The 55,506-nt window shown below is 63.0% G+C and carries 51 protein-coding genes and 1 pseudogene (1 of these 52 only partly in view); 22 read left to right on the forward strand and 30 right to left on the reverse strand.

Features of this window, described 5'->3' with window-relative positions; genetic code table 11:
- Positions 1–84, reverse strand: partial view of a sulfur carrier protein ThiS gene (gene thiS, locus ACZ889_RS02495; protein ID WP_003249090.1) — the beginning only. It extends 117 nt beyond the left edge of the window; only the first 84 of its 201 coding nucleotides appear in the window; the start codon lies at positions 82–84; its stop codon lies off the left edge, out of view.
- Positions 85–186: 102 nt separating this feature from the next.
- On the reverse strand, positions 187–558 hold the full coding sequence (locus tag ACZ889_RS02500; protein WP_476257153.1) for a DUF423 domain-containing protein: 372 nt from the start codon (positions 556–558) through the stop codon (positions 187–189).
- Between the two features lie 29 nt (positions 559–587).
- On the opposite strand from ACZ889_RS02500, the pseudogene mtgA reads away from it, so the two are divergent.
- Positions 588–1,333, forward strand: a pseudogene (mtgA, locus tag ACZ889_RS02505) (monofunctional biosynthetic peptidoglycan transglycosylase).
- A 248-nt stretch (positions 1,334–1,581) separates the two neighbouring features.
- On the opposite strand, the gene rpoH reads toward mtgA, so the two are convergent.
- From rpoH to ftsY, 4 genes are all read right to left on the reverse strand, one after another.
- Positions 1,582–2,436 (reverse strand): RNA polymerase sigma factor RpoH, encoded by an 855-nt coding sequence (gene rpoH, locus ACZ889_RS02510; protein ID WP_003249083.1) that lies wholly within the window; start codon positions 2,434–2,436, stop codon positions 1,582–1,584.
- 111 nt (positions 2,437–2,547) lie between these two features.
- A complete protein-coding gene (gene ftsX, locus ACZ889_RS02515) occupies positions 2,548–3,573 on the reverse strand; it encodes a permease-like cell division protein FtsX (RefSeq protein WP_003249081.1) in 1,026 nt (341 codons plus the stop codon).
- Positions 3,570–4,241, reverse strand: a complete 672-nt coding sequence (ftsE, locus tag ACZ889_RS02520; RefSeq protein WP_003249079.1) for a cell division ATP-binding protein FtsE — start codon at positions 4,239–4,241, stop codon at positions 3,570–3,572. The genes ftsX and ftsE overlap by 4 nt, the downstream gene beginning before the upstream one ends.
- 2 nt (positions 4,242–4,243) lie before the next feature.
- A complete protein-coding gene (ftsY, locus tag ACZ889_RS02525; RefSeq protein WP_476257154.1) occupies positions 4,244–5,728 on the reverse strand; it encodes a signal recognition particle-docking protein FtsY in 1,485 nt (494 codons plus the stop codon).
- Between the two features lie 231 nt (positions 5,729–5,959).
- Between ftsY and ACZ889_RS02530 the strand changes: the two genes are divergently transcribed.
- From ACZ889_RS02530 to ACZ889_RS02545, 4 genes are all read left to right on the forward strand, one after another.
- A complete protein-coding gene (locus ACZ889_RS02530; RefSeq protein WP_064613753.1) occupies positions 5,960–7,315 on the forward strand; it encodes a M16 family metallopeptidase in 1,356 nt (451 codons plus the stop codon).
- Positions 7,308–8,798 carry a M16 family metallopeptidase gene (locus tag ACZ889_RS02535; protein ID WP_047603643.1) on the forward strand — a complete coding sequence of 497 codons (1,491 nt, stop codon included), beginning with the start codon at positions 7,308–7,310 and terminating at the stop codon, positions 8,796–8,798. The genes ACZ889_RS02530 and ACZ889_RS02535 overlap by 8 nt, the downstream gene beginning before the upstream one ends.
- On the forward strand, positions 8,798–9,400 hold the full coding sequence (rsmD, locus tag ACZ889_RS02540; protein ID WP_003249075.1) for a 16S rRNA (guanine(966)-N(2))-methyltransferase RsmD: 603 nt from the start codon (positions 8,798–8,800) through the stop codon (positions 9,398–9,400). The genes ACZ889_RS02535 and rsmD overlap by 1 nt, the downstream gene beginning before the upstream one ends.
- 141 nt (positions 9,401–9,541) lie before the next feature.
- Positions 9,542–10,534 carry a hydrolase gene (locus tag ACZ889_RS02545; RefSeq protein WP_003249073.1) on the forward strand — a complete coding sequence of 331 codons (993 nt, stop codon included), beginning with the start codon at positions 9,542–9,544 and terminating at the stop codon, positions 10,532–10,534.
- A 52-nt stretch (positions 10,535–10,586) separates the two neighbouring features.
- On the opposite strand, the gene ACZ889_RS02550 is transcribed toward ACZ889_RS02545, so the two are convergent.
- Together ACZ889_RS02550 and ACZ889_RS02555 are read right to left on the reverse strand one after the other, a co-directional pair.
- Complete coding sequence (locus ACZ889_RS02550) at positions 10,587–11,441, reverse strand: sulfurtransferase (protein WP_003249071.1); 855 nt, start codon at positions 11,439–11,441, stop codon at positions 10,587–10,589.
- Positions 11,442–11,476: 35 nt separating this feature from the next.
- Entirely contained in the window at positions 11,477–12,142 is a 666-nt protein-coding gene (locus ACZ889_RS02555; protein ID WP_003249070.1) for a TetR/AcrR family transcriptional regulator, read from the reverse strand.
- 151 nt (positions 12,143–12,293) lie between these two features.
- Between ACZ889_RS02555 and ACZ889_RS02560 the strand changes: the two genes are divergently transcribed.
- From ACZ889_RS02560 to ACZ889_RS02580, 5 genes are all read left to right on the forward strand, one after another.
- Positions 12,294–13,724: a coniferyl aldehyde dehydrogenase gene (locus ACZ889_RS02560; protein WP_476257155.1), complete on the forward strand. Its 1,431-nt coding sequence runs from the start codon at positions 12,294–12,296 to the stop codon at positions 13,722–13,724.
- A 10-nt stretch (positions 13,725–13,734) separates the two neighbouring features.
- Entirely contained in the window at positions 13,735–14,220 is a 486-nt protein-coding gene (locus ACZ889_RS02565; RefSeq protein WP_121784177.1) for a twin-arginine translocation pathway signal protein, read from the forward strand.
- 20 nt (positions 14,221–14,240) lie between these two features.
- A complete protein-coding gene (locus ACZ889_RS02570) occupies positions 14,241–15,839 on the forward strand; it encodes a GMC family oxidoreductase (RefSeq protein ID WP_476257156.1) in 1,599 nt (532 codons plus the stop codon).
- A gap of 112 nt (positions 15,840–15,951) precedes the next feature.
- Positions 15,952–16,431, forward strand: a complete 480-nt coding sequence (gene coaD / locus ACZ889_RS02575) for a pantetheine-phosphate adenylyltransferase (protein WP_014861498.1) — start codon at positions 15,952–15,954, stop codon at positions 16,429–16,431.
- Positions 16,432–16,538: 107 nt separating this feature from the next.
- The gene (locus tag ACZ889_RS02580) at positions 16,539–16,790 is read left to right on the forward strand and encodes a YfhL family 4Fe-4S dicluster ferredoxin (protein WP_003249063.1); all 252 of its coding nucleotides are present in this window, start codon (positions 16,539–16,541) and stop codon (positions 16,788–16,790) included.
- 90 nt (positions 16,791–16,880) lie between these two features.
- On the opposite strand, the gene mutM is transcribed toward ACZ889_RS02580, so the two are convergent.
- Positions 16,881–17,693: a bifunctional DNA-formamidopyrimidine glycosylase/DNA-(apurinic or apyrimidinic site) lyase gene (mutM, locus tag ACZ889_RS02585; RefSeq protein ID WP_004575471.1), complete on the reverse strand. Its 813-nt coding sequence runs from the start codon at positions 17,691–17,693 to the stop codon at positions 16,881–16,883.
- 3 nt (positions 17,694–17,696) lie between these two features.
- Positions 17,697–18,515, reverse strand: a complete 819-nt coding sequence (locus ACZ889_RS02590; protein WP_173881454.1) for an HDOD domain-containing protein — start codon at positions 18,513–18,515, stop codon at positions 17,697–17,699.
- A 175-nt stretch (positions 18,516–18,690) separates the two neighbouring features.
- Here ACZ889_RS02590 and ACZ889_RS02595 point away from each other — a divergent pair, with 175 nt between their 5' ends.
- Complete coding sequence (locus ACZ889_RS02595; protein WP_004575470.1) at positions 18,691–19,887, forward strand: class I SAM-dependent rRNA methyltransferase; 1,197 nt, start codon at positions 18,691–18,693, stop codon at positions 19,885–19,887.
- A gap of 270 nt (positions 19,888–20,157) precedes the next feature.
- The gene (ilvD, locus tag ACZ889_RS02600) at positions 20,158–21,999 is read left to right on the forward strand and encodes a dihydroxy-acid dehydratase (RefSeq protein WP_476257157.1); all 1,842 of its coding nucleotides are present in this window, start codon (positions 20,158–20,160) and stop codon (positions 21,997–21,999) included.
- A gap of 70 nt (positions 22,000–22,069) precedes the next feature.
- On the opposite strand, the gene ACZ889_RS02605 is transcribed toward ilvD, so the two are convergent.
- Positions 22,070–22,924 (reverse strand): LysR family transcriptional regulator, encoded by an 855-nt coding sequence (locus ACZ889_RS02605; RefSeq protein ID WP_033725406.1) that lies wholly within the window; start codon positions 22,922–22,924, stop codon positions 22,070–22,072.
- Positions 22,925–23,062: 138 nt separating this feature from the next.
- On the opposite strand from ACZ889_RS02605, the gene ACZ889_RS02610 reads away from it, so the two are divergent.
- Positions 23,063–23,689 carry an FMN-dependent NADH-azoreductase gene (locus ACZ889_RS02610; RefSeq protein ID WP_476257158.1) on the forward strand — a complete coding sequence of 209 codons (627 nt, stop codon included), beginning with the start codon at positions 23,063–23,065 and terminating at the stop codon, positions 23,687–23,689.
- Between the two features lie 51 nt (positions 23,690–23,740).
- Here ACZ889_RS02610 and ACZ889_RS02615 read toward each other — a convergent pair whose 3' ends face one another.
- On the reverse strand, positions 23,741–24,796 hold the full coding sequence (locus ACZ889_RS02615; RefSeq protein WP_003249051.1) for an HAD family hydrolase: 1,056 nt from the start codon (positions 24,794–24,796) through the stop codon (positions 23,741–23,743).
- Positions 24,797–25,040: 244 nt separating this feature from the next.
- On the opposite strand from ACZ889_RS02615, the gene ACZ889_RS02620 reads away from it, so the two are divergent.
- The gene (locus tag ACZ889_RS02620; RefSeq protein WP_014861503.1) at positions 25,041–26,432 is read left to right on the forward strand and encodes an L-cystine transporter; all 1,392 of its coding nucleotides are present in this window, start codon (positions 25,041–25,043) and stop codon (positions 26,430–26,432) included.
- A gap of 277 nt (positions 26,433–26,709) precedes the next feature.
- Here ACZ889_RS02620 and ACZ889_RS02625 read toward each other — a convergent pair whose 3' ends face one another.
- Entirely contained in the window at positions 26,710–27,225 is a 516-nt protein-coding gene (locus tag ACZ889_RS02625; RefSeq protein WP_003249048.1) for a dihydrofolate reductase, read from the reverse strand.
- A gap of 54 nt (positions 27,226–27,279) precedes the next feature.
- On the opposite strand from ACZ889_RS02625, the gene ACZ889_RS02630 reads away from it, so the two are divergent.
- Together ACZ889_RS02630 and ACZ889_RS02635 are read left to right on the forward strand one after the other, a co-directional pair.
- Complete coding sequence (locus tag ACZ889_RS02630; protein ID WP_180689118.1) at positions 27,280–28,671, forward strand: DUF2868 domain-containing protein; 1,392 nt, start codon at positions 27,280–27,282, stop codon at positions 28,669–28,671.
- Positions 28,664–30,028 carry a GTPase/DUF3482 domain-containing protein gene (locus tag ACZ889_RS02635; RefSeq protein ID WP_004577212.1) on the forward strand — a complete coding sequence of 455 codons (1,365 nt, stop codon included), beginning with the start codon at positions 28,664–28,666 and terminating at the stop codon, positions 30,026–30,028. The genes ACZ889_RS02630 and ACZ889_RS02635 overlap by 8 nt, the downstream gene beginning before the upstream one ends.
- Positions 30,029–30,300: 272 nt before the next feature.
- Here the strand turns inward: ACZ889_RS02635 and ACZ889_RS02640 are convergent, their stop codons facing one another.
- The 5 genes from ACZ889_RS02640 to ACZ889_RS02660 form a co-directional block, all read right to left on the reverse strand.
- The gene (locus ACZ889_RS02640; RefSeq protein ID WP_012053979.1) at positions 30,301–31,326 is read right to left on the reverse strand and encodes a putative 2-aminoethylphosphonate ABC transporter substrate-binding protein; all 1,026 of its coding nucleotides are present in this window, start codon (positions 31,324–31,326) and stop codon (positions 30,301–30,303) included.
- Positions 31,327–31,344: 18 nt separating this feature from the next.
- A complete protein-coding gene (locus tag ACZ889_RS02645; protein WP_476257159.1) occupies positions 31,345–33,069 on the reverse strand; it encodes a putative 2-aminoethylphosphonate ABC transporter permease subunit in 1,725 nt (574 codons plus the stop codon).
- Position 33,070: 1 nt separating this feature from the next.
- The gene (locus ACZ889_RS02650; RefSeq protein ID WP_476257160.1) at positions 33,071–34,129 is read right to left on the reverse strand and encodes a putative 2-aminoethylphosphonate ABC transporter ATP-binding protein; all 1,059 of its coding nucleotides are present in this window, start codon (positions 34,127–34,129) and stop codon (positions 33,071–33,073) included.
- Between the two features lie 231 nt (positions 34,130–34,360).
- Positions 34,361–35,230 (reverse strand): LysR family transcriptional regulator, encoded by an 870-nt coding sequence (locus ACZ889_RS02655; RefSeq protein WP_003249038.1) that lies wholly within the window; start codon positions 35,228–35,230, stop codon positions 34,361–34,363.
- 9 nt (positions 35,231–35,239) lie between these two features.
- The gene (locus tag ACZ889_RS02660) at positions 35,240–37,492 is read right to left on the reverse strand and encodes a heavy metal translocating P-type ATPase (RefSeq protein ID WP_476257161.1); all 2,253 of its coding nucleotides are present in this window, start codon (positions 37,490–37,492) and stop codon (positions 35,240–35,242) included.
- A gap of 83 nt (positions 37,493–37,575) precedes the next feature.
- Here ACZ889_RS02660 and cadR point away from each other — a divergent pair, with 83 nt between their 5' ends.
- On the forward strand, positions 37,576–38,019 hold the full coding sequence (gene cadR / locus ACZ889_RS02665) for a cadmium resistance transcriptional regulator CadR (RefSeq protein ID WP_010955676.1): 444 nt from the start codon (positions 37,576–37,578) through the stop codon (positions 38,017–38,019).
- Positions 38,020–38,138: 119 nt separating this feature from the next.
- On the opposite strand, the gene ACZ889_RS02670 is transcribed toward cadR, so the two are convergent.
- From ACZ889_RS02670 to ACZ889_RS02680, 3 genes are read right to left on the reverse strand one after another with little or no spacing between them, the layout of a single operon-like run.
- On the reverse strand, positions 38,139–39,110 hold the full coding sequence (locus ACZ889_RS02670; protein WP_010955677.1) for a thymidylate synthase: 972 nt from the start codon (positions 39,108–39,110) through the stop codon (positions 38,139–38,141).
- A gap of 51 nt (positions 39,111–39,161) precedes the next feature.
- The gene (lgt, locus tag ACZ889_RS02675; protein WP_003249027.1) at positions 39,162–39,968 is read right to left on the reverse strand and encodes a prolipoprotein diacylglyceryl transferase; all 807 of its coding nucleotides are present in this window, start codon (positions 39,966–39,968) and stop codon (positions 39,162–39,164) included.
- Positions 39,969–39,984: 16 nt separating this feature from the next.
- On the reverse strand, positions 39,985–40,767 hold the full coding sequence (locus ACZ889_RS02680) for a sulfite exporter TauE/SafE family protein (RefSeq protein WP_180689116.1): 783 nt from the start codon (positions 40,765–40,767) through the stop codon (positions 39,985–39,987).
- A 130-nt stretch (positions 40,768–40,897) separates the two neighbouring features.
- On the opposite strand from ACZ889_RS02680, the gene ACZ889_RS02685 reads away from it, so the two are divergent.
- Positions 40,898–41,644, forward strand: a complete 747-nt coding sequence (locus tag ACZ889_RS02685; protein ID WP_180689115.1) for an NRDE family protein — start codon at positions 40,898–40,900, stop codon at positions 41,642–41,644.
- A 286-nt stretch (positions 41,645–41,930) separates the two neighbouring features.
- Here the strand turns inward: ACZ889_RS02685 and ptsP are convergent, their stop codons facing one another.
- Together ptsP and ACZ889_RS02695 are read right to left on the reverse strand one after the other, a co-directional pair.
- Entirely contained in the window at positions 41,931–44,210 is a 2,280-nt protein-coding gene (gene ptsP / locus ACZ889_RS02690) for a phosphoenolpyruvate--protein phosphotransferase (RefSeq protein WP_003249020.1), read from the reverse strand.
- A gap of 22 nt (positions 44,211–44,232) precedes the next feature.
- On the reverse strand, positions 44,233–44,712 hold the full coding sequence (locus ACZ889_RS02695; RefSeq protein ID WP_003249017.1) for an RNA pyrophosphohydrolase: 480 nt from the start codon (positions 44,710–44,712) through the stop codon (positions 44,233–44,235).
- A gap of 141 nt (positions 44,713–44,853) precedes the next feature.
- Between ACZ889_RS02695 and ACZ889_RS02700 the strand changes: the two genes are divergently transcribed.
- On the forward strand, positions 44,854–45,510 hold the full coding sequence (locus ACZ889_RS02700) for a histidinol-phosphatase (protein ID WP_012054017.1): 657 nt from the start codon (positions 44,854–44,856) through the stop codon (positions 45,508–45,510).
- Between the two features lie 129 nt (positions 45,511–45,639).
- Here ACZ889_RS02700 and ACZ889_RS02705 read toward each other — a convergent pair whose 3' ends face one another.
- Both ACZ889_RS02705 and ilvA read right to left on the reverse strand, forming a co-directional pair.
- Positions 45,640–46,065 carry a DUF2269 domain-containing protein gene (locus tag ACZ889_RS02705; RefSeq protein ID WP_047603659.1) on the reverse strand — a complete coding sequence of 142 codons (426 nt, stop codon included), beginning with the start codon at positions 46,063–46,065 and terminating at the stop codon, positions 45,640–45,642.
- 44 nt (positions 46,066–46,109) lie between these two features.
- A complete protein-coding gene (gene ilvA / locus ACZ889_RS02710) occupies positions 46,110–47,624 on the reverse strand; it encodes a threonine ammonia-lyase, biosynthetic (RefSeq protein WP_003249006.1) in 1,515 nt (504 codons plus the stop codon).
- Between the two features lie 133 nt (positions 47,625–47,757).
- On the opposite strand from ilvA, the gene rpiA reads away from it, so the two are divergent.
- The gene (gene rpiA / locus ACZ889_RS02715) at positions 47,758–48,432 is read left to right on the forward strand and encodes a ribose-5-phosphate isomerase RpiA (RefSeq protein WP_003249004.1); all 675 of its coding nucleotides are present in this window, start codon (positions 47,758–47,760) and stop codon (positions 48,430–48,432) included.
- A 104-nt stretch (positions 48,433–48,536) separates the two neighbouring features.
- Here the strand turns inward: rpiA and ACZ889_RS02720 are convergent, their stop codons facing one another.
- The 4 genes from ACZ889_RS02720 to ACZ889_RS02735 form a co-directional block, all read right to left on the reverse strand.
- Positions 48,537–49,439: an SdiA-regulated domain-containing protein gene (locus ACZ889_RS02720; RefSeq protein WP_180689114.1), complete on the reverse strand. Its 903-nt coding sequence runs from the start codon at positions 49,437–49,439 to the stop codon at positions 48,537–48,539.
- Positions 49,440–49,529: 90 nt separating this feature from the next.
- Positions 49,530–50,450 carry an SdiA-regulated domain-containing protein gene (locus tag ACZ889_RS02725; protein ID WP_088512589.1) on the reverse strand — a complete coding sequence of 307 codons (921 nt, stop codon included), beginning with the start codon at positions 50,448–50,450 and terminating at the stop codon, positions 49,530–49,532.
- Positions 50,451–50,652: 202 nt separating this feature from the next.
- Positions 50,653–51,318, reverse strand: a complete 666-nt coding sequence (locus tag ACZ889_RS02730; RefSeq protein WP_476257162.1) for a fumarylacetoacetate hydrolase family protein — start codon at positions 51,316–51,318, stop codon at positions 50,653–50,655.
- A 26-nt stretch (positions 51,319–51,344) separates the two neighbouring features.
- Positions 51,345–52,742 carry an FAD-binding oxidoreductase gene (locus tag ACZ889_RS02735; protein ID WP_003248997.1) on the reverse strand — a complete coding sequence of 466 codons (1,398 nt, stop codon included), beginning with the start codon at positions 52,740–52,742 and terminating at the stop codon, positions 51,345–51,347.
- Between the two features lie 171 nt (positions 52,743–52,913).
- On the opposite strand from ACZ889_RS02735, the gene serA reads away from it, so the two are divergent.
- The gene (gene serA, locus ACZ889_RS02740; protein WP_003248995.1) at positions 52,914–54,143 is read left to right on the forward strand and encodes a phosphoglycerate dehydrogenase; all 1,230 of its coding nucleotides are present in this window, start codon (positions 52,914–52,916) and stop codon (positions 54,141–54,143) included.
- Between the two features lie 47 nt (positions 54,144–54,190).
- On the opposite strand, the gene ACZ889_RS02745 is transcribed toward serA, so the two are convergent.
- Positions 54,191–54,667 (reverse strand): DUF4399 domain-containing protein, encoded by a 477-nt coding sequence (locus ACZ889_RS02745; RefSeq protein ID WP_047603662.1) that lies wholly within the window; start codon positions 54,665–54,667, stop codon positions 54,191–54,193.
- Positions 54,668–54,890: 223 nt separating this feature from the next.
- Between ACZ889_RS02745 and ACZ889_RS02750 the strand changes: the two genes are divergently transcribed.
- Positions 54,891–55,379: a transporter substrate-binding domain-containing protein gene (locus ACZ889_RS02750; protein WP_180689112.1), complete on the forward strand. Its 489-nt coding sequence runs from the start codon at positions 54,891–54,893 to the stop codon at positions 55,377–55,379.
- Positions 55,380–55,506: the final 127 nt, after the last annotated feature.

The following is a 55,506-nucleotide window of genomic DNA, read 5'->3' on the forward strand; positions in this document are numbered from 1 at the left end:
GGTCAGTTCCAGGCGCGCCAGCAGGGCTGCAACGCTTTCGCCGGCAGGCAGTTCGTAAGGTTCACCGTTCAATTTAATGCGCATGCGCACGGCCACCATTGTTCTTTGGGGCCAGCATTCTAGCGCCGAACCGCCCTGCAACCCAAGGGCGGTGCGCGCCATTAGTCGTGATTGTGGACCACTCGGTCAGCCCAGCCGCCAGGCTGCCAGGCCCAGGCACAGCCAGCCGACAAGGAAGCACAAGCCACCAATCGGGGTGATGATGCCAAGCTTGCCAAGGCCACTGAGGGTCAGCAGGTACAGGCTGCCGGAGAACAGCACGATGCCCAACGCAAACAGGCCGCCAGCCCACCCGACCAGGCGCCCGGGCAGGTGCGCCGAGAGCGCCGCAACGCCGAAGATCGCCAAGGCATGGACCAGTTGGTAAGTCACGCCGGTATGGAAGATCGCCAGGTAGTCAGCCGTCAGCCGGTTTTTCAGGCCATGAGCGGCGAAGGCGCCCAGGGCGACACCGGTAAAGCCAAAAAAGGCGGCAAGCATCAGGAAGCTGCGAAGCATGGGACGACTCCTTGTATCGGGTCTGTATAATGGCCCCTTCCACCCTTAGGGCCAAGCCATCGACATGCTGTCAACGCTTATCCGTCGCCTCTCCCGCGCCCTGCTCTGGTTCGTTGCCGGCAGCATCGTGCTGGTGCTGGTGTTCCGCTGGGTACCACCGCCCGGCACGGCGCTGATGGTCGAGCGCAAGGTACAGTCTTGGGTGAATGGTGAACCGATCGACCTGCAGCGCGACTGGGAGCCATGGGAGAACATCTCCGATGAGCTCAAGGTTGCAGTCATTGCTGGCGAGGACCAGAAGTTCGCCAACCACTGGGGCTTCGACCTCCCGGCCATTCAGGCGGCGTTGGCCCACAACGAGCGCGGTGGCAACATTCGCGGCGCCAGCACCCTGACCCAACAAGTGGCCAAGAACCTGTTTCTGTGGTCAGGCCGCAGCTGGTTTCGCAAGGGGCTGGAGGCCTGGTTCACCGCACTGATTGAGCTGTTCTGGTCGAAGGAGCGGATTCTCGAGGTCTATTTGAACAGCGCCGAGTGGGGCAAGGGCGTGTTTGGTGCCCAGGCGGCGGCGCGTTATCACTTTGGTGTCGACGCCAGCCGGCTCAGCCGCCAGCAGGCGGCGCAGCTGGCTGCGGTGCTGCCTAGCCCCATCAAATGGAGTGCCAGCCGGCCGAGTGCCTACGTGGCCAGCCGGGCCGGCTGGATTCGCCGGCAGATGAGCCAGCTGGGCGGGCCCAGCTACCTGATGCAGCTGGACTCATCCAGAAAGCTTTGAATGCAGGCCCGGCCCTTTCGCGGGTAAACCCGCTCCTACGGGCAACCGCATCCCCAGCCTCCTCGCGGGTAAACCCGCTCCTACGGGCAACCGCATCCCCAGCCTCCTCGCGGGCAAACCCGCGCCTACAGGCAACCGCATCCCCTGTAGGAGCGGGTTTACCCGCGAAGAGGCCGGCAAAGCCAGCACAAACAAAAAAGCCGCTCACCCCATAGGGCCAGCGGCTTTTCTTTACAACCCAGACTCGATCAGGCAGCGATCAGTGCCTTGACCTTGTTCATCGCATTCTTCTCCAGCTGGCGAATACGCTCAGCCGATACGCTGTACTTGTCTGCCAGTTCATGCAGCGTGGCCTTCTCTTCCGCCAGCCAACGCTGATAGAGAATGTCGCGGCTACGCTCGTCCAGACCCTGCAGCGCTTCGTGCAGGTTGCTGGTGGAATTGTCACTCCAGTCGGCATCCTCCAACTGCACCGCCGGATCGTAACGGTGGTCTTCCAGGTAATGCGCAGGCGACTGGAAGGCGCTGTCGTCGTCAGCTTCCGCTGCCGGATCGAAGGCCATGTCCTGGCCGCTGAGGCGGCTTTCCATCTCGCGCACTTCGCGCGGCTCGACGCCAAGGCTTTCCGCCACGCGATGCACTTCGTCGTTGTTCAGCCACGCCAGGCGCTTCTTCTGGCTACGCAGGTTGAAGAACAGCTTGCGCTGAGCCTTGGTGGTAGCCACTTTGACGATGCGCCAGTTGCGCAGAATGAACTCGTGGATCTCTGCCTTGATCCAGTGCACAGCGAACGACACCAGGCGCACGCCCATTTCAGGGTTGAAGCGCTTGACGGCTTTCATCAGGCCGACATTGCCTTCCTGGATCAGGTCAGCCTGGGCCAACCCGTAGCCGGCATAACTACGGGCGATATGTACGACGAAACGCAGGTGGGCCATCACCATCTGACGAGCGGCCTCGACATCCTGCTCATAATAGAGACGCTCGCCCAGATCACGCTCCTGCTCGACCGTCAGCAGCGGGATGCTGTTGACCGTGTGCACATAGGCTTCCAGGTTTGCACCGGGTACCAGGGCATAGGCAGGTTGCAACGATGTGGTCATTCAAGAACCTCCGACTTACAAAACTCGCACCTTGTGGGCGCTGCCAACATTGACCTGGAACGACGGTACAAGTTCCGCAGTGAAGAAAATGTCAATGCTGGCACGTAAAAACTATCGCGGCGCCAGCTCGTTCAAGTGGCGGGCGACTGCAATCCATGCACCGATATACCCCAACAACACTGCTCCGATCAAGAGCGACAGACCATCGGAAGCCGGAACGCCGCCCAGGGCGAAGTCACTGCCATACAGCCCGGAAAGCCCTACCACCGCCTCGTTCAGCCAGTTCAGGCCAAACGCCAGGATACCCCACGCCAGCAGGCCTGCGCCCAGGCCATACAGGGCGCCCATGTACAGGAACGGCCGGCGCACGTAGGCGTCGGTGCCGCCGACCAGCTTGATCACTTCGATCTCGATACGACGGTTTTCAATGTGTAGACGAATTGTGTTACCGATTACTAACAGCAGGGCAGAAATCAGCATCACGGCCAGGCCGAAGACGAAGCGGTCACCCAGCTTGAGGATGGCTGCCAGGCGCTCGACCCAGACCAGGTCCAGTTGCGCCACGTCCACCCGCGGCAGCTCCGCCAGGCGCTGACGCAAGGCGTCCAGGGCCGGCTTGTCGACCTCGGTCGGGGTTACCACCACCACACCCGGCAGTGGGTTGTCTGGCAGTTCGCGCAAGGCCTCGCCCAGTCCGGACTGCTGCTGGAACTCCTCCAGGGCCTGCTCGCGGCTGACATACTGGGCGTCCGCCACGCCAGGCATGCCCTTGATCTCGTCGCGCAGCGCTTCGCCATCGCGGCTGCCGGCATCAAGCTTGAGGTACAGCGAAATCTGCGCAGCGCGCTGCCACGAACCGCCCAGCTGCTCGACGTTCTTCAGCAACAAGGACAGGCCCATCGGCATGCTCAGCGCCACTGCCATGACCAGGCAAGTGAAGAAGCTGCCGATCGGCTGCTTGCCCAGGCGGCGCAGGCTGTCGGCCAAGCTGGCACGGTGGCTTTCCAGCCAGGCATGCAGCAGGGTGCGGAAGTCCGGGCCATCATCGTCTTCACCGCGCTTTTTCTTCGCAGGTTGCGGATCGGCCGGTTTCGGTGCGACCCGCTCGGAAACCTTCGGCGTGCGTGTAGTGTTCATTGCCCGGCCTCCCCATCGCCGATCAAGCGGCCGCGTTGCAAGGTCAGCATGCGGTGGCGCATGCGCGCGATCAGTGCCAGGTCGTGGCTGGCGATCAATACCGTCGTGCCCAGGCGGTTGATGTCCTCGAACACGCCCATGATCTCTGCAGCCAGGCGCGGGTCGAGGTTACCGGTGGGTTCGTCGGCCAGCAGCAGAGCCGGCTGGTGAACAATGGCGCGGGCGATACCCACCCGCTGTTGCTGCCCGGTGGAAAGGTCGGCCGGGAACAGCTCGCCCTTGTCGGACAGCGACACGCGCTCCAGCGCCGAGTCCACGCGCTTGGCGATCTCGACCTTGGACAGGCCGAGAATCTGCAGCGGCAAGGCAATGTTGTTGAAAACGGTGCGGTCGAACAACAACTGGTGGTTCTGGAACACCACGCCGATTTGCCGGCGCAGGAATGGGATTTGCGCATTGCTGATCTGGCCCAGGTCCTGCCCTGCCAGCATCAGCTTGCCGCTGGTCGGGCGCTCCATGGCCAGCAACAGGCGCAGCAGGGTGCTCTTGCCTGCGCCCGAGTGGCCGGTGACGAACAGGAATTCGCCCCGGCGCGCCCGGAAACTCAGCTCATGCAACCCCACATGACCGTTGGGATAGCGCTTGGCAACCTGCTCGAATCGGATCATGGTCAATCTCGCTCGGCGAACAGAGCCTTGACGAACGGCTCGGCTTCGAAGGTACGCAGGTCGTCGATGCCTTCACCGACGCCGATGAAACGGATCGGGATGTTGAACTGCTTGGCCAGGGCGAAGATCACCCCGCCCTTGGCAGTGCCGTCCAGCTTGGTCAGGGCCAGGCCGGTCAGCTCGACGCTCTGGTTGAAGTACTTGGCCTGACTGATGGCGTTCTGGCCGGTGCCGGCGTCAAGCACCAGCAGCACCTCGTGCGGCGCCTCAACGTCGAGCTTGCCGATGACCCGGCGGACCTTCTTCAGCTCTTCCATCAGGTTGTCTTTGGTGTGCAGGCGGCCGGCAGTGTCGGCGATCAGCACGTCGACGCCACGGGCCTTGGCGGCCTGCACGGCATCGAAGATGACCGAAGCAGAGTCGGCACCCGTGTGCTGGGCGATCACCGGAATCTGGTTACGCTCGCCCCACACCTGCAACTGCTCGACCGCGGCGGCGCGGAAGGTATCACCGGCAGCCAGCATGACCTTCTTGCCTTCCAGTTGCAGCTTTTTCGCCAGCTTGCCAATGGTGGTGGTCTTGCCGGCGCCGTTCACGCCAACCACAAGGATCACATAGGGTTTGTTCTGGGCCTGTACGTTCAGTGGCTGCTCGACCGGGCGCAGCAGCGCAGCCAGTTCTTCCTGCAACGATTTGTACAGGGCATCGGCATCGGCCAACTGCTTGCGCGCGACCTTCTGAGTCAGGTTCTGGACAATGGCCGAGGTAGCCTCCACACCCACGTCGGCAGTCAGCAGGCGCGTCTCGATTTCGTCGAGCAGGTCGTCGTCGATGACCTTCTTGCCGAGGAACAGGCTGGCCATGCCCTCGCCGATGCTGGCACTGGTCTTGGACAGGCCTTGCTTGAGGCGCGCGAAGAAGCCGGGCTTGGCCTGTTCGACGGGTGCAGCAACAGGGGCGGGTGCCGCGCGTTCCGGGATTGCGGGCGGTGCCTTCGGCTCCAGGTCCGGCACCAGGGCCACGGGCTCTTCGGCAACCGGTAGCACCAGGTTGCTGACCGGCGCTGCGGCCTCGACAGGGGCAGACTCCACAGGGGCCGCCTGCAAGGGCATGGACGCAACCGGCTGCGGTGCAGGTGCCACCAGCGGCTGGGATGCGACCGGCTCTGGCTCAGGCGCCTGCAACGGCTGCGACGCAACCGGTTCAGGGACGGGGGCCTCGACTACCGGGGGCCGGGGGGGTGCGGCGACCGGCTGCGACTCAGCCAGCTGTGGGGCAGCAGGGGCCTGAACGGGTTCGGGGGCCTGTGGCGCTTCGGCGGCAGATCCCTCGACCGGAGCGGCTGCAGACTGCTCGACAACGGGGGGCTCATGCGCGGGCACGCCCGCTCCCGCAGGTGGCTGCGGCTTCTTGCGAAACCAGCTGAACAGGCCTTTCTTCTCACCAGCCTCGGCCGGCGCTTTTTTGTCGTCGTTGGAACCAAACATGGAAGACGGCTATCTCAGGGTAGCGATAGGCCAGCTATGGCCAATCGGGAATTCTCTCTACGCAGAACAGACTATCTTGAAGCCGGCTGGTTCATGCGCAACGTTTTGACTTAGTGTCCTGTGGGCCAGAACGGCGACAGGCATGGTCGCCAGGCAACCGGATCAGTATCCTAGCACCTCCTGGCCCGCCGACGCTAAACCCAGCGGGCCGCCGAACAGGTTAAACACCGTATGAACGCTCTAGCCCGCCGCGCCGCTGGCCTGTTGCTCGGCACGCTCTGCCTGCCGCTCGCGGCCTTTGCCGCCGATGTGCAACCCACCCACGAATTCATCCTCGACAATGGCCTGAAGGTCGTGGTCCGCGAAGACCATCGCGCCCCGGTGGTGGTCTCGCAGATTTGGTACAAGGTCGGCTCCAGCTACGAGACCCCGGGCCAGACCGGCTTGTCCCATGCGCTGGAACACATGATGTTCAAGGGCAGCGCCAAGGTCGGCCCCGGCGAGGCCTCGCGCATTCTGCGTGACCTCGGCGCCGATGAAAACGCCTTCACCAGCGACGACTACACCGCCTATTACCAAGTGCTGGCCCGCGACCGCCTGCCAGTAGCCCTGGAACTGGAGGCGGACCGCCTTGCCAGCCTGCGCCTGCCTGCCGACGAGTTCAGCCGCGAAATCGAGGTCATCAAGGAAGAACGCCGCCTGCGCACCGACGACCAGCCCAATGCCAAGGCATTCGAGCTGTTCCGCGCCATGGCCTACCCGGCCAGCGGCTACCACACGCCGACCATTGGCTGGATGGCCGACCTGGAGCGCATGAAAGTTGAGGAACTGCGCCACTGGTACGAGTCCTGGTACGCCCCCAATAACGCCACCCTGGTGGTGGTCGGTGATGTCACCGCCGCCGAGGTCAAAGGCCTGGCGCAGAAGTATTTCGGCAATATTCCCAAACGCGCCGTACCGCCAGCCAAGCTGCCTCTGGAGCTGGCCGAACCTGGTTGGCGCCAGTTGACCCTGCACGTGCGAACCCAGCTGCCAAGCCTGATCTACGGCTTCAACGTGCCCGGTCTGCCCACCGCCAAGGACCCTCGGACGGTACATGCCCTGCGCCTGATCTCGGCACTGCTCGACGGCGGCTACAGCGCCCGCATGCCGGCCCGCCTGGAGCGTGGCCAGGAACTGGTGGCCGGCGCGTCGTCCAGCTACAACGCCTTCACCCGCGGCGACAGCCTGTTCCTGATCTCGGCGACGCCGAATGTGCAGAAGCAGAAAACCCTCGCCGACGTCGAGAAAGGCATCTGGCAGCTGCTTGAAGAACTCAAGAGCACGCCGCCCAGCGCCGAAGAGCTGGAACGCGTACGCGCCCAGGTCATCGCCGGCCTGGTCTACGACCGCGACTCCATCAGCAGCCAGGCCACCACCATCGGCCAGCTGGAAACCGTCGGCCTGTCCTGGAAGCTGATCGACAGCGAACTGGACGAGCTCAAGCGCGTCACCCCGCAGGACATCCAGAACGCCGCGCGCACCTACTTCACCCGCGAACGCCTGAGCGTTGCCCATGTACTGCCCGAGGAGTCCGCCCATGAGTGATCGCCGCGCACCACGCCCAACCCTGCTGGTCACGGGCATTCGTGCCCTGGCGCTGGCGGCAGTGCTGGCCGCTCCGGCCATGGCCGATAACGCTGCCAAGGCCGACAGCAGCGCAGCCCGCCCGGCCAACACCTTGCAGTCGCTGGCCGAACTGAATGGCAAGGCACCCAGCCGGCGTCAGCTGAACATCCAGCACTGGAACACCGCCGAAGGTGCCCGGGTGCTGTTCGTCGAGGCCCGCGAACTGCCCATGTTCGACCTGCGCGTCACCTTCGCTGCCGGCAGCAGCCAGGACGGCGGCACGCCAGGCCTGGCCGCTCTGACCAACGCCATGCTCAACGAGGGCGTGGCCGGCAAGGACGTCACCGCCATCGCCGAGGGCTTCGAAGGCCTGGGCGCAGACTTTGGCAACGGTTCCTACCGCGACATGGCCGTCGCATCGCTGCGCAGCCTCAGTACCAAGGACAAGCGCGAACCGGCCCTCAAACTGTTTACAGAGGTGGCGGGCAAGCCAACATTCCCCGAGGATGCCCTCAAGCGCATCAAGAACCAGATGCTGGCTGGCTTCGAATATGAGAAGCAAAACCCCGGCAAGATCGCCGGCAAGGCCCTTTTCGGCAAGCTCTATGGCGACCACCCCTACGCCCACCCAAGCGACGGCACCGCAGAGAGCATCACGGGCATAAGCCTTGCCCAGCTGCGCGCGTTCCACGCCAAGGCCTATACCGGCGGCAATGCGGTAATCGCCCTGGTCGGCGACCTCAGCCGTGCAGAGGCCGAAGCCATCGCCGCCCAGGTGTCGGCTGGCCTGCCCAAGGGCCCTGCGCTGGCCGCACCGGCCCAACCCACAGACGCCAAGGCCGGCCTGACCCACATCGACTTCCCGTCCAAGCAGACCCACCTGATGCTGGCCGAACTGGGGATCGACCGCCAGGACCCGGACTGGCCAGCCCTGTCGCTGGGCAACCAGATCCTTGGCGGTGGCGCCTTCGGTACCCGGCTGATGAGCGAGGTGCGAGAGAAGCGCGGCCTGACCTACGGCGTTTACTCGGTATTCAGCCCGATGCAGGTACGCGGCCCGTTCATGATCAACCTGCAAACCCGAGCCGAGCTCAGCGAAGGTACGCTCAAGCTGGTGCAAGGCATTCTCGCCGACTACCTGAAGACGGGCCCTACCCAACAGGAACTGGACGATGCCAAGCGCGAGCTGGCCGGCAGCTTCCCGCTGTCCAATGCCAGCAATGCCAGCATCGTCGGCCAATTGGGCGCGATCGGCTTCTACAACTTGCCACTGACCTGGCTAGAGGACTTCATGCAACAGTCCCAGGCCCTTACCGTCGAACAGGTCAAGGCAGCCATGAACAAACACCTGTCAGCCGATAAACTGGTGATCGTCACCGTTGGCCCGAAAGTGCCACAAAAACCGCTGCCAGCACCCACTGACAAGCCCTCCGAGCAACCGCTCGGGGTACCGGAGCACTAATGCCAAGATCCACCCCTCCCGCCCGCCCGCAAGCGGGCCAAAGCAAGGGCCAGGGCCACCTGCGCATCATCGCCGGCGAGTGGCGCAGCCGCCGCCTGGCGGTGCCGGAAGGCGAAGGCCTGCGGCCAACGCCTGACCGCGTACGGGAAACCGTATTCAACTGGCTGGCACCCTACATCGAGGGCGCCCGCGTGTTGGACGCCTTCACCGGCAGCGGTGCCTTGGTGCTCGAAGCCCTGTCCCGTGGGGCCGAGGATGCCGTGGCGCTGGACAGCAACCCTGCGGCCATCGCCAACCTGAAGAACAACCTCGAAATCCTGCGCTGTCCCCGCGGGCAAATTCTGCAAACCGACGCCCTGCGCTACCTGCAAGGCCCGGCCAAGCAGCAGTTCGATGTCGTGTTCCTCGACCCGCCGTTCCACCAGGACCTGCTGGCCAACACCTGCAACATGCTGGAGCAGCATCAGTGGCTGAGCGAGCAGGCTTGGGTCTACACCGAAAGCGAAGCGGCACCCTCGACCTTGCAACTGCCAGGCAACTGGCGCCTACACCGCGAGAAGAAGACCGGCCAGGTGCACTACGCACTCTGGCAGCGGGGCTGATTACCCGCCGGGTGGGGTGTAATGGGTTGCCACACCCCACCTGTGCCATGCTTGGAGCTGCACCTTCACTCCCACCAATGGCGCAGGTACTGCGGCGCTGTTTCGTGGCAAGCTAGCAAGGCACATCATGAGCCACCCAGCATGCCCAGCCCCAACGCCACATTCCGTCCGGCCATCGGCCTGTCCAATCCCCACCTGCAGACCTTGTGGGGGCCACTCTGGCGCAAGCTGCCTGAGCTGCAGCGTGACCGCGAACGACTGTGGCTGGCTGACGGCGACTTCATCGACCTGGACTGGCATGGCCCGCACCAACCCCATGCGCCACTGGTACTGGTGCTGCATGGGCTGACCGGCTCGTCTCACTCGCCCTACGTGAAAGGCTTGCAGCAAGCGCTGCAAGGTCGCGGCTGGGCCAGCGTGGCAGTGAACTGGCGGGGTTGTTCAGGCGAGCCCAACCTGTTGCCGCGCAGCTACCATTCCGGCGCCAGCGAAGACCTGGCGGAAATTGTCAGCCATCTTCGCGCCCAGCGCCCGCTGGCGCCGCTGTATGCAGTGGGTTATTCGCTGGGTGGCAATGTATTGTTGAAGTACTTGGGTGAGAGCGGCGTCGCCAGCCAACTGGAGGCAGCGGCTGCAGTTTCGGTACCCTTTCGCCTGGACCACTGTGCCGACCGTATCGGCCAAGGGTTCTCCAAGGTGTATCAGGCGCATTTCATGCGCGAGATGCTGGCGTATGTTCAGCTCAAGCAGCGGCACTTCCACGACCAGGGCCAGCATGAACAGCTGGCGACACTGGAGCGCCTGGGCCAACTCACCAACTTGCGCACATTCTGGGACTTCGACGGTAAAGTCACTGCACCGCTCAATGGCTTTCGCGATGCGCACGACTACTATCGTCGCTCATCCAGCCACTTCTTCCTTGGCCAGAACCGCACGCCAACGCTGATCATCCATTCCAGCGATGACCCCTTCGTGTCCAGCCACAGCCTGCCGACGGCCCGTGAACTGTCACCACAAACCCGCTTCGAACTGCATGACCGCGGTGGGCATGTGGGCTTTGTCGATGGCAGCCTGCGAAATCCGGGGTACTACCTGGAACGACGGATTCCGCAGTGGCTGGTGGACGGTAGCTAGCGCTCGAATGCGTAAAGGCTGCGCGCTCCCACAGAGATTTAACCCGATCTGCTTACTCGCCGGTGGCCACAGCATGCTGCGGGTTGTTGATCCACTCGCTCCACGACCCCGCATACAGCTTGCCCAGCGGGTACCCCGCCAGGGCCATTGCAAACAGGTTATGGCAAGCGGTTACCCCAGACCCGCAATAAGACACCAACTGCTCCGGCGCCCGTCCACCCAGCTTTTCGGCAAAACGCTGCTTTAGCTGATCCGCCGGCAAAAAACGCCCGTCAGCCCCCAGGTTGTCGGTAAACGCCGCGCACTGGGCCCCGGGAATATGCCCTGCCACCGGGTCAATCGGCTCCACTTCACCGCGAAAACGCGGCAAGGCACGCGCATCGATCAAGGTCAGGTCTGCACTACCAAGGCGCTTGCCCAGATGGTCGGCATCGATCAGCAGCTTCGCGTCAGGTTCACCACTGAAAGTGCCCTCACGTTTGGGCGGCGGGTCCAGGCTCAACGGCAGGTGCGCCGCGTGCCAGGCCTTCAGGCCACCGTCCAGAATCGCCACACCGCTGCGCTTGCCCAGCCAGACCAGCAGCCACCAGGCGCGGGCGGCAAAGGCGCCGGGGCCGTCGTCGTACAGCACCACCTCGCTGTCGTTGTTCAGGCCCCACTCTCGCAGGCGCTCGACCAGCCGCTGGGCATCGGGCAGCGGGTGGCGCCCGGTGCGCCCCTTGCTCACCGGTCCGCTGAGATCCCGGTCCAGGTCGGCAAAATGCGCCCCCTCAATATGCCCCTGGGCATAGCTGCGCTGGCCATAGTCCACATCCTCGAGGGCAAAGCGGCAGTCGAGGATCACCAACTTGGGCGAGCCCAGACGCTCGGCCAACTGCTGCGGGGTGATCAATTGCGCAAGGGGCATGACAATCTCCTGATCGATAGCACTAGGGCCCTGGGCTAGTGCTCCAGGGCCTGGTTGAACGGTACATGGAATTCCTGACACAGCGCGTCCACGGCAGGACGGGCATTGTCGGTGACGAAACCGAGCTCCAGCACCAACACCTGATAGACGCCGCGCTTGAAGGCTTCTTCACCCAAGTGCGCGGAATGTTCACGCGTGGTGCTGAGAAAACGTACCCATGATGTCAGCACGATCCAGGCATTGATGGTCAGCGATTCGATCTGCGCCGGCACCATAGCCAGGATCCCAGCCTCGACAAAGCCGCGGTAGATCGCCTGGCCCTGGCGCAGGCAGCGTTCGGAAAAACGCCGGTAACGGGCGGCCAGTTCGGCGTCGCTGTCCAGCAGATGCTCCAGGTCACGGTGCAGGAAGCGGTAGTTCCACATCGCCGCCAGCAAGGCCTTGAGGTAGAAGCGCTTGTCTTCCACGGTTGCCGCGCGGCCCTGCGGCGGGCGCAGAAAACTGTCCACCAGCGCTTCGTACTGGCTGAACAACAGGGCAATGATCGCCTGCTTGTTGGGGAAGTGGTAATACAGGTTGCCGGGCGAGATTTCCATGTGCGCGGCAATGTGGTTGGTGCTGACGCTGCGTTCGCCCTGCTGGTTGAACAGCTCCAGGCTGTTCTGCACGATGCGCTCTCGGGTCTTCATGCGCGGGGCCATGCTCAGCTCCCAGTCTGCGGGCCTTCATCAAAGGTTTATCTTACGGCGTATTACAGATGGAATGCACCGTTGAGCGGCATGGAAAAATTCGTACCATGGTGCAAATTAGAGTATAGGCTCTAGGCAACCCCGGCCCGGACTCGACACCACCATGAACTCGCCCAGTGCCTTGCCCCCTGTGCAATTCGACCTCGACCTCGCAACGACGTTCGCGGCCCAGCGCCTGGCCTTTGCCGGTAACCCGCTGCCACCAGCGGCGCAGCGGCGCCAGTGGCTGAAGAGCCTGCGTGAAGCCTTGCTGAGCAGCCAGGCAGAACTGATCGAAGCCATCAGCCAGGATTTTGCCGGGCGCAGCGCCGACGAGACCTTGCTGGCCGAACTGCTACCGTCAGTGCAAGGCCTGCGCCACGCCGAAAAGCACTTGCAACGCTGGATGCGCACCCGCCGACGCCGCGTCGGCCTGGCGTTCCAGCCGGCCAGCGCACAGGTGCGCTATCAACCCTTGGGCGTGGTCGGCATCATCGTGCCGTGGAACTACCCGCTGTTCCTCGCCATCGGCCCGTTGACCTGCGCCCTGGCCGCCGGCAACCGGGTCATGCTCAAGCTTAGCGAGGCCACGCCCGCGACTGGCCTGGCCCTACAGCAACTGCTCGAGCGTGTGTTCCCCACAGACCTGGTCAGCGTTGTGCTCGGTGAGGTCGAGGTGGGCCAGGCCTTCGCCCGCCTGCCCTTCGACCACCTGCTGTTCACCGGTGCCACCAGCGTGGGCCGCCAGGTGATGCAGGCTGCCGCACACAACCTGACCCCGGTCACCCTGGAGCTGGGTGGCAAATCCCCCGCTATTGTTTCTGAGGATGTGCCGCTGGACAGCGCCGCCGAGCGCATCGCCTTCGGCAAGACCCTCAACGCCGGCCAAACCTGTGTCGCCCCCGACTACGTACTGGTGCCGCGCGAACGGCTGCCCGCCTTCAGCGACGCCTACCAGCGCGCCGTGCACCGCCTGTACCCGCGTATTGCCGACAACCCCGACTACACCGCCATCATCAACCCGCGCCAGTTGCAGCGCTTGCAGCACCTGCTGGACGATGCCCGCGCCAAAGGCGCGCAAGTACTCGACTTGTACCCAGGCGAAGCCCCTCAGGGCCGGCGCCTGCCACCACACTTGCTGCTGGACGTGAACGACAGCATGCAGGTGATGCAAGACGAAATCTTCGGCCCGCTATTGCCGTTAGTGCCTTATGACGGCCTCGACCAGGCCTTGGCCTACATCAACCAGCGCCCACGCCCACTGGCGCTGTACTTCTTTGGCTATGACCGCCGCACCCAGGAGCATGTGCTGCGTCACACCCACTCCGGCGGTGTGTGCCTGAACGACACCTTGCTGCATGTTGCCCAGGACGATCTGCCCTTCGGCGGCATCGGCCCTTCAGGCATGGGCCACTACCATGGTCATGACGGCTTCCTCACCTTCAGCAAGGCCAAGGCGGTACTTGCCAAACAACGCTTCAACGCCGCACGGCTGATCTACCCGCCTTATGGCAAAGCCTTGCAGCGCTTGGTCTACAAACTGTTCATCCGCTGAGGATCGCACCATGCACCGCCGCGACCTGCTGCGTTTCAGCCTCGGCGCCAGTGCTTTTCTGGCGGGTGCCAGCCTGTTGGGGTGCAGCGTGCAAACAGCCGCGACCGGCTATCAGGTACTCCGTGACGACGACCTGCCACTGCTGCGTGCGCTGATCCCGGTGGTCCTGGCCGGTACACAGGCCACCGAGGCGCCGGTGTTGCGCAGCCTCGACAACAAGCTGGCGGCGTTGTCGCCGGAAATGCTCAAGCTCACCCGGCAATTGTTCGACGTGCTCAGCCTGCCGCTGACTCGCGGCCCGCTGACCGGCGTCTGGGGCAGCTGGGGCCAAGCTGGCGCCACACAAGTCACGGCGTTCCTGCAACGCTGGCAGGACAGCTCGCTGAACCTGCTACGCATGGGGCACGCCTCGTTGCTGCAACTGCTGCAAATGGCCTGGTACGAACGCCCCGAATCCTGGGCAGACTGCGGTTACCCGGGCCCACCGAAAATCTGAAAACAACAAGAGCATCGCCAATGCCTGTCCCCGACCCGTTTCGCCAAGGCCTCGAACGCGGCTGGATCACCCACGACGCCTCGCGCCTGGAGCACGACCTGTTTCTGGAGGCCGACATTGCCGTGATCGGCAGTGGTGCCGGCGGCGCCACCAGCGCGCAGATGCTCAGCGCTGCCGGTTTCAAGGTATTGCTGATCGAAGAAGGCCCCCTGAAAACCAGTGGCGATTTCCACCTGCTGGAGAGCGAAGCCTACGCAAGCCTGTACCAGGAAGGCCTGGGACGCATGAGCAAGGATGGCGCCATTACCATCCTGCAGGGCCGCGCCGTGGGTGGCACCACGCTGGTGAACTGGACCTCGAGCTTTCGTACCCCGCCGCAAACCCTGGCGCACTGGGCGTCGGTCCATGGCGTGAACGGTTTGGGCGAGGATGAACTGCGCCCCTGGTTCGAGCGCATGGAGCAGGAACTGGGCATCAGCCCTTGGGCCTTGCCGCCGAATGCCAACAACGAGGTGCTGCGCCGGGGCTGCGAACAGCTGGGCTACCGCTGGGGGGTGATCCCGCGCAATGTGCGCGGCTGCTGGAACCTGGGCTACTGCGGCATGGGCTGCCCGGTGAATGCCAAACAATCGATGCTGGTGACCCGTATACCTGCCACCCTCGAGCAAGGCGGCGAACTGCTGTACCTGGCGCGGGCCGAGCGATTCACCCACAACGGCGAACGCATTCAGAGCCTGACATGCCAGGCTCTGGACGCCCAGGGCATACACCCTACTGGCCGGCAGGTCGGCGTGCGGGCACGTCATTACCTCCTGGCCGGTGGCGGTATCAACAGCCCGGCCCTGCTGCTGCGCTCTGCCGCGCCCGACCCGCATGGTCGCCTGGGCAAGCGAACCTTCCTGCACCTGGTCAACTTCAGTGCGGCACGCTTCAGCGAGCGTATCGACCCCTACCATGGCGCCCCGCAATCGATCTACAGCGATCACTTTCAGTGGCAAGGCGGCGTAGACGGCCCGGCTGGCTACAAGCTGGAAGTACCGCCGCTGCATCCGGCCCTGGCCAGCACCCTGCTGGGCGGGCACGGCCACGAGAGTGCCCAGCGCATGGCCGAGCTGCCACATACCCATGTGATGCTGGCGCTGCTACGCGATGGTTTTCACCCCGAAAGCCAGGGCGGGGCCGTGGAACTGCGCGGCGATGGTTCACCCGTGCTCGATTACCCGGTCACCGACTACCTGCGGGATGGCCTGCGGCGCGCCTACCGCAGCATGGCGCACATACAGTTCGCCGCTGGCGCCACCCAGGTAACCCCAGTGCACAGCGACGCCAGCGCCGCCTCTCGCCTGGAACAGGCCCTGACCATGATCGACAAACTGCGCCTGGAGCCCTTCCGCACGCGCTTGGGCAGTGCCCATGTGATGGGCGGCTGCGCCCTCGGCGAAGATCCGCGTCAGGCGGTGTGCGACAGCCTGGGGCGCCATCACCAGCTGGAAAACCTGTCGATTCACGACGGCTCGCTGTTCCCCACCAGCATCGGCGCCAACCCGCAATTGTCGGTGTATGCCATCAGCGCCAGGCTCAGCGAAGCACTGGTCAGCCGCCTGGCACACAGCGCATGACAACGAACATGGCCCCTGTCTATAGTGCCATCAGTCGGCCGCATGACTTGGCCGGGGCGCCGTCGCTGCGCTACCATCCGACTCCCCAACGCACTCCAGCCAGGATGACGCGATGAACCGAGTGTTGTACCCGGGTACTTTCGACCCCATTACCAAAGGCCATGGCGATCTGGTCGAGCGCGCTTCGCGGCTATTCGACCACGTGATCATCGCGGTGGCGGCCAGCCCCAAGAAAAACCCCTTGTTCCCACTGGAACAACGGGTTGAGCTCGCCCGTGAGGTCACCAAGCACCTGCCCAATGTCGAAGTCATCGGCTTCTCTTCCCTGTTGGCGCATTTCGCCAAGGAACAGGGCGCCAACGTCTTCCTGCGTGGCCTGCGTGCGGTGTCCGACTTCGAGTACGAGTTCCAACTGGCGAACATGAACCGGCAACTGGCACCCGATGTCGAGAGCCTGTTCCTGACGCCGTCGGAGCGCTATTCGTTCATTTCCTCGACCCTGGTCCGGGAGATTGCTGCGCTGGGCGGTGATATCAGCAAGTTCGTCCACCCGGTGGTGGCCGAGGCACTGACTGAACGCTTCAAGAAGTAAGCCTGACGCCTGATTGTCGCGCCCGCGTGCACTGCGGGCGCGAATGCGGCACAATTGTGCCCATTGCGTTGAACATGCCCGGGCTGTGAGCCCCGGCCGGAGTCCCCATGTCCCTGATCATCACCGACGATTGCATCAATTGCGACGTCTGCGAACCCGAGTGCCCGAACGAGGCTATCTCCCAAGGCGAAGAGATCTACGTGATCGACCCTAACCTGTGCACCCAGTGCGTAGGCCATTACGACGAGCCGCAGTGCCAGCAGGTCTGCCCGGTCGACTGCATCCCGCTGGATGAAGCGCACCCGGAAACCGAAGAACAGCTGATGGCCAAGTATCGCCGGATCACTGGCAAGGGCTGATCACTGCCCTTCCCTGCACGGTCCCTGTGAGAGCGGGCATGCCCGCTCCCACAGTTCAGGTTTCGCTTCAACAGGTTCGCAGCGAACGCTTCATCGTTGGCAGCGCGGGCAGTACACGCTCGCCCTCTGCCCCAGCTTCACTTCGCGCAACTCAGTGCCGCATACCTTGCACGGCTGCCCGCCACGCCCGTACACAAACAGTTCCTGCTGGAAGTACCCCGGCTGCCCGTCGCCACCGATAAAGTCGCGCAGGGTGGTACCGCCCTGCTCGATGGCCGCCGCCAGCACCCGTTTGATCTCGGTCGCCAGCTTCAGGTAGCGCGCCCGGGAAATCCCGCCCGCCTCCCGGCGTGGGTCGATACCGGCGGCAAACAACGCCTCGGTGGCGTAGATGTTGCCCACCCCTACCACCACCGCGTTGTCCATGATGAACGGCTTGACCGCCATCGACCGCCCGCGGGACAGCTGGAACAGCCGTTCACCATCGAACAGGTCGGTCAGCGGCTCAGGCCCCAGGCGCAGCAGTAGCTCATGGTTCAGAGGGTCCAGGCTCCACAGCATGGCACCAAAGCGGCGCGGGTCGGTGTAGCGCAGCATCAGCCCGGACTCCAGCTCGATGTCGACATGCTCATGCTTGGCCGCCGGCAAGCCCAGCTCGACCAGCCGCAGGTTGCCCGACATGCCCAAGTGGCTGATCAGCGTACCCACTTCGGCATTGATCAACAGGTACTTGGCACGTCGCTCCACGCTGACGATGCGCTGCCCTGACAGGCGCACATCGAGGTCTTCCGGAATCGGCCAGCGCAGACGCCGGTCGCGTACCACCACACGGCTGACGCGCTGGCCTTCCAGGTGTGGCGCAATACCGCGCCGGGTGGTTTCTACTTCTGGCAATTCCGGCATGTGTCAGTGTCCGCCCAACTCGCGAATGTTCTGCTTGAGGTTTTCGAAATCGTATTCCGACAAACCAATGTAATCGAGCACCAACGGGCCGACCACATTCCATTCGTGGTCCACCGCCTGGTTGCCCAGCACACGGTAGGACGCGCAGATATGCTCGGCCATCTTCAGCACCGCCAGCAGGTTTTTCAGCTGGCTCTGGGTATTGCGCGAGGTATCGTCGCGGAACACGGCCAAGGCATTGTGGTGGTTGGCGATGGCCGCACTGAGGTGCTCGGGCAAGCGCCAGGACTTGGCTGTGAAGTAGCCGACCACTGAATGGTTGGTGTTGAACGTGCGGTTTTCGGTATCGACCACGCGTGTTTCTTCGTCGGCCTTGGCGTATGCCTCTTCCAGCACGTCCATGTAATTGGGGAAGCGCTTGAGCATCAACGGCACGCCACAGTCATGGAAGAGGCCAAGGGTATAGGCCTCGTCCGCCGCCTGTATGCCGGTACGCTTGGCCAGCGTCAGGCAGGTCATCGCGACGTCCTGGGCGGTATCCCAGAAGCGGTTGAGGGTAACGATGGTCTCGTCACTCATCTCGCCCTTGATCGACTGGGCGTTGATCAGGTTGATGATCGAACGGCTCCCCAGCAGGTTCACCGCACGCTGGATCGAACCGATCTTGTTGGACAAGCCGAAGTGCGGAGAGTTGACCAGCTTGAGCAAGGCGCCAGAGAGGCCCGGGTCCTGGGAAATCAGCTTGGCGATGGTTTCCAGGTCTGGGTCAGGCATGTACTGCTCGAACTGCAGATCGACCATGATCTGCGGTTGAGGCGGGATGGTGATGCCTTGCAAGGCTTGCTGGATCTGTTCGGCGCTGAGTTCTTGGGACATACGTACACACTCGTTTAGGACGGGGGATTTTAACCCTCTAAGCGCCCCCGGGCACCACACCTGTAAAAGCTAAAGCACTGCAGACACGCTATAATCCCGCTCTTTTTCCCGGAGCGACGTCATGTCCCTGCCCAGCCTTCGCCTCAAAGCCAATGCCGACCGCCGCCTGCGCGCCGGCCACCTGTGGGTCTACAGCAACGAAGTCGATGTCAGCGCGACCCCTTTGCAAGGCTTCCAGGCGGGTCAGCAGGCCATTCTCGAGGCAGCCAACGGCAAGCCGCTGGGCATCGTCGCACTGAGCCCGAACAACCTGATCTGCGCCCGCCTGCTGTCACGCGACATCAAGCTGCCGCTGGACAAGTCGCTGCTGGTACACCGCCTGAACGTCGCCCTGTCGCTGCGCGAGCGCCTGTTCGACCAGCCGTGCTACCGCCTGGTCTACGGTGACTCCGACCTGCTCCCAGGCCTGGTGGTCGACCGTTTCTTCGATATCCTCGTGGTGCAGTTGGCCTCGGCCACCATGGAAGCGCACAAGGATGATGTGATCGCCGCACTGGTGCAGGTGCTCAAGCCCAGCGGCATCCTGTTCAAGAACGATTCGGCCGCGCGCGACGCCGAAGGCCTGCAGCGCTATGTCGAGACCGTCTACGGCGAAGTACCGGACTGGGTGCCGCTGGAAGAGAACGGCGTCAAGTTCGAAGCCCCGGTGCGCGAAGGCCAGAAGACGGGCTGGTTCTACGACCACCGCATGAACCGCGCCCGCCTGGCACCGTACGTGAAGGGCAAGCGTGTACTCGACCTGTTCAGCTATATCGGTGGCTGGGGCGTACAGGCCGGTGCCTTCGGCGCCAGCGAAGTGTTCTGTGTCGATGCCTCGGGCTTTGCCCTGGACGGCGTGGAGCGTAACGCTGCACTGAACGGCATCAGCGAGAAGCTGACCTGCATCGAAGGCGACGTGTTCGAAGCCCTGCGCGAGCTCAAGGCGGCCGAAGAACGCTTCGACGTGATCATTGCCGACCCACCTGCCTTCATCAAGCGCAAGAAGGACCTGAAAAACGGCGAAGCGGCCTACCGCCGCCTGAACGAACAGGCCATGCGCATGTTGAACAAAGACGGCATCCTCGTCAGCGCCTCGTGCTCGATGCACCTGCCCGAGGACGACCTGAACAACATCCTGCTGACCAGCGCCCGCCACCTGGACCGCAACATGCAGCTGCTCGAGCGAGGCGGTCAGGGCCCGGATCACCCGGTACACCCGGCCATCGCCGAAACCCGCTACATCAAAAGCATCACCTGCCGGTTACTGCCAAACAGCTGATATCTGCCAAAAAGGGCCGCCCAGCGGCCCTTTCCTGCCGCAATCCCCCCGCCAACCATCCACATCTGCATTCCCTCACCGCGCCAGCGGTGTAGAATCGGCCTATTCATCGCCAGTCATCCCCGGCGGGTTTATGAGCTCTGGTCAAGCACGCGGCGATCCCGCGCGGTCTTGGCCCCATCCGTGCCAGTGGCAACCGGCCTGCGGCGCAAAGGACAAGAGAAGCTCACTCCCCTATTTGTGACCTGATTAAGCCGCCAGGAGTGTTTCATGCCTGATTATCGTTCCAAGACTTCCACCCAAGGCCGCAACATGGCCGGCGCCCGTGCCCTGTGGCGCGCCACCGGGATGAAGGACGAAGACTTCAAGAAACCGATCATCGCCATCGCCAACTCATTCACCCAGTTCGTTCCGGGCCACGTGCACCTGAAGGACCTGGGCCAGCTGGTGGCTCGCGAAATCGAACGCGCCGGTGGCGTGGCCAAGGAATTCAACACCATCGCGGTCGATGACGGCATCGCCATGGGCCACGACGGCATGCTGTACTCGCTGCCAAGCCGCGAAATCATTGCCGACGCGGTGGAGTACATGGTCAATGCGCACTGCGCTGACGCCATCGTCTGCATCTCCAACTGCGACAAGATCACCCCCGGCATGCTGATGGCCGCCCTGCGCCTGAACATCCCGGTGATCTTCGTTTCCGGCGGCCCGATGGAAGCCGGCAAGACCAAGCTGGCCAGCCACGGCCTGGACCTGGTCGATGCCATGGTCATCGCGGCCGACTCCACGGCCTCCGACGAAAAAGTCGCCGAATACGAGCGCAGCGCCTGCCCGACCTGCGGTTCGTGCTCCGGCATGTTCACCGCCAACTCGATGAACTGCCTGACCGAAGCCCTGGGCCTGGCCCTGCCGGGCAACGGTTCGACCCTGGCCACCCACTCCGACCGCGAGCAGCTGTTCCTCACGGCCGGCCGCACCATCGTCGAGCTGTGCAAGCGCTACTACGGCGAGAATGACGAGTCGGTCCTGCCACGCAGCATCGCCAACTTCAAAGCGTTCGAAAACGCCATGATGCTGGACATCGCCATGGGCGGTTCGACCAACACCATCCTGCACCTGCTGGCCGCAGCACAGGAAGGTGAAGTGGCGTTCGACCTGCGCGACATCGACCGCCTGTCACGCAAAGTGCCGCAGCTGTGCAAAGTGGCGCCAAACATCCAGAAGTACCACATGGAAGACGTCCACCGCGCCGGCGGCATCTTCAGCATCCTCGGTTCGCTGGCCCGTGGTGGCCTGCTGCACACCGACCTGCCGACCGTGCACAGCCGCAGCATGGAAGAAGCCATCGCCAAATGGGACATCACCCAGACCGATGACGAAGCGGTGCACACCTTCTTCAAGGCCGGCCCGGCCGGTATCCCGACCCAGACCGCATTCAGCCAGTCGACCCGTTGGGAAACCCTCGACGACGACCGTGAAAACGGCTGCATCCGCAGCTTCGAACACGCCTACTCGCAAGAGGGCGGCCTGGCCGTGCTGTACGGCAACATCGCACTGGATGGCTGCGTGGTCAAAACGGCCGGTGTGGACGAATCGATCCACGTGTTCGAGGGCACCGCGAAGATCTTCGAAAGCCAGGACAACGCCGTGCGCGGCATCCTCGCCGACGAGGTGAAAGCCGGCGACATCGTGATCATCCGCTACGAAGGCCCGAAAGGTGGCCCGGGCATGCAAGAAATGCTCTACCCGACCTCGTACCTCAAGTCCAAAGGCCTGGGCAAGGCCTGCGCCCTGCTCACCGACGGTCGCTTCTCGGGCGGTACCTCGGGCCTGTCGATCGGCCACGCCTCGCCAGAGGCCGCGGCGGGCGGCGCCATCGGCCTGGTGCGCGACGGCGACAAGGTACTGATCGACATCCCTAACCGTTCGATCAACCTGCTGGTCAGCGATGAAGAGCTGGCGGAACGCCGTGTCGAACAGGACAAGAAGGGCTGGAAGCCAGCCGAGGTCCGTCCACGCAAGGTGACCACCGCGCTCAAGGCCTATGCCCTGCTGGCCACCAGTGCCGACAAAGGCGCAGTGCGTAACAAGGCAATGCTCGAAGGGCTGTAAGGGCTTTTCTGGCATTGGCACAACCGGCGTCTCGTACGCCGGTTTTTTTTGCCTGTGGATAAAGGCCGGATCAAAGCTCTCCCTTCGCGACACATTGGCGTAATTGCGCCAGCAGCAGGGCAGCAGAGCGCTTCGGTGTCGCCGCCGACGTCAGCACGAACTGCGCTTGAGGCAAGGTTGGCAACGTCGACACTTCCACCAGGCCGGCAGCCAGAGCAGACGATCGCGTGACAGGCGTTACCCCAAGCCCGCCACTTACGGCGGTCATCAGCCCGCCGACACTTGGGCTCTGGCAAACGATGCGCCATTGCCGCCCGGCGCGTACCAAGGCCTCGATAGCTGCGGCCCGATAAGGGCATTGATCAGAAAATACCGCCAAGGGCACAGGCGTGGTGACCTCATCGCTGCCCAGCGCAATCGGCCCTCTCGCCCACACCAATGGCTCGGACCAAAGCACCTCGCCCCGTTCTTCATCGCTGCAGCGGCTGCCCAATACGATATCCAGCCCACCCGAGTGGACGAGCGAGAGCAACTCCCCAGTCAGGCCGACAGTCAGGGACACCTCTGCATCGGGATGTGCCACCGAAAAACGACGCATGCAATCGATGATCGGGGCTTTCACCATTTCCTCGCTCAACCCCACGTACACCGTGCCTGACACCCGCCGCCCTGCTCCAAGGCTTGCGCGGGCATCATCGTGCAACGCCAGGATGGTGCGGGCATAGCCTGCCAACCGAGCGCCTGCAGGTGTCAGGCTGACCGAGCGGGTCGTACGCTCCAGCAATTTTTGTCCAGCTTCGCGTTCAAGCCGCCGAATATGAGCGCTGATCGCCGACTGCGTAAGGTGCAGCCTGTGCGCAGCGCGGGTGAAACCACCGGTGTCGGCAACGGCAATCAAGCTCCGCAAAAGCACAGTATCGAACACAGATTCATCACCTATCTCACTCAATCTCGCGAGCATACGTCATTTCTATAATGAATCGCCCTGAATCAGACTGTGCGCCGAACGCCTGGGCGGTGAAGCGTCAGGCAAGGCTCATCAACACTACCTGGGAGAAGCCCCGTGGTTGAACGTATCTTGTATGTCTGCGCCTCACCCAGAGGAGAGCGGTCCGTTTCCGCTCAGATTACCGACGCATTCCTGGCGGCATTGGCCGAGCGCAAAGCGGTGGAAATCGACCACCTGAATCCTTGGGAATGCGACCTGCCTGAAGTAGATGGCGCCTTGCTCGCGGCGAAATACGCAGGGCTTGGCGATGCCCCGCTGTCAACCGCACAGGCCGCTGCATGGGATCGGATCAAGACCCTCGCTCAACGGTTCCACCGGGCCGATACCTTGGTGTTCAGCGTACCGTTGTGGAATTTCGGCATTCCGTACAAGCTCAAGCACCTGATCGACGCAATTTCGCACAAAGACGTGCTGTTCACCTTCGATGAACACGGGCTGAACGGCATGCTTGGCGGGCGTCGAGCGGTTGCCATCTACACCCGTGGTTTGGGGTACGGGCCCACCTCACAGACACCCGACCAGTTTTTTGGCCTGGAAAAAACCTTCATCGACACATGGTTTCGCTTCGTTGGGATTAACCAGGCGCACAGTGTAGTGGTCGAACAGACCCTCGGCCCTGAGGGCGCCAGGATTCGTGAAAGTGCCATTGAACAAAGTGACCCTGTTGGCACAGAACATTGACCAGAAAGCGGCCCAGACCCTCATTGTGGGCCGCGATGGTTGATATTCCCGTTACTGGATCTGCTCCGGCGTGACGATCACCCAGTTCTTGTCGGCCGTCACCGGCAACCCTTCCTTGGCCTGCGCCGCTGCATTTTTGGCAATCATCCCGTTGAGCTGGTCCATGTACTTGGCCTTGCGGTTTATCCACAGGTGGATACCGCCTTTGCCTACATCCACCCCGTGGAACTGCATGTAGCCATCGCTGGTCGGCGTGTCGCCGCCCACCAGCACCGGTTTCTTCCACTCATCGATGTAGGTAAGGATCGCCGCCTGCTTGCCCGCCATCCAGGTGGCCGGGGTCCACAGGTAAGGGGTCAGCTCCAGGCCCTCGTTAGCCTTGGCATCGTAGTGCCCGGCGCTGATCTGCTTGCGCGCAGTGGTCAGCTGTCCGCTGGCGCGGTCCTTGAGCAGCAGGCTCACGCCAATCACGTTCTGGGGCTTCACGTTGTAACCATACTTGGGGTCCGAGGCGACCATGCGCACCAGCTCTTCGGAGGCCGCCGAAATCACATAGACCTCGATGCCGTTCTCCATCAGCTTGTTGTACAGCTCGGCCTGGCCCTTGAAGACCTTGGGCGGCTGAACCTCGATGGCCTTGACCTGGTCGCCTTCGTAATAGGTGCTGGGGATCGGCTTGGTCGAAGCCATCAGCTCATCCACCTGCACCTTCAGCTCCTGCAAGGTAAAGCCGGAGAACACCTGGGCTACCCACGGGTAGCAGACCATGTCATCGATTTCACACAGCCGGTAGTAGTAACTGAACAGGCTTTCCTTGTGCTCGGCAGTGTCCTTGAACGGCATCAGCTTCAACGAAGGGTCGAGCTTGTCGCGGCTTAGCAGGCCCTTGTTTTCCATGAATGGAAGCAAGGCTTCTTCCAGGTCATAGCGGTAACTGGTGTTGTCCATGTCGAACACCGCGTAGTTACCCTTGTTGGCATTGGCGGCGATCATGCTGTCGAGCTGTTTGGCCGCGTCGGCAGGCCAGTGTTTGAGCTCCGTGGCGAAGGTTTCGATACTGAACAGCAGGGACAGGCCAATGGCGGCGGCTTTCACAGCGACTTTCATGTACGAATCTCCTGAAATGACCCAGAAACGCTAGTGCAACATTCCCCACTGCAAGCCCCCGATAACGACCTCCAGGCAGCCGCAAACGCCTTGTTCATTGCAATCTGCGACATCCCGTTATTCCATAAACGACTATGCAAATTCCATTTGGGTATAAATTCGTTTGTTTTCAGGCTGTTAGCATTTCCGTTCGCAATCGCTCACAGAGGCGATGCCACTTCTGCTTTTTTCTGCTGGAGCTTCAATGAATCTGCCGCTGTCACTCAACCTGCTGGCGTTCCTGGCCCTGTTGCTGGGCCTGGCACAAACCCGCCGCACCGACTGGAGCCTGGCCAAGAAGGTACTGCTTGGCCTGGTGCTGGGCGTGGTCTTCGGCCTTGTGCTGCACACGATCTATGGCGCTGGCCACCCCGTGCTCAAGGCGACCATCGCCTGGCTCGACCTGGTCGGCAACGGCTATGTCGGCCTGCTGCAGATGATCGTCATGCCGCTGATCTTCGCCTCGATCCTCAGTGCCGTGGCACGTTTGCACACTGCCTCTTCGCTGGGCCGCATCAGCGTGCTGAGCATCGGCACCCTGCTGCTGACCACGGCCATTGCCGCCCTGATCGGCATTGTGTTGACCAACCTGTTCGGCCTCAGCGCCGAGGGCCTGGTGGCCGGCGCCCAGGAAAGCGCACGCATGCAGGTTATCCACAGTGACTACGCGGGCAAGGTTGCCGACCTCAACATCCCGCAACTGCTGCTGTCGTTCATCCCCAGCAACCCGGTAGGCGACCTGGCGCGGGCCAAGCCGACCTCGATCATCAGCGTGGTGATCTTTGCCGTGTTCCTCGGCCTGGCCGCGCTCCAGTTGATCAAGGACGACGCCGAGAAGGGCGAGCGCGCCCTGTCGGCCATCGACACCCTGCAGGCCTGGGTAATGCGCCTGGTACGGGTGGTGATGAAGCTGACCCCCTATGGCGTGCTGGCGTTGATGACCAAAGTAGTGGCCAGCTCCAACACGGAGGACATCCTCAAGCTGGGCAGCTTCGTGGTGGTGTCGTACCTGGGCCTGGGGTTGATGTTCGTGGTGCACGGCATCATCCTCGCCGCCACCGGCGTGAGCCCGCTGCGCTTCTTCCGCAAGGTGTGGCCGGTGCTGACCTTCGCCTTCACCAGCCGCTCCAGCGCCGCCAGCATTCCGCTGAACATCGAAGCACAAACCCGCCGTCTGGGCGTGCCGCAATCGATCGCCAGCTTCAGCGCATCGTTCGGCACCACCATTGGCCAGAACGGCTGCGCCGGGCTCTATCCTGCCATGCTGGCGGTGATGGTCGCGCCAGCGGTAGGCATCGACACCTTCGACCCGCTGTGGATCGCCACCCTGGTGGCCATCGTCACGCTGAGCTCTGCAGGGGTTGCCGGCGTGGGCGGCGGTGCCACCTTTGCCGCGCTGATCGTGCTGCCAGCCATGGGCTTGCCGGTGGAACTGGTGGCGTTGCTGATTTCGGTGGAGCCGCTGATCGACATGGGGCGTACGGCGTTGAACGTGAACGGTTCGATGACGGCGGGCGTTGTCACCAGCCAGCTGTTGAAAGAGACTGACAAGGCAGTGCTGGCCGGTGATGAACATGCCGAGCTGAGCCACACCTGACAGATCGCCGGGGCGCATTGCGCCCCTCTCGCGACAAGGCCGCTCGTGTCTTGCTCAAAACCTAAACCCCCTGCGCCCCCCCCCGTAGGAGCGGGTTCACCCGCGAAAGGGCCGGCCCTGCTGGCCAATTTCCACCCGCCGTTCACCGTTGCCGCCGCTACCGTATTCGCGGGTAAACCCGCTCCTACAGGGTGGTGGATACACATCGGGGGTTGGACACAGGCCGCTGTAGGAGCGGGTTCACCCGCGAAGGGCTGCAAAGCAGCCCCCAACAATCTCAACCCTTATCCCAAACCTCGAAGTGATACACCGGCTTACCTTCCTCAGCCTGTGCCTCGCTAGAAGTCAGCCTCCACTGCCCTTCATCAAACGCCGGGAACCACGCATCCCCCTCTGGCGCCAACTCAACCCGCGTCAGGTACATGCGGCTGACCAGCCCCTTCTCCAGCGCCTGCCCATACAGCTGCGCGCCCCCAATCAGCATCAGCTCACCGACGCCCTGCTCGCGCGCCCACTGCTCGGCCCGCACCAACGCCTCTTCAAGCGAGGCGAACACTTCGGCACCCGCCAGTTCAAGCCCCGGCTGGCGGCTGACCACGATGTTCAGCCGCCCAGGCAGCGGCCGCCCCAGCGAGTCCCAGGTCTTGCGCCCCATGATGATCGGCTTGCCCAGGGTGGTGGCCTTGAAGTACTTGAAGTCCCCCGGCAAATGCCAGGGCATGGAGTTGTCGATGCCGATCACGCGGTTCTCGGCATAAGCCGCGATCAGGCTGAGGGGGAGTGATGTATTCATGCCAGCGAGGATAGCACCGGGCGTGTGGGTTATGCTTCTGCCTTGACCTGTGCAATGGAAGACCTTGTGACTGCACCCACGCCACTGGACAAGCGCTGGCTCACCGAAGCGGTACGCCTGCGCGAAGAACATGCCGGCCCGCTGGAAGACCAGGAAGCCAACCGCTACGCCCGCCAGCTAGGTGGCGACCTGGCCACGCGCATCGAAACACGTGCGCTGTTCCTGGCCGAGCGCGATGACATGACCGGCGCCCTGCGCCATTGGAAGCAGGGCGCGCGCCTGGCGCTGCTGGCCTTGTTGCTGATGGCCGTGCTCAGCGGCGCGGGCCTGGGGCTGGCCGCCCTCGGTGACGGGCAGCGCCCGGTGAATGTGTTCTGGGCGCTGGGCAGCCTGCTCGGGCTGAATCTGCTGATGCTACTTGGCTGGGGCATGGGTTTTGCCCTGAGCGGCGAGCATGGCGCAGGGCTGGGCCGCTTGTGGCTGTGGCTAAGCGAACGCTTTGCCCGCGATGCCAAGGCAGCGCACCTGGCGCCAGCGCTGCTGGTGCTGCTGCAACGTCAACGCCTCAACCGGTGGCTGCTCGGCCTGTTGGTACACGGCCTGTGGCTGCTGGCGATGCTCACCGCGCTGGGCATGCTACTGGTCTTGCTGGCGACCCGGCGCTATGGCTTTGTCTGGGAAACCACCTTGCTCGCCGCCGAGCCGTTCATCCACCTGACCCAAGCACTGGGCGCCCTGCCCTCGTTGCTAGGCTTCGCCGTGCCCGACGAAGCCATGATCCGCGCCAGCGGCGACAGCCTGCCGGCCCTGGACATGGCACGCCAGGCCTGGGCCAGCTGGCTGCTCGGCGTGGTGCTGGTATACGGCCTGCTGCCCCGCCTTCTGCTGGCCGGGCTATGCCTGTGGCGCTGGCGCCAGGGCCGTGAACGCCTGACGCTGGACCTGGGCCTGCCCGGCTACGCGCAACTGCGCGAGGCACTGATGCCGCGCAGCGAGCGCATCGGCGTGCAGGATGCTGCCCCGCAAGCCTTGCCACAGTTTGCCGCCGGGCAGCTGGAAAGCGGCAGCAGCGGTGCCCTGCTGGTGGGCCTGGAGCTGGACGACCAGCGCCCTTGGCCACCGGCCCTGCCCAAAAGCGTGACCGATGCCGGCGTGCTCGACAGCCGCGAATCACGCAACCGGCTGTTGGAGCAGCTCAGCCGCTTCCCACCGGCACGCCTGGCCATCGCCTGCGACCCACGCCGCTCGCCCGACCGCGGCAGCTTGGCGCTGCTCGCCGAACTGGCGCGCAATGCCGGCGCAACCCGTATCTGGCTGCTGCAGGCTGCACCGGGCCAGCCCCTCGATGCCGAGCGCCTGGGCGATTGGCACGAAGCCCTTGACCGCCTTGGCCTGCAACATGCCGACACCTCACCGCTGACCTGGCTGGAGCATGGCCATGACTGAGCCACTGAAACTGGCCGTGGTCGGCCATACCAATGTCGGCAAAACCTCGCTACTGCGCACCCTGACCCGCGACGTCGGTTTTGGCGAAGTGTCCCACCGCCCCAGCACTACCCGCCATGTGGAAGGTGCGCGGCTGTCTGTGGACGGTGAACCCTTGCTGGAGCTGTACGACACGCCGGGCCTGGAAGATGCCATCGCCCTGCTCGACTACCTTGAACGGCTGGAACGCCCGGGCGAGCGCCTGGACGGCCCGGCCCGGCTGGAGCGTTTTCTGCAGGGCAGCGAAGCGCGCCAACGTTTCGAGCAGGAGGCCAAGGTATTGCGCCAATTGCTGGCCAGTAATGCCGGGCTGTATGTGATTGATGCGCGCGAGCCGGTGCTGGCCAAGTACCGCGACGAACTGGAAGTACTGGCCAACTGCGGCAAGCCGTTGCTGCCGGTGCTCAACTTCGTCGCCAGCAGCCAGCACCGCGAACCGGAATGGCGTGAAGCCCTTGCCCGGCTTGGGCTTCACGCATTGGTCCGGTTCGACAGCGTGGCCCCGCCAGAGGATGGCGAGCGCCGTTTGTATGAAAGCCTGGCGCTGCTGCTGGAAAACGCCCGCCCGGCGCTGCAACGGCTGATCGACGACCAGCAGGCACAACGTTTGGCACGCCGGCACAGCGGCAAGCGCCTGATCGCCGAACTGCTGCTCGATTGCGCTGCATGCCGGCGCAGTGTCGAGGCCGAACCAGCGGCAGAAGCTCGGGCCATCGAAGCGCTGCGCCAGGACATACGCCAACGAGAACAACGCTGCGTCGAAGCCTTGCTCAAGCTGTATGCCTTCCGCCGCGAGGACGCCCATGCCAGCGACCTGCCGTTGCTGGACGGCCGCTGGGGCGATGACTTGTTCAATCCGGAGACGTTGAAACTGCTGGGCGTGCGCCTGGGCAGCGGCGTGGCGGCGGGGGCAGCAGCGGGGGCCGGGGTCGATTTGCTGGTTGGTGGCCTTACCCTCGGCGCGGCGGCGCTGGCCGGGGCGATTGCCGGTGGCGCGCTGCAGACGGCGCGCAACTATGGGGCACGGTTGATGGGCAAGCTCAAGGGCAAGCGCGAGCTGACCGTGGACGACACTGTATTGCGTTTGCTGGCCTTGCGTCAGCAGCAGTTGATGGTGGCGCTGGATAACCGCGGGCATGCGGCGCAGGACAGCATCAGGCTGGGTGAGCTGGATGAAAAGGCCTGGCGTGAGGGCAAGTTGCCGGAGGCGCTGGTCAAGGCGCGGGCGCACCCGCAATGGTCCACCCTGAATCCCGGGGCGAAGCTGAATCAGGCTGAGCGGCAGGAACAGCTGGAGGCGCTGGTTTCACAGATTTGAGCCAGCAGGGTCGGCCCTTTCGCGGGTAAACCCGCTCCTACGGCGGCCTGTGTAGTGTGCCCACCACCAATCTGCGTAGGAGCGGGTTTACCCGCGAATACGGTGGCGGCGGCAACGGTGAACGGCGGGTGGAGATTGGCCAGCAGGGCCGGCCTCTTCGCGGGTGAACCCGCACCTACACGGCGGCCTGTGTCCAACCCCCGATGTGTGCCCACCAATCTGTGTAGGAGCGGGTTTACCCGCGAAGAGGCCGACCCTGCAATAGTGAAGCGTTACTGCTGGGCCACCTTCTCCGACTTGCCGTCATAGCGCTTGCGCCATTCGGCCAGAATCTGGTCACGGTTTTTAGAAGCCCAGACAAAGTCGTTCTTGATCAACCGCTGCTCATAATCCGCCGGCAGCTCGGTTTGCGGCTTGGCGATGCCCGGCGCGGCCAGTACGGCGAAGTTTTCCTTGTACAGCTCCATGGCCGCCGGGCTGGCCGAGAAATCGGCCAGGCGCTTGGCCGCATCGGCCTTGGGCGAGCCTTTGATCACTGCGGTTGCCTCGATCTCCCAGCCCAAACCCTCCTTTGGCAGCACGATGTCCAACGGCGCGCCTTGGCGCTTGAGCTGAACGGCCGGGTATTCGAACGAAATACCGATCGGGAACTCGCCCGCCGCCGCCAGCTTGCACGGTTTGGAGCCGGAATGGACGTACTGCCCGATGTTCTGGTGCAGCGCATCCATGTAGGCCCAGCCCTGCGGCTCGCCAAAGGTTTGCAACCAGGCACTGACATCCAGGAAGCCGGTGCCGGACGAGGCCGGGTTGGGCATGACAATCTTGCCTTTGTACTCAGGCTTGGTCAGGTCCTGCCAGCTCACCGGTTTGCTCAGGCCCTGTTTCTCGGCCTCGATGGTGTTGAAGCAAATGGTGGCGGCCCACACGTCCATGCCGACCCAGGCTGGCGGGTTGGCGGCGTCACGATAATTGCCGGAAATCTTGCCCAGGTCCTTGGGCGCATAAGCTTCGAGCATGCCGTTCTGATCGAGGATGGCCAGGCTCGATGCCGCCAGCCCCCACACAGCGTCGGCTTGCGGGCGCTCTTTCTCCGCCAGCAGCTTGGCAGTGATGATGCCGGTGGAATCACGCACCCACTTGATCTCGATATCCGGGTTGGCTTTCTCGAAGGCCTGTTTGTAGGTTTTCAGCTGCTCGGCTTCCAGAGCGGTGTAGACCGTCAGCTGGGTAGCAGCGGCCGAAGCCTGCAGGCTGAACACAGCGGAAACGGCAGCGGCAAGGGCAAGGTGCTTGTGCATGGGTAGGTTCCTTTCAGGTCAGACGGTCGCGGCGCGTTGGCGCCAGGCTTGGGAGCGGCGCAGCAGGCCGCGCGAGGCTGCAGCCAGCAACAGTGAAGCGCCGGCACTGGTCAGCAGGTTCAAGGTGGACATGGCAGCGGCCCCGCCAACGTTGCCGGCGTCGTCCATGTTCAGCACGGCAACGGCAGCCAGGAGGGTGTCGGGGCTGTACAGGAAAATCGCTGCCGACACGGTGGTCATTGCCGATACGAACAGGTAGCGGATGATATCCAGCAGTGCCGGCAGGCAGATCGGCACGGTCACGCGCAGGAAGTGCCTGTACAGCGGCGCTTTCAGCGACATCGCGGCAGCCTCGAACTCGCCGTCGAGCTGGCGCAGGGCGGTGGTCGCGGTCATCTGCGCGGTGGTCAGGTAATGGGCAATGGTGCACACCACCAGCAACCCCATGCCGCCGTACAGCACATGCAGCGGGTTACCGTTCAGGTTGAAGAAGAATACGTAGCCCAGGCCCAGTACCAGGCCCGGCACGGCCATGGGGATGAAGCTGAGCAGGCGCAGCGCATGGTTGAGCAGGCGTTGGCCCTGGGTCTTCTCCATCAGGTAGGCGCCGGTAAAGATCACGATGCTGCCGATCAGTGCGGTGCCAATGGCCATGGTCACGCTATTGCGGTAGGCCAGCCAGCCGCCACCGGCAGTGTCTTCGAACAGGTAGTGGCGCAGCGACAACGACAGGTTGTAGGGCCAGAAAGTGACCAGCGAGGAGTACACCGCCATACCGATCACCACCAGCAACGCCGCGCACACCAGCAGCACAATGGTCAGGAAGCAGGCATCGCGGCCGCGTGATGGCTTGGGTTCGAACACCTGGGCACGGCCACCCATGGCCTCGCCCTGGCGTCTACGCAGCCAGGCGTCGACGGTAAAGCTGAACAGGGCCGGCAACAGCAGCACCATGCCGATCAGCGCGCCACGGCCGAACTGTTGCTGGCCCACCACCGCCTTGTAGGCTTCCAGCGCCAGCACTTGATAGTCGCCCCCCACCACGACCGGTACACCGAAGTCTGTGATAGTCAGCGTGAATACCAGGCAAAACGCCGCGAATACCGCCTGGCGCGAGGCCGGCCAGGTGATGCTGGTGAACGCACGCCACGAGCCTGCCCCCATGCTGGAGGCCGCATCGAACAGGCGAGCATCGGCCAGTGACAGTGCCGACAGCAGAATCATCAGCGCATGCGGGAAGGTATAGATGGCCTCGCCCAGCACGATGCCCCAGAAGCCGTAGATATTGTCGCTGAGCAACCCGCGCAGCAGGCCCTGGTTGCCAAACAGATAGACCAGGGCGATGGCCGGCAGCATCGACGGTGCCAGCAATGGCAGCAGCGAAATCCCCCGCCACAGGCCCTTGGCCGGAATCAACGTGCGTTGCAGGGCAAAGGCGAACAAATAGGCCAGCGGTACCACAATGGCCGCGACAGTGAAGGCCACCGACAGGCTGTTGCCAAGCAACCAATGGAAGCTGGCGCTGGTGAACAGTTCACGGGCCGCCAGCAAGCCACCGCCCTGGCCCGCTTCACCGCTGAAACCACGCCAGAAGATCGCCAGCAACGGCATCAGCACGGCCAGCACCAACAGGATCAGCAGCAGGCTCTTGCCGCCGACGACGAACAGCCGGTCACCCAGGGCGATGCCAGCACGCGGCGCGGCTTTGGCCTGGCTCAACGGCAGGGACATTGGCGCGGCCATCTCAGGCAAACACCTGCAGGCTCTGCGGCGGCAACGCCACCCAGATGTCCTGCGAGCCCAGGCGCGGCATGGCCTCAGGGGCCAGCTCGGCCAGCAGGGCATGGCCTGGCAGGGCCTTGAGTTCAAAGCTCATGCGGCAGCGGTTACCGAGGAAGGTGATTTCGCGGACCATGGCCGGGAACAGGTTCTCTTCGTGCACCACCGGGTTGACCGTGATCGCTTCCGGGCGGCAGAACAGCCGGCCACTGCTGGCCTGGGCTGAACCCGGCGCCAGGCGCATGTTCATGTCGCCGACCTGGGCATGGCTGTCGCTGCTGCGCTGGAACGGCAGCCAGTTGCCCTGGCCGACGAACTCGGCCACGAACGGCGTGGCCGGGTGGTCATAGATTTCCTGCGGGGTGGCGTACTGCTCGACCTGGCCGTTGTTCATCACCGCGATGCGGTCGGCCATCAACATGGCCTCGTCTTGGTTGTGGGTAACCATCAACGTGGTGATGCCCAGTTGGCGCTGCAGCTGACGCAGTTCGGTGCACAAGTGCTCGCGCACCCGGGCGTCCAGCGCCGACATCGGCTCATCGAGCAGCAGCAGCGATGGCGACGGTGCCAGCGCGCGGGCCAGGGCCACACGTTGCTGCTGGCCACCGGAGAGCTGGCCTGGGTACTTCTTCTCGCTGCCAGACAGACCAACCAGTTCGAGCATTTCGGCCACCCGCTGACGGGCCTGCTCGCGACCACTGCCCGTCAGGCCATAGGCGATATTGGCTTCGACGGTAAGGTTGGGAAACAGCGCATAGGACTGGAACAGGATGCCGTAGTCCCGCGCCTGGGGTGACAGCTTGGAGATATCGCGTTCGCCGATGTACAGCGTACCGCGGTCCTGGCGCTCCAGGCCGGCAATGCAGCGCAGCAGCGTGGTCTTGCCACAACCGGACGGGCCGAGCAGGCACACCAGTTCGCCCGCGGCGATGTCCAGCGAGACATCGTTGAGCGCCGTAAAGGCACCGAAGCGCTTGTGGATGTTGCACACTTTTATCTGTGCGCCGGGGGTGGTGTGGTTCATGGCATGGCCTCATCGAAGAGATGGGGCCATGCTAGGCAGGCTGTGCGAAGGTTCTGTGGCTTTAAGGCAAAAGCCGGTGATAGTGGTATAGGCAGATTTAGTAGTGGCCTGTGCCGGCCTCTTCGCGGGTAAACCCGCTCCTACAACGGCATGCATGTTCGCGGAAAATGCAGGCACGCGGGTACGCTGAAATGTAGGAGCGGGTTTACCCGCGAAGAAGCCAGCAAAAATCTAGAACTGCGAACCGGCCACTTCCTGCGCCACCCCCAGGAATGCCGCCGGCAACCGGGCCTGGCGCCGTTCCTTCAGGCAATACAGGTACTCGTGCATCACCGGCGCATTCTCCAGCGCCAGCACCCGGAGTTCGGGGTTGTGCGGCACCTCATGACGGGCAATCACGCTGATGCCGATATTGCGCAGCACCGCTTCGCGGATCGACTCGCGACTGCCGATCTCCATCAGGGCGCCGGCCTTGACCCCGGCCTCCTGCATCATCTGCTCGGTCAGCTTGCGTGTGGTCGAGCCCTTCTCGCGCATCAGCAGGCAATGCCCCGACACCACCTCGATCGACACCGTCTGGCGTTGGGCCAGAGGGTGGTTGCGGTGCACCGCCACCACCAAGGGGTCAGTGCCCAGTATCCGCCGCACCAACCGCGCGTCCTCCACCCATTGCGACGACGCGGCAATATCCACCCGGTAATCCTCGAGCATTTCCAGCACCTGCTGCGAGTTGCCGATCTCCACCGCCACTTCAACCTGCGGCAAGCGTTCGCGATAGATCTTGACCAGGTCGAGGATGTAGTAAGGCGCAGTGGCCGCAATGCGCAGGCTGCCCTGGGCCTGACCACTGTTGCGCAGCTCGAACTCGATGTCGGCTTCCTGCTGCAGCAGCGCCTTGACCATCGGCAGCAGGCGTAAGCCCTCCTCGCTCAACACCAGGCGCCGCCCGCCGCGGTAGAACAACTCCACGGCGTACTGGCCTTCCAGGCTGCGGATCTGCGTGGTCACCGTGGGCTGGCTGAGGCCTAGCTTCTTCGCCGCCTGGGTAATGCTGCCCAGACGGGCCACCATGTAGAAGGCCTTCAGCTCGGAACTCAGCATGCACGTCCTCTATTTGCGCAAAAGGCGCAAGCCGTTGAACACCACCAGCAAGCTCACGCCCATATCAGCGAACACCGCCATCCACATCGTGGCCATGCCGGCAAAGGTGATCGCCAGAAATATCGCCTTGATGCCCAACGCCAGCACGATGTTCTGCATGAGGATCGCCGCACTTTGGCGCGACAGCCTGACGAAGGCCGGGATTTTGCGCAAGTCATCGTCCATCAGCGCCACATCGGCCGTCTCGATGGCGGTGTCGGTGCCGGCAGCAGCCATGGCAAAACCGATTTCGGCGCGGGCCAGCGCCGGGGCGTCGTTGATGCCGTCACCGACCATGCCCACCCGATGGCCTTGTGCGTACAACGCCTCAATGGTTTTCAGCTTGTCGGCCGGCAACAGGTTGCCCTCGGCGCGGTCGATCCCCACCACGGCGGCAATGGCCTGCGCAGTATGCGGATTGTCACCGGTCAGCATGACAGTCTTGATACCCAGTTGATGCAATTCGGCGATCGCCTGACGGCTGCTGTCCTTGACCGTGTCGGCCACGGCGAACAGTGCCAGTGGCCCGGAGCGGTCAAGCAGCAGGACCACGGTCTTGCCCTGGCGCTCCAGCGCATCCAGTTGGGCCTCCAGCGCTGGCGAACACAGCCCCAGCTCCTCGACCAGGCGGTGGTTGCCCAAGTGGTAGACCTCACCGGCAATGACACCACGCACGCCACGCCCGGCCAGTGCAACGAAGTCACTGACCTCGCTCAAGGCCAGGCCTTGCTGCTTGCCGAACTCGGCAATGGCGCGGGACACCGGGTGGTCCGAACGCTCGCCCAGGCTGGCCGCCAAGGCTTGCGCACGGTCTTCGAACAGCGGCGCCAGCACCTTGGCGTCGGTCTGCACCGGCTTGCCATGGGTGATGGTGCCGGTCTTGTCCAGGGCCAGGAAATCCAGGTGGCGGCCACCCTCCAGGTACACGCCACCCTTGATCAGGATGCCTTTGCGCGCAGCGGCGGCCAGGCCACTGACGATGGTCACCGGGGTCGAGATCACCAGCGCGCAGGGGCAGGCCACCACCAGCAGCACCAAGGCGCGGTAAACCCAGTCGAACCAGGCGCCAGCCATGAACAGCGGGGGTAACAGCGCCACGGCCAGGGCAATGGCGAATACCACCGGGGTGTAGATACGCGAGAAACGGTCGACGAAGCGTTGGGTAGGCGCCCGCGCGCCCTGCGCTTCCTCCACAGCCTTGATGATCCGCGCCAGGGTCGACTGCCCGGCAGCGGCGGTGACGCGAAACTCCAGCGCCCCCGCCTGGTTGATGGTGCCAGCGAACAGCTTGTCGCCCACCCCCTTCTCCACAGGCAGGCTTTCGCCGGTAATCGGCGCCTGATCGACGCTGGATTGCCCGCTGGTCACTTCACCGTCCAGGCCGATGCGCTCACCGGGGCGCACCCGCACCAGTGCGCCGATGGCCACCTCACGCACTTCCAGCTCGCGCCACTGGCCATCGGCCTGCTGCACCGTAGCCATGTCCGGGGTCAGCTGCATCAACCCGCCGATGGCATTGCGCGCACGGTCCAGCGAGCGCGCTTCGATCAGTTCGGCAACGGTGAACAGCACCATCACCATAGCCGCTTCCGGCCACTGGCCGATCAATACGGCCCCCGTCACGGCGATACTCATCAGCGCATTGATGTTGAGGTTACGGTTTTTCAGGGCAATCCAGCCCTTCTTGTAGGTACCCAGGCCGCAACCGAGGATCGCGGCAAGCGCCAGTCCCGCTACCACCCACTCAGGGGCCAGTGCAGCAAAGTGCACGATTTCGGCGGCGATCGCGGCGACGCCCGACAATGCCAGTGGCCACCAGCGGGCCTTGGCCGGTTGTGGCACGCTGGCGCTGCCGTCGTCCTGGGCGGCAATCGGCTCGGCCTTCATGCCCAGGCTGTCGATAGCCCGCTCGATATCGGCGGTGCCGTCCAAGGTATGGCGCACGCCAAGCACGCGGTTGATCAGGTTGAATTCCAGCTGTTCGATACCGGCCAGCTTGCTCAGTTTGTCCTGAATCAGGGTCTGCTCGGTGGGGCAGTCCATGGCATCGATGCGGAAACGACTGAGTTGTGCCTGGGCACTGGCCGTTTCGCTCAGTTGCACCAGCGGCGGCGCGGTTTTGGCGCCGCAGCAGCTGTGGCCGTGGGCAGCATGGCCATGGTCGTCATCACCATGAGCGTGATCGTGCGGATGCTTGTGTTCGTGGCTGACAGGCTGGTTCATGGGGTCATCCTTAAATTGAGCCTGTTGCCAAGTGAACACCCTGTAGCCACTATAGGGTCAAGCCACTTGCTGGAGATTTAGTGATGAAGATCGGAGAACTGGCCAAAGCCACCGACTGCGCGGTGGAAACCATCCGCTACTACGAGCGTGAAAACCTGCTGCCAGAGCCGGCGCGCAGCGAGGGCAACTACCGGTTGTACACCCAGGCCCATGTGGAGCGGCTGACCTTCATCCGCAACTGCCGCACGCTGGACATGACCCTGGACGAAATTCGCAGCCTGCTACGCCTGCGCGACAGCCCCGACGACGCGTGCGGCAGCGTCAATGCGCTGATCGACGAGCATATCGAGCATGTTCAGGCGCGGATCGATGGCTTGGTGGCATTGCAAGAGCAGCTGGTGGAGCTGCGGCGGCGCTGCAACGCGCAGGGGAGTGAATGCGCGATCTTGCAGCAACTGGAGACAAACGGGGCGGTATCGGTACCGGATACCGAACATTCGCATGTGGGGCGGAGTCACGGGCATTGAGCCAAAAGCTTCGCGGGTGAACCCGCTCCCCCAGGGACCGCGCACGACTTAGCGCCTGTGCAGTACCCTGTGGGAGCGGGTTCACCCGCGAAGAGGTCAGTTCTAACAATAGAGATCTATCAGACCGCCATCGGCGCTGTCATCGGCGCATGGTGCTCATAGCCTTCCAGCCAGAAATCACTCGGCTCAATCTTCTCCAGCCACTCCGGCTCATACTTGCCAGTTTCGGCAAATGCCGGAACACGGTCGCTGATCACCAGCTTCGGCGCTTCCAACGGCTCGCGCTTGAGCTGCTCGTTCAGCATGTCCAGGTGGTTCTCATACACATGGGCATCGCCGATGAAGTAGGTGAACCAGCGCGGTGTATAGCCGGTCAGGCGGCCAAACAGCGACAGCAGCGCCGCGCCTTCGGTGAGGTTGAACGGCGTGCCCAGCCCCAGGTCGTTCGAGCGGATGTAGAGGGTCAGGGAAATTTCCCTGGTCTCGACATTCGGGTGGAACTGGTACAGCAAGTGACACGGTGGCAGTGCCATTTCGTCCAGTTGCGCGCAGTTCCAGCCGTGGAACAGGATGCGGCGGCTACCCGGGTCGTTGGCGATGGTGTCCAGGCACTGGCGCACCTGGTCGATCGCCTTGTACAGGATGACGAACGCGACGCCGTCCTCTTCGTCCTGGGCAATGCGGCGGAAACCGGCTTGCTCGGCCATTTCGATGGCCGCCGGGTTGCTCAGCGGGATGCGCTTGTAGCCCGGCCACTGGCGCCATTGCACGCCATAGATCTCGCCCAGGTCGTCATGGCCCTGACGGAACGGGTTGGCCAGCCACTGGGCGTTTTCGTTGGCGTTCTGGTCCCAGACCTTGCAGCCCAGCTCGCGGAACTCACCGGCGTTCTTCACGCCACGCAGGAAACCGACCATTTCACCGATCGCCGACTTGAACGCCAGCTTGCGCGTGGTAATGGCCGGAAAGCCCTTCTGCAGGTCGAAACGCAGCATCGCGCCCGGCAGGCTGATGGTGCGGATGCCGGTGCGGTTTCCCTGCAACGTGCCGTTATCAATGACGTCGCGGACCAGGTCCAGATACTGTTTCATGGCTTACCTGTAGCAAAAACGGCAGGGGGATCGCCCCTGCCGTGGGATTAATCAGGCGGGTTTCGCCGTGGGCTTGCGATTATAAGCCCACCAGATCAGACCGAGGCCAGCCAGGATCATCGGCACACAGAGAATCTGACCCATGGTCAGCCAGCCCCAGGCGATGTAACCCAATTGGGCATCCGGCACCCGCACGAATTCGACGATGAAGCGGAAGATACCGTAGAACAGCGCGAACATGCCTGACACCGCCATGGTCGGCCGTGGCTTGCGCGAGAACAGCCACAGGATGACGAACAACGCCACGCCCTCAAGGGCGAACTGGTAGAGCTGCGACGGGTGGCGCGGCAACTGGGCCGGGTCGCTGAACGGCGGGAAGATCATCGCCCATGGTACGTCGGTGGGTTTGCCCCACAGTTCGGCGTTGATGAAGTTGCCGATACGCCCGGCACCCAGGCCAATCGGTACCAGCGGGGCGACGAAGTCCATCAGCTCGAAGAACGACTTGTTGTTGCGCTTGCCGAACCACAAGGCCGCCAGCATCACGCCGATGAAGCCGCCGTGGAACGACATACCGCCTTTCCACACCTCGAAGATCAGCGTCGGGTTGGCCAGGTAGGCGTGCAAGTCGTAGAACAGCACATAACCCAGGCGCCCGCCGACAATCACCCCCATCGACAGCCAGAACACCAGGTCGGACAGCTTCTCGCGGCTCCAGGTGGGGTCGAAGCGGTTGAGCCGGCGTGAGGCCAGCAACCAGGCACCGCCGATGCCGATCAGGTACATCAGGCCGTACCAATGGATTTTCAGCGGCCCGATGGCCAAGGCCACGGGGTCTATCTGCGGGTAAGGCAGCATGGAACTTCCTCTCGATTCAAATCAAAAAGCTGAGGCCGACACAGAACAGCAGGGCTGCGAACAGGCGTTTCAACAAACGTGGCGACAGCTTGTGCGCCAGGCGCGCGCCGAAGCGGGCGAAGAACATGCTGGTCACGGCAATGCCGACCAGCGCCGGAAGGTACACGTAACCCAGGCTGTGGGGCGGCAGGTGCTCCTCGTGCCAACCCAGCAGCATGAAGCTCAGGGCACTGGCCACAGCAATCGGCAGGCCACAGGCCGATGACGTGGCCACTGCCTGCTGCATGGGCAGGCTACGCCAGGTGAGGAACGGCACCGTCAGCGAACCACCGCCAATGCCGAAAATGGCCGAGGCCCAGCCAATCACGCCACCTGCACCGATCAGCCCAGGTTTACCGGGGACGCCACGGCTGGCCTTGGGTTTGAGGTCAAGGGCCATCTGCGCGGCGATGACCAAGGCGAACACACCGATGATCTTCTGCAGCAGTGGGCCCTGGATCAGCGAAGCGGTCTTGGCACCGACACCGGCCCCCAGGAGGATGCCGATGGTCATCCAGACGAAGATCGGCCATTGCACCGCGCGCTTGCGGTGGTGCTCCCGCACGGCGTTGATCGAGGTGAAGACGATGGTGGCCAGTGACGTGCCGACGGCCAGGTGGGTCAGCACCGAAGCGTCAAAACCCTGCAGGGTAAAGCTGAACACCAGCACCGGCACGATGATGATGCCGCCGCCCACGCCGAACAGCCCGGCCAGCACACCGGCACAGGCGCCCAACAACAGATAGAGCACGAATTCCATTCGGCGTCCCCTAGAAATCAATCCGGCATGGTAACGGAAGCCGGGCTCGGGGCTCTAGTGAACTCTGTGTCAGGATGGATCCGCATCGTTCCTGTGGGTACAGTGACCAAAAAACACAGAGGCCCAACCTATGTGCCTGATCGTATTTGCCTGGCGGCCGGGGCACGCCCTGCCGCTGATCGTGGCGGCCAACCGCGACGAATTCTATGCCCGCCCCACTCAGCCCCTGGCGGCCTGGGAGGATGCACCTGGGGTGCATGCCGGGCGCGACCTGGAGGCAGGCGGTACCTGGCTGGGCGTAGGCCCACAGGGGCGCTTTGCCGCGCTGACCAACATCCGCGACCCGGGCCAGGCGCAGGGGCCTCGCTCGCGGGGTGAGCTGGTGGCAGCGTTTCTGCAGGGCGAGCTAGGGGTCGAGGCTTACCTGGACCAGGTGGCCAGCCGTAGCGGGCAGTACTCGGGGTTCAACCTGCTGGTGGGTGATGGGCAGCGACTGGGTTATCTGCATGCCCGTGAGGCCACGCCGCGCCTGCTGAAGGCTGGGGTCTACGGGCTTTCGAACGCCGGGCTGGATACACCGTGGCCGAAGCTGGTGAAGGCACGTGCCGGGCTGGAAAACCTGCTGGACACGCCGGAGCCGCACAGGCTGCTGGCTCTACTCGCGGATAACGAGCCCGCGGCTGATGGCGACCTACCCGAGACAGGCGTGGGGTTGGCGACCGAGAAGTTGCTGTCGAGCGTCTTTATCGCCAGCCAGAATTACGGGACCCGGGCGAGCACAGTGCTGATTGTGGATGATCAGGGGCAAAGGCGGCTGGTTGAGCGCAGTTTCGGGCCTTTTGGCGGGCATTTGGGGGAAATTGAGTTGTTGGCCTGAGCATTTGATGTTGTCTGTTCGGGCCTCTTCGCGGGTAAACCCGCTCCTACAGCGGCCTGTGTCCAACCCCAGAGTGTGTCCAAATCCGTTGTAGGAGCGGGTTCACCCGCGAAGAGGCCGGACCTGCTGGCCAATCTCCACCACCCGTTCACCGTTGCCGCCGCCATCGTATTCGCGGGTAAACCCGCTCCTACAATAATCGGGTGACACACATCGGGGGTTTAGGCGCAGGCCGGTTGTAGGAGCGGGTTCACCCGCGAAGAGGCCGGGACAGACCACATCACCCTCACAAGGTTTTATTAGCCCCAGGCCCAATCATCCGCGCCAACCCAAGGTTCTTCAGGGCCAGCTGCAGCGAGCTGTGGATAACCTGCGGGTTGTCATGGCTCAAGGCCTCGGCCAGCAGTTCCTTGGCCTTGCCCATATTGATCTGGCGCAGCATCCACTTGACCTTCGGCAGGTTGGTGGCGTTCATCGACAGGCTGTCGAAGCCCATGGCCATCAACAGGACCGCCGCCGCCGGGTCACCGGCCATCTCGCCGCAGATGCTCACCGGCTTGCCTTCGCCATGGGCGTCGCGCACCACCGTGTTCAGCGCCTGCAGTACCGCCGGGTGCAGGTAATCGTACAGGTCGGCGACCCGCGGGTTGTTGCGGTCCACCGCCAACAGGTACTGGGTCAGGTCGTTGGAGCCTACCGACAGGAAGTCCACCTGCCGCGCCAGCTCCTTGGTCTGGTACACCGCCGCCGGAATTTCCACCATCACCCCCACGGGCGGCATCGGTACATCGGTACCTTCGTCACGCACTTCACCCCAGGCACGGTGGATCAGGTGCAGCGCCTCTTCCAGCTCGTGAATGCCGGAAATCATCGGCAGCAGGATGCGCAGGTTGTTCAGGCCCTCGCTGGCCTTGAGCATGGCGCGGGTCTGTACCAGGAAGATTTCCGGGTGGTCGAGGGTGACGCGGATGCCGCGCCAGCCGAGGAACGGGTTTTCTTCCTTGATGGGGAAGTACGACAGTGCCTTGTCGCCACCGATGTCGAGGGTACGCATGGTCACCGGCAGCGGGTGGAAGGCCGCCAGCTGCTCACGGTAGATGGCCAGCTGCTCTTTCTCACTGGGGAAGCGCTGGTTGATCATGAACGGCACTTCAGTGCGGTACAGGCCTACCCCTTCGGCACCGCGCTGCTGGGCACGGGCCACGTCAGCGAGCAGGCCGGTGTTGACCCACAGGGGCATGCGATGGCCGTCGGGGGTGACGCACGGAAGTTCGCGCAGTGCATCCAGCCCTTGGGCCAGCTGGCGTTCCTCCTCGACCACTTCGCTGTACTGCTTGCGCAGCACTTCACTGGGGTTGGTGAACACCTCGCCCTTGTAGCCGTCGACGATCAGTTCAATACCGTCGACCTTGGAGTATGGCAGGTCGACCAGGCCCATCACCGTGGGGATACCCATGGCCCGCGCGAGGATGGCGACGTGGGAGTTGCCCGAGCCGAGTACCGAGACCAGGCCGACCAGCTTGCCTTCCGGCACTTCACCGAGCATGGCCGGTGTCAGTTCCTCACTGACCAGGATGGTGTTGTCGGCATACACCAGCGACTGCGAGCGCGCTTCCTGCAGGTAGGCCAAAAGGCGGCGCCCCAGGTCCTTGACGTCGGAGGCACGCTCACGCAGGTAGTCGTCGTCCATCAGCTCAAAGCGGTTGACGTGCTCACCAACCACCTGGCGCAGGGCGCCCTGGGCCCATTGGCCGGTCTTGATGACCTCGGTCACCTCACCGCCCAGGGCTGCGTCTTCAAGCATCATCAGATAGACATCGAACAGCGCACGTTCTTCCGGGCGCAGCTGGGTGGCCAGTTTGGCCGACAGCTTGCGCATGTCGTCGCGCACACCTTCCAGGGCGTTCTGGAACAGCTTGAGTTCGGCGTCGATGTCATCGACGGTCTTGTCCGGGACCACTTCCAGGTCGGCCGGCGGCAACATCACCACCGCACGCCCCACCGCGGCACCAGGCGAACCCGGCACACCCACGAAGCGCGCTTCCTGAATACCTTTGCCCTGACGGCCCAGGCCACGGATCGAGCCGGTAGCCTCGGCGTGGGCGATAACCCCGGCAAGCTGGGCGCTCATGGTGACCAGGAAGGCTTCCTCGCCCTCGTCGAACTGGCGGCGCTCCTTTTGCTGGATGACCAATACCCCGACCACACGGCGGTGGTGGATGATCGGCGCCCCCAGGAAGGAGGCGAATTTCTCTTCGCCGGTTTCGGCAAAGTAGCGGTAACGCGGGTGGTCGGCGGCGTTTTCCAGGTTCAGCGGCTCTTCCCGGGTACCGACCAGGCCAACCAGGCCTTCGTTGGGGGCCATGCTGACCTTGCCGATGGAGCGCTTGTTCAGGCCTTCGGTCGCCATCAGCACGAAGCGGTTGGTTTCCGGGTCGAGCAGGTAGACCGAGCAGACCTGGCTGCCCATGGCTTCCTTGACGCGCAAGACAATGATCCCCAACGCCGACTTGAGATCTTTGGCGGAGTTTACTTCCTGGACGATCTTGCGCAGCGTATTGAGCATGGCTCGGGGTCGAACTCCGTCGTCAGTCGCGCGTCAACAGACGCGGTGCTAGCTCTTTCAGGGCGCGCCGGTACACCTCGCGCTTGAATGTCACAACCTGGCCCAGCGGATACCAATAGCTCACCCAGCGCCAGCCGTCGAATTCCGGCTTGCCGGTCAGGTCCATCCGCACCCGTTGTTCGTTGCTCACCAGGCGCAGCAGGAACCACTTCTGCTTCTGGCCGATGCACAGCGGCTGGCTGTGGGTACGTACCAATCGCTGGGGTAAACGATAACGCAACCAGCCACGGGTGCAGGCAAGAATTTCTACATCGTCGCGTTCAAGGCCAACTTCTTCGTTCAGCTCGCGGTACAGGGCGTCTTCCGGCGTCTCGTCAGGGTTGATACCACCCTGGGGGAATTGCCAGGCATCCTGGTTGATCCGTCGAGCCCATAGCACCTGCCCGGCATCATTCGTGAGAATGATCCCGACATTGGGGCGAAAACCATCCGGGTCGATCACGGCAGCAACCTCGCAAACGCATGTCAACGCATTGTTCCACAAAGCTTGCGAGCGCAGCAACGCGCCCGCCAAGCTTATGTGCAGCTGCGTGAAAACTCCGTATTCTGCGGGCCTACCCTGTGGCTGATGCGAGTGACCGCGATGCGCCTGGCTTTATTCGACCTGGACAATACCCTCCTCGGTGGCGACAGCGACCATGCCTGGGGTGACTATCTTTGCGAGCGCGGCATTCTCGACCCGGTCGCCTACAAGCAACGCAACGACAGCTTCTACCAGGATTACCTCAATGGCACCCTGGACCTGCAGGCCTACCTGGCCTTTTCAATGGAAATCCTGGCGGCAACACCCATGCCCCAGCTCGACGAATGGCACCGCGACTTCATGCGCGACTGCATCGAGCCCATCGTCCTGCCCAAGGCCCTGGCCTTGCTGCAGCAGCACCGCGAGGCGGGTGACCAGCTGGTGATCATCACCGCTACCAACCGCTTCGTCACCGCACCGATCGCCCGGCGCCTGGGGGTGCGGGTGTTGCTGGCAACCGAATGCGAGGTGCGCGACGGCCGCTACACCGGGCGTAGTACCGATATACCGTGTTTCCGTGAAGGCAAAGTGACGCGGCTGGAACGCTGGATGCTGGAGAACGGCTTTGATCTTGAGGACAGCTACTTCTATAGCGACTCGATGAATGACCTGCCGTTGTTGCAGCGGGTGACGCATGCAGTGGCAGTGGACCCGGCCCCGGACCTGCGGGCCGAGGCGGATAAGCGTGGATGGCCGGTGATCTCGCTGCGGGATTGAGGTTTTCCGTGCCGGTCTTTTCGCGGGCACGCCCGCTCCCACAGGAATCACCACAGGCCTTGAGGGCTGCGCTGTACCTGTAGGAGCGGGTTCACCCGCGAATAGGCCGGCACAATCAGCACAAGGCTGTCAGACCGGCTTGGCCCCCATCAGCCCGGCAATGGACAGGAAGCAAACCCCACTGAACACCGCCAGCGCCAAGGTAAACCGCAACCCCACTACCTCGGCCTTGCGCAGCCGGTTCAGCCGCACCAGCAGCCACCACACGGCAAACGCACCGAAGGTATAGATGACACTGGATGCCAACACCCAGGTCTGCCCCAGTGGCCAGCCCACCAGGTGTACCAGCCACCAGCCGGTGAACGGCATGCTCACCAGGCACAGGCCCATCATCAGCCAGACGAACACCAACGGCCGGCGTAGCAGCTTGGCGTAGGCTTCGGCATCGCCCTGGCGGCGGGCGCGCCAGGTCCAGATCGCCAGGCCCAGGGCGCCCAGAAGCAGCAGCGCGGTGGCGATGATGTGCAGGGTCTTGAGCGTGGTCAGGTGTTCCATGTCTCGGTCGTCCTTAAACAGGCCATCAGCCCTAGCTTAGCCGCTCAGCCCAGGAACAGTTTGTAGGCCGGGTTTTCGGTCTCGTCCCAGTACGGGTAACCAATCTTGGCCAGCGCTGCCGGCACCAGGTGACGTTCGTCCTCCGGCACCTGCAGCCCCGCCACCACGCGCCCGTCAGCCGCGCCATGGTTGCGGTAGTGGAACATCGAGATGTTCCAGCGCCCGCCCAGCTTGTTGAGGAAGTTGAACAGCGCCCCCGGCCGCTCGGGGAATTCGAAGCGCAGCACCATTTCGTCGCTGGCACCGGCCGAGTGGCCGCCGACCATATGACGAATATGCAGCTTGGCCAGTTCGTTGTCGGTCAGATCGGTAACCGGGAAGCCCTGCTCGGTCAGTTGCTGCACCAGCGCTGCGCGGGGGTCGTTTTCCGGGTGGGTCTGCACCCCAACGAAGATATGCGCTTCGTCAGAGGTGTGCTTGCGGTAGTTGAACTCGGTGATCTGACGCTTGCCGATAGCCTCGCAGAAGGCCTTGAAGCTACCCGGGCGCTCAGGGATGGTCACGGCGATGATCGCCTCGCGCTTCTCACCCAGCTCGGCACGCTCGGCCACATGGCGCAGGCGATCGAAATTGACGTTGGCACCGGAGTCGATGGCCACCAGGGTCTGGCCGCTGACGCCGTATAGCTCGACGTACTTCTTGATGCCCGCCACACCCAGCGCGCCAGCAGGCTCGGTGATCGAGCGGGTATCGTCGTAGATATCCTTGATTGCTGCACAGATCTCATCGGTACTGACAGTGACGACTTCGTCCACATGGTGGCGGCATATATCGAACGTGTGCTGGCCAATCTGCGCCACCGCCACGCCATCGGCGAACAGCCCGACCTGCGGCAGCACCACGCGCTCACCGGCAGCCATGGCCGCCTGCAGGCAATTGGAATCGTCCGGCTCGACACCGATTACCTTGATTTCCGGGCGCAGGTACTTCACGTAGGCAGCAATGCCAGCGATCAAGCCGCCACCGCCCACCGGCACGAAGATCGCATCCAGCTGGCCAGGGTGTTGGCGCAGGATTTCCATGGCGACGGTGCCCTGCCCGGCGATGGTGTGCGGATCGTCGTAAGGGTGAACGTAGACGAAGCCCTTTTCATCGACCAGTTTCAGCGAGTAGGCCAGTGCCTCAGGGAACGAGTCGCCATGCAGCACCACCTTGCCACCGCGCGAGCGCACGCCTTCGACCTTGATCTCCGGAGTAGTCTTGGGCATCACGATGGTGGCCTTGATGCCCATTTCGCGCGCGGCCAGGGCCAAGCCTTGGGCGTGGTTGCCGGCCGAGGCGGTGACCACGCCACGGGCCAGTTCTTCCGGGCTCAGCTGGGCCAATTTGTTATAGGCGCCGCGGATCTTGAACGAGAATACTGGCTGCAGGTCTTCGCGCTTGAGCAGAATCTGGTTGCCCAGGCGCTTGCTCAGCTGCCCGGCGCTCTGCAACGGGGTTTCGACGGCAACGTCATAGACGCGCGAGGTGAGGATCTTCTTGACGTACTGTTCGAGCATCGGGAAAGCATCACTGGGCCGCGGGACGAGGGCTGGGAGTCTACCCCAGCGCTACGTCGGGCGACCACAGCAAAGCCGTGCGAGCCGTTATACTAGGCAACTTTGAAACCGCCCTGCCCCTTCCGGAGCCCGCATGACCCAGGACCAACTCAAACAGGCCGTCGCCCAGGCCGCTGTCGACTTCATTCTGCCCAAGCTGGATGAAAAGAGCGTCGTAGGCGTCGGTACCGGTTCGACCGCCAACTTCTTCATCGATGCCCTGGCTCAGCACAAGACCGCGTTCGACGGCGCAGTCGCCAGCTCCGAAGCCACTGCCCAGCGCCTGAAGGGCCATGGCATCCCGGTCTACGAACTGAACAGCGTCAGCGAGCTTGAGTTTTACGTGGACGGTGCTGACGAGAGCGACGCACACCTGCACCTGATCAAGGGCGGCGGCGCAGCCCTGACCCGCGAAAAGATCGTCGCGGCCGTGGCCAAGACCTTCATCTGCATCGCCGACGGCAGCAAGCTGGTGCCGGTACTGGGGGCCTTCCCGCTGCCGGTCGAAGTGATCCCCATGGCCCGCAGCCACGTGGCACGTCAGCTGGTGAAGCTGGGTGGCGATCCGGTGTACCGTGAAGGCGTGGTCACCGACAACGGCAACGTGATCCTGGATGTGTACAACCTGCAGATCACCAACCCGGTGGAACTGGAAGCGCAAATCAACGCCATCGTCGGCGTGGTCACCAATGGTCTGTTCGCGGCGCGGCCGGCGGATCTGCTGCTGCTGGGTACCGCTGAAGGCGTGAAGAGCCTGAAGGCCGAGTAAAACCCTTCGCGGGTAAACCCGCTCCTACAAGGTACCCCACCGGCCTGGAGCCGTGGCGATCCCTGTAGGAGCGGGTTTACCCGCGAACAGGCCCTGACAGGCGATCAGTCAGTCGGCTGCTTGAACACATAGAACAGGTTCGGCTCACTGACCAGGTAAATGGTCCCCGCGTCATCCATCGCAATCCCCTCCGCCTGCGGCACCGTCGCCTGCAACCCCTGGAAGCCCTTGCGCAACGACAAGGTACTCAGCGGCTGGCCCTGTACATCCAGCTCCAGCACCAACCGCGACTCGTCCGACAATGCCAGCAAATGCCCGCTGCGTTCATCGAACTGCAAACTCGACAAATCCCGTACAAACAACCGTGAATCGCGCTTGCGGTCCTGCACCACATGCACGGCGTAGGGCTTTTCCGGATTGTCATGCGGGAAGCCATGCACCTCATAGATCAGCATCGGGTCACGCTCTTTCGCCACGAACAGGCGCTTGCCCGCCGAATCGTAGGCCAGGCCCTCGAAGCCTTTGTTGCCATTGAGACCAATACCCAATGTCAGCTGTTCGGCATCACCGGCATCGAGAAACATCGTGTCGTCTTCCAGCCGTACGCGAATCAGCCGTTGCTGACGCTCGTCGGTGATCACATAGCTGTTAGGCCCAACGTACTCCACAGCCTCCGGGTCGCCGAAGCCAGTCAGCGGCACACGCCGCAGGATACGGCCATCCAGCGACAGCTCGATCAGCTCCGAACGGGCGTTGGTGACCGTGAAGAGGGTTTTGCGGTCGGGGTCGTAGGTCAGCGCCGAAATGTCATCATCCAGCCCTTCGATCGGCTGCGCCTCCAGCACCACCCGGTAGCGATCCAGACCAATGCTGCGCTCCATAGGCTGCCACCAGGTCTTCAGATTGAACCAGCCACGCTCGAACAGGCGAAACTCCTGCCCTGCCCAGCCAAGCAGGAGCAGACCAAGGGCAGCCAGAACAAGGAACAGGCGAACAAAACGACGCATAGGGACAGACTCGACACAGGGGTGGCGAATCTAATCATGAATGGCTGAAGCAAAGCTTAATGCAAGCGTCAGGCAATTCTGATGATGTTGTCAGTTCTTTTTGAATCGATAGAAAAGCGCCGGCTCGCTGACCATGTACAAGGTGCCCTTGTCGTCCATGGCCACCCCTTCAGCCCGCGGAATGGTGCCTTCAAGCCCGTTGAAGCCGCCCAGCAGCGTCATGAAGCTGACTTGCTGGCCCTGCTCGTCCAGCTCCAGCAGCATGTTGGAGTCGGCCGAAAGCACCAGCAGGTGGCCAGTACGCGGGTCGACACCCAGCGCAGACAGGTTGCGCAAGTCGAGCTCATCGCTAGGCAACGGCTGCTTCTCACCCTTGAGCGGGCTGCGGCCATCGGTGTTCCAGGTGTACAGCTTGGGCGGGCGCTCCTCACCAATGATCAGGCGCTGGCGCAGCGGGTCCCAGGCGATGGCCTCGAAGCCCTTGTTGCTCTTGGCCGAAGGGCCCAGGTCATGGCTCGGGAAGTCATCGTGGTTCAGCGCGGTGGTCTGCGCGTTCACCTTGACCACGGTCAGGTCATGCAGGCGCTCGTCGGTGATGGCCAGGTTGCCGTCTTCCAGCACCGCGATGCCTTCGGGGTTGTTCCAGCCGTTGAGCGGGATCTTGCGCAGTACATCGCCCTCCAGGCTCAGCTCGACCAGGATCGGGTTCTTGCCCATGACCGCGAACAGGGTACGGGTTTGCGGGTTGAAGGCAACGTCCGAGGCTTCGTCATCCTCCATGCCTGGCAACGGCTTGGCGTCGATGTCCACCTGGTAATCCGGCAGCCACACGCTTTCGCTGCGCTCGGCGGTGCTTTCGAAGCCTTCTTTTACCCACAGTGCACCGCGGTCATCCCAGTGCATGGCCACGGCCACGCCATAGCCGATCACCGCCGCCACGGCCAGGCCGAAGGGCCAGCGCAGGTAGAAACGACGCTTGGGGGTTACCGGGGCGCTGGAGGAAGACGGCATGCGGTGATCCTGGGGAAATGGGCGTAGGTACGCGCATTATCCGGATTGGGTGTGAAAAATCGGTAAACAGTGCCTGCCTCTTCGCGGACATGCCCGCTCCCAAGGTGCTGCAATCCCTGTAGGAGCGGGTTTACCCGCGAAGAAGGCGACGCGTTCCCTGTAGGAGCGGGTTTACCCGCGAAAAAGGCGACGCGGTTTCGAGTTAAAGCACCCGGCTTTCGAAGCGGCTCACACCCGGCAGTTCCAGCACCAGCTCGTCACCGACATTGAACGGCCCAACACCCGCCGGGGTACCGGTGAGGATTACATCCCCCGCTTGTAGCGAGAAATGCGCTGCCATGTACTGGATCATCGGCACGATCGGGTTCAGCATCATCGCGCTGTTACCCTCCTGGCGCACTTCGCCGTTCACGGTCAGGCGCACCGGGATGTCTGTCACGTCCTCAAAGCTGGCGGACGAGACGAACGGTGGCAGCACGCAAGCGCCGTCAAAGCACTTGGCCAGCTCCCAAGGCAGCCCCTTTTCCTTCAGTTTGGCCTGCACGTCGCGCAGGGTCAGGTCCAGCGCCGGTGCGTAACCGGAAATGGCGTCCAGCACCTCTTCCTCGCTCGGGTGGGTCGACAGCGGCTTGCCCAGCAGCACGGCAATTTCAACCTCATAGTGCACCGAGCCACGCTCGGCCGGGATCTTGAAGCCACCTTCGGCCGGCACCACGCAGCTGCCTGGCTTGATGAACAGCAGCGGCTCGGTGGGGATCGGGTTGTCCAGTTCCTTGGCATGCTCGGCATAGTTACGGCCGATGCACACCACCTTGCCCAGGGGGAAGTGAATGCGCGTGCCGTCTACGTACTGGTGCTGGTAACTCATGGCCGACTCCTTCTGGATACTGCTTTTTATTCAGGTGCGAAGATCTTACCCGGATTCATGATGCCGTTAGGGTCGAACACGGCCTTTATTGCCTTCATGCAGGCGATTTCTTCGGGGGAGCGGCTGTAGCCCAGGTAGTCACGCTTGGTCATGCCCACGCCATGCTCGGCAGAAATCGACCCGTTGTAACGCTCGACGATCTCGAACACCCACTTGTTGACCTTGGCACACGAAGCGAAGAAGTCGTCCTTGCTCATATGCTCAGGCTTGAGGATGTTCAGGTGCAGGTTGCCGTCACCAATATGGCCGTACCACACCACTTCATAGTCCGGGTAATGCGCTGAGACGATGGCGTCGATATCGCGCAGGAACGCAGGCACTTTCGAGACGGTGACGGAAATGTCGTTCTTGTACGGTGTCCAGTGCGAGATGGTTTCCGACAGGTACTCGCGCAGCTTCCACAGGTTTCTCAGCTGGCTTTCGCTCTGGCTCATCACCCCATCCAGCACCCAACCCTGCTCGACGCAGTGCTCGAAGGTAGCCAATGCTTCATTGGCAACCTCTTCAGTGCTGGCCTCGAACTCCAGCAGCGCATAGAACGGGCAATCCGTCGCGAATGGCGCAGGCACATCGCCGCGGGCGAGGATCTTGGCCAACCCCTTGTCGGAGAAGAACTCGAAAGCGGTCAGGTCCAGCTTGCCCTGGAAGGCGTGCAGCACCGGCATGATAGCGTCGAAGTCCGGTGTGCCCAGCACCATGGCGGTGAGGTTGCGCGGTGCGCGGTCCAGGCGCATGGTGGCCTCGACCACGAAGCCCAGCGTACCCTCGGCACCAATGAACAGCTGGCGCAGGTCGTAGCCGGTGGCGTTCTTGATCAGGTCTTTGTTCAGCTCCAGCAACTCGCCCTTGCCGGTGACCACTTTCAGCCCGGCCACCCAGTTGCGGGTCATACCGTAACGAATCACCTTGATCCCGCCGGCATTGGTGCCGATATTGCCGCCAATCTGGCTGGAACCGCTGGAAGCGAAGTCCACCGGGTAATAGAGACCTTGCTCTTCGGCGTAGGTTTGCAGCTGGCGGGTGACGACCCCTGGCTGGCAAACCACAGTACGGTCGAAAGCATTGAAGCCAAGGATCTGGTTCATGTAGTCGAAGGCGACGACAACCTCGCCATTGGCCGCCACGGCGCCGGCAGAAAGCCCGGTGCGCCCACCAGAGGGCACCAGCGCCACCTTGTGCGCATTGGCCCAGTGCACAATGGCTTGCACCTGTTCTATCGTTTTGGGAAAGACGATGGCGCTGGGCGCTGGCGGGTAATGCTTGGTCCAGTCCTTGCCATACGCTTCGAGGGAAACCGGGTCAGTCAGGACCTTGCCAGGGTCGACAAGGGTCATCAGTTCTTCAATAACAGCGGGGTGGGTCATCGCTGGAACTCTCGACTTATTCATGGTCACCCTGAGCACTCTTCACCTGTCGGGATAAGCTCAGATTGTGTCGCGTATGCTAGCATAGCCCTCCCGCTGTTCATGCTAAGGCTGCCCTCGCGCCTGGCATCACCCCTCGCCAATTTATCTCCGGGATACAGGTTTACGCAGATGAGCAAGACTTCTCTCGACAAGAGCAAGATCCGGTTCCTTCTTCTTGAAGGTGTGCACCAGAACGCGGTCGATACTCTCAAGGCCGCCGGCTACACCAACATCGAATACCTCACTGGTTCGTTGCCGGAAGCCGAGCTGAAGGAAAAGATCGCTGATGCCCACTTCATCGGCATCCGTTCGCGTACCCAGCTCACTGAAGAGATCTTCGACTGCGCCAAGAAACTGGTCGCTGTTGGCTGCTTCTGCATCGGTACCAACCAGGTTGACCTGGAAGCTGCCCGCGCGCGCGGTATCGCCGTGTTCAACGCACCGTACTCCAACACCCGTTCGGTGGCCGAGCTGGTGCTGGCCGAAGCCATCCTGCTGCTGCGCGGCATCCCTGAGAAGAACGCCTCCTGCCACCGTGGTGGCTGGATCAAGAGCGCGGCCAACTCGTTCGAAATCCGCGGCAAGAAACTGGGCATCGTCGGCTACGGCTCGATTGGTACCCAGCTTTCGGTACTGGCTGAGAACATGGGCATGCAGGTGTACTTCTTCGACCCGCTGACCAAGCTGCCACTGGGCAACGCCGTGCAGGTCACCAGCCTGAACGAGCTGCTGGGCCTGGCTGACATCGTCTCGCTGCACGTGCCTGAGCTGCCCTCCACCCAGTGGATGATCGGCGAGAAGGAAATCCGCTCGATGAAGAAGGGCGCGATCCTGATCAACGCCGCCCGTGGCACCGTGGTCGAACTAGACCACCTGGCCGCTGCCATCAAGGACAAGCACCTGATCGGCGCCGCCATCGACGTGTTCCCGGTCGAGCCACGCTCCAACGACGAAGAGTTCGAGAGCCCGCTGCGCGGCCTCGACAACGTGATCCTGACCCCGCACATCGGTGGTTCCACCGCCGAAGCCCAGGCCAACATCGGCCTGGAAGTGGCCGAGAAACTGGTCAAGTACAGCGACAACGGTACTTCGGTGTCCTCGGTCAACTTCCCAGAAGTGGCCCTGCCGGCTCACCCAGGCAAGCACCGTCTGCTGCACATCCACGAAAACATCCCGGGCGTGCTCAGCGAGATCAACAAGGTCTTCGCCGAGAACGGTATCAACATCTCCGGTCAGTTCCTGCAGACCAACGAGAAAGTCGGTTACGTGGTAATCGACGTTGACGCCGAGTACTCGGACCTGGCGCAGGAAAAACTGCAACAGGTCAAAGGCACCATCCGTTCGCGCGTCCTGTTCTAAGGTCGCTGGCGGTATGAAAAAGGGAGGCCCTGGTGGCCTCCCTTTTTTTATTTCACTTCAACCGTGATCTTCGTCGACTCGACGCTAGGCTTGAACGGCACATGATACTGGTCACCCAGAATCAGTTGCAGGGTGTGCTTGCCCGGGGTCAGGGTAATGCTGGTTTCGGTCTGTGCCTTGCCGAAGTGCAGCACTTGCGGCCCCTTCGGCAGTGCGACGCCGGCCTCTGGCATCAGGCTGGTCGGCAGCGGCATGTCAGCCACCGGCTCTTTGTCGACATCCACCAGCAGATGGTGGTGCCCGGTGTGCGGGGTTTGGTCACCCGCAGGTTTGAGGCCCATACCCTCGATACCGAACTTGACGGTGAAGGTCTTGTCGACCGTGGCACCATCGGCGGGGGAAACGATGAAGACCTTCGCCTCCTTGGGCGGCTCCTGGCTCTTCAGGGCGTCTGCGGCACTGGCGAACACCGACGCTCCCATCAGCAGACCGGCAACGGCAGCACGCGAAAATAGGCTGTTCATTCACTTCTCCTGTGGTTCACTTATTGACCGCAGCCTGTCATCCAAACGCGGCGGTAGTTCACCTTAGTTGAAATAACCGCCAAGGTGTTCACATTGCCTGGCAGAAATATTTCAGTCAGGGTTAAACAATGCCGAGGCTTGAAGGTCATAGGCTGCGCTCGATTACGGCGAGGAAGAAAGCCGTGGCGATCGATTTCAAACTGCTAAAAGAAAAGGGGCATACATGCGTTCGACCATAGGGGTACTGCTGGCAGTACTGATCAGTCCATTGGCTCAGGCAGAGCTGATCGACGAAATCGCCGACCGGGGCGAACTGCGCATTGCCGTACAGGCCGAGAACTCGCCATACGCCTTCAAACAAGACGACCACCTGACAGGTTTCGACATCGAATTTGGCCAGGCCCTGGCCAAGGAACTGGATTTGCGCGCCGAGTTCGTCGAAGCCCCGTCTGCCGAAGTGCTGGCGGGTGTCGAGAGTGGCAAGTACGACATCGCATTCACCCCGTCGAGTGAATCGCTTACAGGCGACGGCCCGCTCGATGTGAGCCTGCCGATTGGCGAGAAGAAGCTGGTGATCCCGTTCCAGAAGGACAACCCGGCTTTTGAAAGTGCCGTAAACAACGCGTTGCAACGTTTGAAAGACAGTGGCCGGACTGCCGAACTTGAGCAGAAGTGGTTCAAGGGTGTGCAGGAGACTGCAGACGGGCAGTGAGGTCTTGTTTGCAACCTGTGCTGGCCTCTTCGCGGGTAAACCCGCTCCTACAACGGCCTGGGTCCAACCCTCGATGTTTGTCCACCACCAATGTGTGTAATCGATGGACTCGCCCCCGCCGAGGCAT

The organism is Pseudomonas sp. TE3895 (assembly GCF_056278855.1).

Excerpts from the sequence above, each read along its gene's own strand:
- ACZ889_RS02595 (WP_004575470.1), top strand. The coding sequence starts at position 18,691 with ATGTCCCTGCCCAGCCTTCGCCTCAAAGCCAATGCCGACCGCCGCCTG.
- ACZ889_RS02705 (WP_047603659.1), bottom strand. The coding sequence starts at position 46,065 with ATGGAACACCTGACCACGCTCAAGACCCTGCACATCATCGCCACCGCG.
- ACZ889_RS02565 (WP_121784177.1), top strand. The coding sequence starts at position 13,735 with ATGCACCGCCGCGACCTGCTGCGTTTCAGCCTCGGCGCCAGTGCTTTT.
- ACZ889_RS02530 (WP_064613753.1), top strand. The coding sequence starts at position 5,960 with ATGAACGCTCTAGCCCGCCGCGCCGCTGGCCTGTTGCTCGGCACGCTC.
- ACZ889_RS02550 (WP_003249071.1), bottom strand. The coding sequence starts at position 11,441 with ATGCCCCTTGCGCAATTGATCACCCCGCAGCAGTTGGCCGAGCGTCTG.
- mutM (WP_004575471.1), bottom strand. The coding sequence starts at position 17,693 with ATGCCGGAATTGCCAGAAGTAGAAACCACCCGGCGCGGTATTGCGCCA.
- ACZ889_RS02580 (WP_003249063.1), top strand. The coding sequence starts at position 16,539 with ATGTCCCTGATCATCACCGACGATTGCATCAATTGCGACGTCTGCGAA.
- ilvA (WP_003249006.1), bottom strand. The coding sequence starts at position 47,624 with ATGCTCGAACAGTACGTCAAGAAGATCCTCACCTCGCGCGTCTATGAC.
- ACZ889_RS02650 (WP_476257160.1), bottom strand. The coding sequence starts at position 34,129 with ATGAACCACACCACCCCCGGCGCACAGATAAAAGTGTGCAACATCCAC.
- ACZ889_RS02555 (WP_003249070.1), bottom strand. The coding sequence starts at position 12,142 with ATGGCCCCGCGCATGAAGACCCGAGAGCGCATCGTGCAGAACAGCCTG.
- ACZ889_RS02645 (WP_476257159.1), bottom strand. The coding sequence starts at position 33,069 with ATGGCCGCGCCAATGTCCCTGCCGTTGAGCCAGGCCAAAGCCGCGCCG.
- serA (WP_003248995.1), top strand. The coding sequence starts at position 52,914 with ATGAGCAAGACTTCTCTCGACAAGAGCAAGATCCGGTTCCTTCTTCTT.
- ptsP (WP_003249020.1), bottom strand. The coding sequence starts at position 44,210 with ATGCTCAATACGCTGCGCAAGATCGTCCAGGAAGTAAACTCCGCCAAA.
- ACZ889_RS02725 (WP_088512589.1), bottom strand. The coding sequence starts at position 50,450 with ATGCCGTCTTCCTCCAGCGCCCCGGTAACCCCCAAGCGTCGTTTCTAC.
- cadR (WP_010955676.1), top strand. The coding sequence starts at position 37,576 with ATGAAGATCGGAGAACTGGCCAAAGCCACCGACTGCGCGGTGGAAACC.
- ACZ889_RS02660 (WP_476257161.1), bottom strand. The coding sequence starts at position 37,492 with ATGAACCAGCCTGTCAGCCACGAACACAAGCATCCGCACGATCACGCT.
- ftsE (WP_003249079.1), bottom strand. The coding sequence starts at position 4,241 with ATGATCCGATTCGAGCAGGTTGCCAAGCGCTATCCCAACGGTCATGTG.
- ACZ889_RS02560 (WP_476257155.1), top strand. The coding sequence starts at position 12,294 with ATGAACTCGCCCAGTGCCTTGCCCCCTGTGCAATTCGACCTCGACCTC.
- ACZ889_RS02735 (WP_003248997.1), bottom strand. The coding sequence starts at position 52,742 with ATGACCCACCCCGCTGTTATTGAAGAACTGATGACCCTTGTCGACCCT.
- ACZ889_RS02630 (WP_180689118.1), top strand. The coding sequence starts at position 27,280 with ATGGAAGACCTTGTGACTGCACCCACGCCACTGGACAAGCGCTGGCTC.
- ACZ889_RS02720 (WP_180689114.1), bottom strand. The coding sequence starts at position 49,439 with ATGCGTCGTTTTGTTCGCCTGTTCCTTGTTCTGGCTGCCCTTGGTCTG.
- ACZ889_RS02685 (WP_180689115.1), top strand. The coding sequence starts at position 40,898 with ATGTGCCTGATCGTATTTGCCTGGCGGCCGGGGCACGCCCTGCCGCTG.
- ACZ889_RS02535 (WP_047603643.1), top strand. The coding sequence starts at position 7,308 with ATGAGTGATCGCCGCGCACCACGCCCAACCCTGCTGGTCACGGGCATT.
- ACZ889_RS02625 (WP_003249048.1), bottom strand. The coding sequence starts at position 27,225 with ATGAATACATCACTCCCCCTCAGCCTGATCGCGGCTTATGCCGAGAAC.
- coaD (WP_014861498.1), top strand. The coding sequence starts at position 15,952 with ATGAACCGAGTGTTGTACCCGGGTACTTTCGACCCCATTACCAAAGGC.
- ACZ889_RS02640 (WP_012053979.1), bottom strand. The coding sequence starts at position 31,326 with ATGCACAAGCACCTTGCCCTTGCCGCTGCCGTTTCCGCTGTGTTCAGC.
- ACZ889_RS02680 (WP_180689116.1), bottom strand. The coding sequence starts at position 40,767 with ATGGAATTCGTGCTCTATCTGTTGTTGGGCGCCTGTGCCGGTGTGCTG.
- ACZ889_RS02655 (WP_003249038.1), bottom strand. The coding sequence starts at position 35,230 with ATGCTGAGTTCCGAGCTGAAGGCCTTCTACATGGTGGCCCGTCTGGGC.
- ACZ889_RS02670 (WP_010955677.1), bottom strand. The coding sequence starts at position 39,110 with ATGAAACAGTATCTGGACCTGGTCCGCGACGTCATTGATAACGGCACG.
- ACZ889_RS02620 (WP_014861503.1), top strand. The coding sequence starts at position 25,041 with ATGAATCTGCCGCTGTCACTCAACCTGCTGGCGTTCCTGGCCCTGTTG.
- rsmD (WP_003249075.1), top strand. The coding sequence starts at position 8,798 with ATGCCAAGATCCACCCCTCCCGCCCGCCCGCAAGCGGGCCAAAGCAAG.
- rpiA (WP_003249004.1), top strand. The coding sequence starts at position 47,758 with ATGACCCAGGACCAACTCAAACAGGCCGTCGCCCAGGCCGCTGTCGAC.
- lgt (WP_003249027.1), bottom strand. The coding sequence starts at position 39,968 with ATGCTGCCTTACCCGCAGATAGACCCCGTGGCCTTGGCCATCGGGCCG.
- ACZ889_RS02635 (WP_004577212.1), top strand. The coding sequence starts at position 28,664 with ATGACTGAGCCACTGAAACTGGCCGTGGTCGGCCATACCAATGTCGGC.
- ACZ889_RS02570 (WP_476257156.1), top strand. The coding sequence starts at position 14,241 with ATGCCTGTCCCCGACCCGTTTCGCCAAGGCCTCGAACGCGGCTGGATC.
- ilvD (WP_476257157.1), top strand. The coding sequence starts at position 20,158 with ATGCCTGATTATCGTTCCAAGACTTCCACCCAAGGCCGCAACATGGCC.
- ftsY (WP_476257154.1), bottom strand. The coding sequence starts at position 5,728 with ATGTTTGGTTCCAACGACGACAAAAAAGCGCCGGCCGAGGCTGGTGAG.
- ACZ889_RS02730 (WP_476257162.1), bottom strand. The coding sequence starts at position 51,318 with ATGAGTTACCAGCACCAGTACGTAGACGGCACGCGCATTCACTTCCCC.
- ACZ889_RS02745 (WP_047603662.1), bottom strand. The coding sequence starts at position 54,667 with ATGAACAGCCTATTTTCGCGTGCTGCCGTTGCCGGTCTGCTGATGGGA.
- ACZ889_RS02700 (WP_012054017.1), top strand. The coding sequence starts at position 44,854 with ATGCGCCTGGCTTTATTCGACCTGGACAATACCCTCCTCGGTGGCGAC.
- ACZ889_RS02615 (WP_003249051.1), bottom strand. The coding sequence starts at position 24,796 with ATGAAAGTCGCTGTGAAAGCCGCCGCCATTGGCCTGTCCCTGCTGTTC.
- ACZ889_RS02750 (WP_180689112.1), top strand. The coding sequence starts at position 54,891 with ATGCGTTCGACCATAGGGGTACTGCTGGCAGTACTGATCAGTCCATTG.
- ftsX (WP_003249081.1), bottom strand. The coding sequence starts at position 3,573 with ATGAACACTACACGCACGCCGAAGGTTTCCGAGCGGGTCGCACCGAAA.
- ACZ889_RS02545 (WP_003249073.1), top strand. The coding sequence starts at position 9,542 with ATGCCCAGCCCCAACGCCACATTCCGTCCGGCCATCGGCCTGTCCAAT.
- rpoH (WP_003249083.1), bottom strand. The coding sequence starts at position 2,436 with ATGACCACATCGTTGCAACCTGCCTATGCCCTGGTACCCGGTGCAAAC.
- ACZ889_RS02500 (WP_476257153.1), bottom strand. The coding sequence starts at position 558 with ATGCTTCGCAGCTTCCTGATGCTTGCCGCCTTTTTTGGCTTTACCGGT.